Below are 55,772 nucleotides of genomic sequence, written 5' to 3'. Positions count from 1 at the left end.
ACGGACTCGGAACAAGCGCTTGCTCAGCGCACAGCATGGGTGGCGCACCCGCCCCTGTCAACGGAGCCGCGGCCCGCCCACTAGGCTCGGCCGGGTGCCGCAGATTCCCGAGAAGATCCACGAACTCACCGTCGGTCAGCTGTCCGCGCGCAGCGGAGCCGCGGTCTCCGCCCTCCACTTCTACGAGGCCAAGGGCCTGATCAGCAGCCGCCGCACCGCAGGGAACCAGCGCCGCTACAGCCGTGACGCGCTGCGCCGGGTGGCCTTCGTGCGCGCCGCCCAGCGCGTGGGCATCCCGCTGGCCACGATCCGCGAGGCCCTCTCCCAACTGCCCGAGGAACGCACCCCCAACCGCGAGGACTGGGCCCGCCTCTCCGAGAACTGGCGGGCCGTGCTCGACGAGCGCATCCAGCAACTGGGCCGTCTGCGCGACCACTTGACCGACTGCATCGGCTGCGGCTGCCTTTCGCTGGAGACGTGTGTGCTCTCCAACCCCGACGACGTCTTCGGCGAGCGCCTCACCGGCTCCCGTCTGTGGCCCGGCAAGCCCTGAGAGCCCGCCCTCCGAGCAACACTGCGGCCGCCGCCACCAGTTCCTCGTTGGACCGGGCCGGCCGCCCGTCCGGCAGCAGCAGTACGTCGCCCAGCCCCACCCGGACGCCACCGCCCCACCGGGCCGCCGCCTCCAGCACCGGCCAGGCGGCGGCGTCCCGCCCGTACGCCAGCACCCCGCCCGGCGGCAGCCGGTACAGCTCGCCCGGGCCCGGCGCCGGCCCGGCGGAGCGCAGCTCGACCACCAGCCGCACCGCACGACCGCCCGGACCCGGACCCCGACCCGGACCCGGACCCCGACCCGGACCCGGACCCCGACCCGGATCCGCGTCCAGGCCCGGATCCGCGTCCAGGCCCAGTACGGCGTCCACCGCGGCGCCGATCGCCCCGCCGCCCGCCGGGACCAGCGCGTCCACCGCCACGCCCCGCTCCAGCAGCGCCGACATCAGCTCCGCCGCGCCGGGCCGGCCGGTGTCGACCACCGCCCGGTCCGGCAGTACGGTCCACGACCGCACCCGCTCGACCCGCCCGGCCGGATCCGGCTCGCCGGCCACGCTCGCGCACACCGCGAGCGGTACCGGGACGCTCGCCCGCAGGGCCTCCAGCACCGGCCCGACCACCCGGGGCGAGAGGCTCTCGCGCCCGCACGGGGTCCGCGGGTGCACCAGCACCTCCGTGGCCCCCGCCGCCACCGACCGCACCGCCGACTCCACCAGCGCGTCCGGTGACATCGGCACGGCCGCGCCGTCCGCCGCCGTCCGCGAGCCGTTGAGCGAGACCTGGAGCACCGGGACCCGCCGCCTCACGCGGCCCTGACCTCCGTGACCGCCGGGCGCGGCACCACGATGCCGCACCCCGCGCACACCGGCCCGTCCCACGGCCCGTGCGTCCCCGGCGGCGTGGGCCGCGGCGGCCGGCCCGCCGCCGTACCGAACGGGGCCGCCCCCGGCCCCCGCCCGTGCCGCCCGTCCGCCGGCCAGCGCAGTTCCTCCTCGCCGCAGACCGGGCAGCCCGTCCCCGGCTCCGACTCCAGCGCCTTCACCAGCCGCCGCAGCACCTCGCCCAGCGTCCCGTCCGGCCGTACGCCCGGGTCCGCGCAGCGCACCACCGCCTCGCCGCCCCACGCCCACTCCGGCCGGCGCAGCCCGTCGTGCTTCTCCCGGCGGCGCCGCTCGGCGAACTGCCGCTCGTACGCCAGCCAGACCGCCCGCGCCTCCTCCAGTTCCTCCAGCGCCGCCACCAGCCGCTGCGGGTCGGCGGCCCGGTCCTCCGGTGCGATACCGTGCCGGTCGCACAGGTGCCACCAGGTCGCCCGATGCCCGTAGGGAGCGAATCTCTCCAGGCAGCGGCGCAGCGAATGGCGCCGCAACGCGCGGTCGTTGCCCGCATCGCGCACCTGACACGCCAGACTCCGGAAACCCGCCATCACCCCTGCACCTCCGTCCGCGGCGGCCGATGTGCCCACCATGCCCGGCCGGGTGCGGGCGCATGCGGGGGCGGTCGAGGCGTGCGGGTGGCACATGGCCGGAAGTCAGCGCCCCAGCCGTCCCGCGGACACCACCACCCGGGCCAGTTCCTCGTGGCAGATGTCGCTGTGCGCCCCCGAGGGAGCCCCGCCGCGGCGGACCACGGAACCCGCGTCCACGCTGACGCAGCCGCCCTGGGGCAGGCCCCCGCCCAGGGCGCCGTCGAGGGTCAGCCGGGGCGCCCCGGGCACCGCCCGGACCCCGCCGTGACCGATCGCGCCCCACCGGGCGTCGAACCCGGCGAGTCCGGCCGAATCCCCTGCCATCCGGGAGGCCAGGGGATAGAAGACCTTCAGGGCGGTGTCGTGGTCGGAGTGGCAGGCGACCACCGGGCCGGCGACCCGGCGCTGCAGCCCGCGCAGCCCCCCGCCGCGGCCGTGGTCGTGCGGCAGCCGCTCGGCGAACGCGTAGTGGGAGAAGGCCCCCTGGAGCAGGGTCAGCGACCTCACGAAGTCCCAGCCGTCGGGCACCGCGCGCAGCGCGTACGCCACCACGCGGGCCCCGAAGCTGTGCCCGATCAGGTGCACCCGCAGCTCCGGGCGGCTGCGCGCGATGTCCACCAGGGCCGGGCCGAGACCGCGTTCGCCGACCACCCCGGCGCGCTTCTTCATCTGGTAGTACGTGGCCTGCCGCAGGACTTCCTTGCCGCCGTTCCACAGCCGGCGCAGCCCCCCGCCCACCGACAGGGCCTGCCCGCCGCCACCGGCCGCCCCGCCACCGGCCGCCCCGCCGCCGGCCTCCTCGCCGAGCGCACCCAGCGCGCCCGTCTCGGCGAGGGCGTCGGTGAAGGCCCGGCACACCTCCAGGACGTCCAGGGTGAACAGGGCCGGCACCTCGTCGGCCGCCACCGCCGGCACCGACGCGGTCGCCACCACCTCCACCCCGGCCAGTTCGCGCACGAGCGCCCCGAACTCGACGAAGGCCGCCTCCGACTCCGGCCGGAGCTCCAGCAGTTCGGCGACCCGGTCCAGCTCGGCCCGCCGGCCCGGCCAGAACGCCTCCAGGGCCCGCCGGGTGGCGGGGTCCAGCGCGGCGCCGTAGCCGGGCTCGCCGAGCGCCGCGCCCACCGCCTCGAAGTCGGGGATCGGCTCGTCGGAGAACCGCATCGCCGGCCACACCACACCCACGTAGCCCAGCCGTATCCCCGGTCGTACGAGTCCCGGGAAGGGGGCGAAGAAGCGGTCGTAGAGCCGGGTCGCCGTCGACCGGTCGCTGTTCCAGCCGTGCGAGAAGACCAGCAGGTCGGTGGCGTCCAGCCCGGCCACCGCGTCCCGGGTGGGCCCGGACACGTCCCCTTCCGCGTCGATGGTCAGCTCCGCGTACGGTCCCACGCCCACACCCGACATGACGTCCCCCTTCGCCCCATGCCGCGCCGCCCGGCACCGGTCGCCGGTACCGGTCGCCGGCACCGCGTCCTCGCGCGGGACGCGCGCGGCCCTCGGGCGGTCCCCGGGCGGTCCTCGCGCGGTCCTCGCGCCGTCCTCACGTGTAGAGGAGATACCGCTCCCGGACCGCCGCGAACCGCGCGAGTCCCGCCGACCAGTCACCCACGATCTCCTCCACCCCGGCGCCCGCGTCCACCAGCCGCCGCACCCGGTCGGAGCCGGTCAGCTTGTCGATCCAGTGGTCCGCGCGCCAGGCGAAGCCGGACCATGACCGCCGCGCGGTCACCAGCAGCCCGATACCGGCCCGCACCGGGTCGAAGACCTCCCGGTCGTGCACCAGCACCCGCACCCCGCCGCAGGTCCTGCCGGTGAACTTCGAGAACGTGGGCGTGAAGTACGCCTCGCGGAACCACACGCCGGGCAGCTCCAGGGCGGCGGCCGCCTCCGCCCACCGGCGGTCGATCCCCTCGGCGCCGACCACCTCGAAGGGGGTGGTCGTGCCCCGCCCCTCGGACAGGTTCGTGCCCTCGAACAGGCAGGTACCGGCGTACGCGAGGGCGGTGTCCGGGGTCGGCACGTTCGGGCTCGGCGGCACCCAGGGCAGCCCGGTCGCCCCGAAGAAGGACTCCCGCCGCCACCCGTCCAGCGCGACGGTGCGCAGCCGCGCGGGGGCCGCCGCCAGGAACTCCCCGTTGAAGAGCCGGGCCAGTTCCGCCGCCGTCATCCCGTGCGCGAGCGCGATCGGTTCCCGGCCGACGAAGCTCGCGTACGCCGGCTCCAGCACCGGCCCCGCGGCCCGCCGGCCGCCCACCGGGTTGGGGCGGTCGAGCACCACGACCGTCAGGTCCGCGAGAGCGGCGGCGCGCATGACGTCGTACAGCGTCCAGACGTACGTGTAGAAGCGGGCCCCGACGTCCTGGATGTCGAACACCACGGTGTCGATCCCGGCCGCCGTGAACAGCTGGGCCAGCGCGCTGCCGCTCTTGCCGTAGGTGTCGTACACCGGCAGTCCGGTCGCCGGGTCCGTGGACCGCCCCTCGGAGCCGCCGGCCTGCGCGGTGCCGCGGAAGCCGTGCTCCGGCCCGAACACCGCGCGCAGGTCCACGCGGTCGTCGGCGTGCAGGACGTCGACGAGGTGGCGGGCGTCGGCCGTGACGCCGGTGGGGTTCGTGACGACGCCGACCCGGGCTCCGGCGAGCAGGGCGTACCCGTCGGCGGCGAGCCGCTCGAACCCCGTGCGCACCCGGCCGCCGGGACGCGGCGCGGCGCCCGCGCCCGCCCCGGCGCCGGTCGCACCGGCCAGCACCGCCGCACCCGAAGCCCCCGACAACAGCAGCCCCCGTCGCGACAGCCGCGATTCGCTCATCCCGTCACGCTAGGCCTCCGCACCCTTCCGCACCGACATACCGACTGGTTAGTCTGCCCCTGTTTCCCGACCCCGCCACGAAAGGTGGACCCAGTGGACGCGTACCAGGGCAAGCGAGTTGTCGTCACCGGCGCGGGCGGCGGGATCGGCGCCGCCCTCGCCCACCGCTTCGCCGCCGAGGGCGCCACCGTGGTGGTCAACGACCTCGATCCCGGCAGGGCCGCGGCCGTCGCCGACGCGATCGGCGCGAGCGCGGTGTCCGTGCCCGGCGACGCGTCGGCGATCGTGGAGCAGGCCCGCGAGGCGCTCGGCGGCACCGTCGACATCTACTGCGCGAACGCCGGACTCGGTGCGGGCGGCGACGAGTCCGCCGACGAGGCCGTGTGGGAAGCGGCCTGGCAGACGAACGTCATGGCGCACGTGCGGGCGGCGCGGGCGCTGCTGCCGCACTGGCTGGAGCGGGGCGGCGGCCGCTTCGTGTCCACCGTCTCGGCCGCCGGGCTGCTGACCATGATCGGAGCCGCCCCGTACAGTGTCACCAAGCACGGCGCGCTCGCCTTCGCCGAGTGGCTCTCGCTGACCTACCGCCACCGGGGCATCGAGGTCCACGCCATCTGTCCGCAGGGAGTCCGCACCGACATGCTCACCGCCACCGGGTCGGCCGGCGAGCTCGTGCTCGTCCCGACCGCCATCGCCCCGGAGGACGTCGCGGACGCGCTCTTCGCCGGTATGGCCGAGGGCCGCTTCCTGATCCTCCCGCACCCCGAGGTCGCCGGCTACTACAGCCACCGCGCGACGGACCCCGACCGCTGGCTGACGGGGATGAACCACCTCCAGCAGACCTGGGAAAAGGCGTGACCGCACCCCCCGGCCCAGCCCCCGCCGCGTCCCCGTACGCCGCCATGCCGTGGCTGCGGCTGCTCAGCCCCGCCCAGCGGGCGCCCGTCGATCCGCCGGCCGGTGTGCTGCACGCCTTCCGGGACGCCGTCCGCCGGGCGCCGCGGCGTACGGCGCTCGCGTACTTCGACGGGCGGATCGACTACGCCGAGGCGGACGTTCTGTCCGACTCCGTCGCCGGACACCTCGCGGCGCAGGGCGTCGGCCCCGGCGACCGGGTGGCCGTCATGCTCCAGAACACCCCGCACTTCGTGCTCGCCGTCCTGGCCGCCTGGAAGGCGGGCGCGATCGTGGTCCCGCTCAACCCGATGTACAAGGCGGGCGAGGTCGCGCACATCCTCGGGGACAGCGGCGCGGCCGCGCTGGTCTGCGAGTCCGGGGCCTGGGAGGGATACGTCGCCGGGGCCACCGCCGGTACGGCCGTCCGCACCGTCCTGACCACCGACGACCGCGACTTCCAGACCCGCGACGACCCCCGCGTCTTCCCCGGTCGCCCGGCGCCCGCGGTGCCGGAGGCGGGCCCGGCCGGGTCAGCGCACCCGGGTACCGCGGTGCCCGCCGGGCAGCCGACCCCCGCCGCGACGTCCGCGACGCCCGTGCCGTCCGCCGCCCAGGGCTTCGCCCCCGCCGCCCAGCGCTTCGCCCCCGTCCCCGAGGACTTCGCCACCGTCGCCCGGCGCGGCCACCCGGGTTCCGGCCCGGACCGTGCGACAGGGCCCGCCGCAGGCGACACCGCGCTCATCAGCTACACCTCCGGCACCAGCGGCACCCCCAAGGGCGCCATGAACCCGCACGGCGCCCTCACCTACAACGCCGTCCGCCAGGTGACCGGGCATCCGATACCCGAGGGCGGCACCTACTTCGCCCTCGCCCCGCTGTTCCACATCACCGGCATGGTCTGCGAGCTCGCCGCCTGCTTCGTCAACGCCGGCACCCTCGCCCTCGCCCACCGCTTCGACGCCGGCGTCGTCCTCGACGCCTTCCTCGAACACCGGCCGGCCTACACCGTCGGCCCGGCCACCGCCTTCATGGCGCTCGCCGCCCACCCCGGCGTCAGCCGCGAGCACTTCGCCTCCTTCCGGATCGTCTCCTCCGGCGGCGCCCCGCTCCCGCCCGCCCTCGTCGACCGGCTCGACGCCGCGTTCGGCTTCCACCTCCGCAACGGCTACGGCCTCACCGAGACCACCGCCGCCTGCGCCTCCGTACCCGCCCACCGCGCCGCCCCCGTCGACACGGCCACCGGCACCCTCTCCGTCGGGGTCCCCGGCGCGCAGACGGTCGTCCGTATCGTCGACGCGCGCGGCCACGAGCTGCCCCTGGGCGAGACCGGCGAGATCCTGGTCCGCGGTCCCCAGCTCGCCACCGGCTACTGGGGGCGGCCGCACGCCACCGCAGAGGCCTTCCCCGGCGGCGAGCTGCGCACCGGCGACGTCGGTTTCATGGACGCGGACGGCTGGCTGTACGTCGTCGACCGCAAGAAGGACATGATCAACGCCTCCGGCTTCAAGGTCTGGCCGCGCGAGGTCGAGGACGTCCTCTACACCCACCCCGCCGTGCGCGAGGCCGCCGTCGTCGGGGTCCCCGACCCCTACCGCGGGGAGACCGTCAAGGCGTACGTCAGCCTGCGCCCCGGGGCCGCCGCCGAGCCCGCCGAGATCGCCGCGTACTGCGCCGCGCGCGTGGCCGCGTACAAGTACCCGCGCCAGGTCGAGATCCTGCCTGTCCTTCCGAAGACGACGAGTGGCAAGATCCTGCGACGAGAACTGCGTGAGCGCGGCTGAAAATGTTCGTAGGAAAGGGGAGGGCCATGGGGTCCAGGACCACGGAGCCCGCAGAGGGCATGGACACGCCCGTACCGCAGCGGCTGCTCGCCGTCGCCACCCGGCTCTTCGCCGAGCGCGGGTACGACCGCACGTCCGTCCAGGAGATCGTCGAGGCGGCCGGTGTCACCAAGGGCGCGCTCTACCACTACTTCGGCTCGAAGGACGACCTGCTGCACGAGGTGTACGCCCGCATGCTGCGCCTCCAGCAGCAGCGCCTGGACGCGGTGGCCGATTCCGACGCCCCCGTCGAGGAGCGGCTGCGCGCGGCGGCCGCCGACGTCGTCGTCACCACCATCGAGAACCTCGACGACGCGATGATCTTCTTCCGGTCGATGCACCAGCTGAGCCCGGAGAAGTACAAGCAGGTACGGGCCGAGCGGCGCCGCTACCACGAGCGGTTCCGGGCCCTGATCGAGGAGGGCCAGCAGTCCGGCGTGTTCTCCACCGCCACCCCGGCCGATCTGGTCGTGGACTACCACTTCGGTTCCGTGCACCACCTGTCCACCTGGTACCGCACGGACGGCCCGCTCACCCCGCAGCAGGTCGCCGACCACCTCGCCGACCTCCTGCTGCGCGCGCTGCGCCCCTGAGCCGCCGCTTCCGCAGACCCGGGGCGGCCCCCTCCCGGAGACCCGGGGCGGCCCCCTTCCGGAGACCCGGGGCGGCCCCCTTCCGGAAACCCGGCGGGCCCCCCGCCGCGCCCCTGGCGGGGGCGGGCGGAGGGCCGGCCGTCGGGAAGGCTCCCCGTTCCCCCTGCTACGGGGCGACCTTCAGCAGTTTGTTCGCCGTGCCCGGCGAAGGGTTGCTCACCGCACCCGTGGTCGCCGCCGACGTCAGCGCCGCGGCCGTCTGCGCCGGGGTCGCGGTCGGCTGCCCGGACAGGAAGAGCGCCGCGGCGCCCGCCACGTGCGGGGCGGCCATGGAGGTGCCGGATATCGTCTTCGTGGCGGTGTCGCTGTCCTTCCAAGCCGAGGTGATGTCCGAGCCCGGGGCGTACAGGTCCACCACGGCACCGAAGTTGGAGAACGAGGACTGCTTGTCGTCGATGGTGCTCGACGCCACGGTGAGCGCCTCACGGACCCGGGAGGGGGAGCCCTGCCCGGCGTCGCTCGACTCGTTGCCCGCCGCGAGGGAGAAGGTGACGCCCGAGGCGATGGCCCGGCGCACCGCCTCGTCGAGCGCCTCGTCCGCGCCGCCGCCCAGGCTCATGTTGGCCACCGACGGCCCGCTGTGGTTCTGGGTGACCCAGTCGATGCCGGCGACCACCTGCTCGGTGGTGCCGGAGCCGTTGTCGTCCAGCACCCGCACCGCCACCACCTTGGCCTTCTTGGCGACGCCGTGCGCGGTGCCCGCGACGGTGCCGGCCACATGCGTGCCGTGGCCGTTGCCGTCGTCGGCGACGGCGTCGTTGTCGATGGCGTCGAAGCCGTGGCTGGCGCGGCCGCCGAAGTCCTTGTGGGTGATGCGGACGCCGGTGTCGATGACGTACGTGGTCACCCCCTCGCCGGCCTTGTCCGGGAAGGTGTACTTCTTGTCGCCCGCGGTCGGGGTCTGGTCGATCCGGTCCAGGCCCCAGGAGGGCGGGTTGGGCTGGGTGGTGTTGATCGTGAACTTCTTGTTCTGGACGACCTTGCCGACGGCCGGGTCCGCGGCGAGCCGCTTGGCCTCCTTCTCGGTCATACCCGAGGCCGAGAAGCCGTTGACCCCGGATCCGTAGGTGCGGCTCAGCTCGCCGCCGTACTTGCGGGCGAGCGCTTCCTTGTTCGCGGATGCGTCGAGGATGACGACGTAACTGCCGCTGATCGCGCCGGGGGCGCCGAGGCCGTACACCGTGCCCTCGGCCGGTGCGGAAGCACCGGCCCAGGGGGTGACGACCAGGGTCGCGACGGTGGCCGCTGCGGCTCCCGTGGCGAGAGCGGCGTAACGAAAACCGCGCGAACGCTTGTGAGTTGCCATGAAGAGGGTTCTCCTCGTGTTGACGTGTGGGGCGTCAAACTTCTGGAAAACCCTGTTCCGATTGACAGGCGCAAATCAAGATCTCCCCGGCCCTTCGGGGATGTTCAACAAGGTTTCTGAAACGGTCCCCCGCATCGCCTCCACATCGCACACGGGTTCCACCGAACCTCTTTACGAATCCATCACATTCACGCGCCTGCCGTGAACCGCTTCAACTCCCGCCGCGCGAGCGACCGTTGGTGCACCTCGTCCGGACCGTCCGCCAGCCGCAGGGTCCGCGCCGCCGCCCACAGCTCGGCCAGCGGGAAATCCTGGCTGACCCCGCCCGCGCCGTGCAGCTGCACCGCGTCGTCCAGGATCCGCACCACGGCCCGCGGGGTGGCGATCTTGATGGCCTGGATCTCGGTGTGCGCGCCCCGGTTGCCCACCGTGTCCATGAGCCAGGCCGTCTTCAGCACCAGCAGCCGCAGCTGCTCCACGGTCACCCGGGCGTCCGCGATCCAGTTCTGTACGACGCCCTGCGCGGCCAGCGGCTTGCCGAAGGCCGTCCGCTCCACCGCCCGCCGGCACATCAGCTCGATCGCGCGCTCCGCCATGCCGATCAGCCGCATGCAGTGGTGGATCCGGCCCGGCCCCAGCCGGGCCTGGGCGATGGCGAAGCCCGACCCCTCCTCGCCGATCAGGTGCGAGGCGGGCACCCGGACCCCGTCGAAGACGACCTCCGCGTGGCCGCCGTGGTCGTGGTCCTCGTAGCCGTAGACCGTCATCGCCCGGCGCACGTGCACGCCCGGCGTGTCGCGCGGCACCAGGATCATCGACTGCTGGCGGCGCGGATCGGCGCCCTCCGGGTCGGTCTTGCCCATCACGATGAACACCGCGCAGTCGGGGTTCATCGCCCCGGAGATGAACCACTTGCGGCCCGTCACCACGTACGCGTCGCCGTCCCGCTCGATCCGGGTCTCGACGTTCGTCGCGTCCGAGGACGCCACGTCCGGCTCGGTCATGGCGAAGGCCGAGCGGATCTCCCCGGCCAGCAGCGGCCGGAGCCACTGCTTGTGCTGTGCCTCGTCGCCGAACTGGGCCAGCAGCTCCATGTTCCCGGTGTCCGGGGCCGCGCAGTTGGTGGCCATCGGCGCCAGGTGGGGGCTGCGGCCGGTGATCTCGGCCAGCGGCGCGTACTGCAGATTGGTCAGCCCGGCACCGTACTCGGCATCGGGCAGGAAGAGGTTCCACAGTCCCTGCCGGCGGGCCTCGGCCTTCAGCTCCCCGAACACCGCCGGGGTGTCCCACGGGGAGGCCGATGCGGCCCGCTGCGCGGCCGCCACCGCCTCCGCCGGGTAGACGTGCTCGTCCATGAACGCCAGCAGCCGCTCGCGCAGTTCCTCGGTCCGGGCGTCGAATGCGAAATCCATGCTGATCGGCTCCTCAGCCTTCCTGGAGGGTGGACAGACCGTGCTCGATGAAGACCGGGACCAGCTCGCCGATCCGGTCGAAACCCGCCCCGACGGTCTGGCCGAGCGTCCAGCGGTAGTGGATGCCTTCGAGGATCACCGCGAGCTTGAACCACGCGAAGGCCGTGTACCAGGCGATCGCCCCGGTGTCCCGGCCCGATCCGGCGGCGTACCGCTCGATCAGCTCGGCGGGGGAGGGGTGCCCGGGCGCGCCGCTCGTCGTGCTCACCGGCGACTCGGTCAGGCCCAGGTCCGCGCTGTACATCACCAGCAGCCCGAGGTCGGTGAGCGGATCGCCGAGCGTGGACATCTCCCAGTCCAGCACCGCCCGGATCCGGTCGTCCGGCCCGCCGATCAGTACGTTGTCCAGGCGGAAGTCGCCGTGCACCACCGCCGGCGCGGGCGAGGCGGGCAGCGCCCGGCCCAGCGCCCCGTGCAGTTCGTCGATCCCGGCCAGCTCGCGGCCGCGGGAAGCCGCCAGCTGCTTGCCCCAGCGGCGCAGCTGCCGGTCCAGGAAGCCCTCGGGGCGCCCGAAGTCGGCCAGGCCGACCTCCGCCGGGTCCACCGCGTGCAGCGCCACCAGGGTGTCGACCAGGCCCAGGACGGCCCGCCGGGTGCGCTCGGGTCCGATCGCGGCGAGCTGACCGGCGGTGCGGTAGGGCACCCCGTCGACGAACTCCATCACGTAGAACGGGGCGCCGAGCACCGCCTCGTCCTCGCACAGCAGCAGCGGCTCCGGCACCGGTACCGCCGTGCCGTGCAGCGCCGCGATCACCCGGTGCTCGCGGCGCATGTCGTGCGCCGTGGCCAGCACGTGCCCCAGCGGGGGCCGGCGCACCACCCAGCGGCCGGCACCGTCGGTGATCTCGTAGGTGAGGTTCGACCGGCCTCCCTCGATCAGCCGGCCGCTCAGCGCCCCGGCCACCAGGCCCGGCCGGACGCGGTCGAGATGGCCGCGCAGCCGCTCCAGATCAAGGCCTCGGGGGTCGGCTGAGGTCATGGTGCGCACCTCCGTACGGAGTTGACGACGAGTGTCCGCGCCCATCATGCCGACCAGTCGGTATGTCGTCCAGGGTGCGGGCCGGATCCGCGCGCCGATCCGGCCCACCCCCTCACGCGTGGCACAGGATCGGCGCACCGCCGTTCATCACCGTCATGTCCTTCAATACGGCCAGGATGTCCAGCGGCGCCCCCTCCGGGCGCCCCTGAAGCTCCGCGTACGCCCGGTGCAGGTTGGCCACCAGCCGCTCGCTCTCCCGCCACCGCCCGAACTCGCCCGGATCGGCCCGGCGCGCGGTCTCCAGCGGCGTCAGCCCCTCGGCCCGGCCCTCCCGCGCCAGCTCGCCGACCCACGTCAGGTACCGCTCCGTCGCGTCGTACGCCTCCGGGCCGGTCAGCGGCCCGTGCCCCGGTACGACGGTCTCCGCGTCCAGGGAGCGCAGCACCCGCAGCGCCCGCAGCGAGCCGGCCAGCGAGCCCATCGCCAGGAACGGCGTGCCCCCGGCGAAGACCAGGTCCCCGGTGAACACGACCCGCTGCCGCGGCAGCCACACGACCGAGTCGCCGGTGGTGTGCGCGACGCCCGGGTGGATGACCTGTACCTCCGTCTCCCCGACGTGCAGCGTCAGCCGCTCGCTGTACGTCAGGTCCGGGGCGGTGATCTCTATGGCGCCGAAGTCGGTCTCCGGCCAGATCATCTCCAGCTGGTGCCCGGCGGCCAGCTGTTCGGCGCGGGCGTTGTCGTGGCCGACGACCAGTGCCCCGGGCGTGAACACGCCGTTGCCGTAGGTGTGGTCGCCGTGGTGGTGGGTGTTGACCACCGTGCGCGGCAGCGGGGCCCCGGCCGCCGTGATCGCGTCGCGCAGCGCGAGGGCGCGGCGCTCGGTGGCGGCGGTGTCGACGAGGAGGGTCCGGCCGCCGTCCGTCACGAAGCCGGCGTTGTTCAGGCACCAGCCGCCGTCGGGCTGGACGTAGGCGTGCACCCCGGCGGCGGGCTCGACGAGATAGGGCCGGTCGGCGGTCATGTGCGTTCTCCCCGGGTCGCGTTGGCGTGCGGGCAGCATCCTGCCAGCCGCCGGGCGGCCCGGGGAGGGGGAGCGGGGGGTTGCGGGGGGTTGCGGGACGGGCGGGGTCAGTGGTCGTCGTAGTGGCCGTCGTGCTGCGCGTGCCGGTGGCCGTCGTGCTGCGCGTGCCGGTGGCCGTCGTGCAGGTAGTCCAGGTGGTCGCCGTGCGCCACCGCGTCGTGCCCGCAGCCCTCGCCGTGCACGTGCGCGTGCCCGTCGTGGGCGACGTGCCCCGCGGGCTCGCACTCGTCCCAGTGCCCCGCGTGCTGCCGGTGCAGGTGGCCGCCGTGCGCGTAGTCGACGTGGTCGCCGTGGTCGACCTCGGTGTGACCGCAGCCGGGGCCGTGCGCGTGCTCGTGCGTGGGGTGTTCGTGGTGCAGGGTCGTCATGGGTCCGAGGCTGGTGCGGAGGGGGTGGTATCGCACGTTAGTGACCCATATGCTCCCTTCGGGAGGGTCAGCGTCACCGGCAAGACCGACCATCGCACCAGCGGTTCAGATGATGAGCGCCAGCGCGAACAGCGCCAGCGCCAGCACGCACGCCACCGCCGCGAACCCCGCCCGCGGTGCCAGCGCCGGCGGCCGCGCGGCGGCCAGTTCCCGGATCCGCCGGTGCGCCACGCCCAGGAACGCCAGCCACAGCAGCACGATCACCGCCGTGGCCACCACCTCCAGCCGGCCCTGCGACCCGTGCACCGCCTGCCGTACCGCCAGCACGGCCGTGATCGCGCAGGTCAGCGTCGTACGCCGCCACGCCAGCCGGGTCCGCTCCGGCTGCAGGCCGGGGTCGCGCGGATCCTGCCCGTCGAGGTCCCGCGGGCCGCCGGGATCCCGCGTACCGGCCGCCGCGCTCATTGCCCCGTCGTCCAGCCCATCAGCACGACCACCACCATCGCCAGCGCCACCAGCCCCACACCCAGGCTCAGCACCACCGGGAACCGTGACAGGGGCAGGTCCTCGCCGCGCCGCATCGCCCGCTCGCAGCGCACCCAGTGGTTCACCGCCCGCAGCGCGCACGCGGCGCCCACCGCCAGCAGCGCCAGCGCCATCCCGACCCGTACGCCCCACCGCAGGTCCGGCAGGAACTGGTCCACCGCGAAACCGCCGCCCACCAGCGCCAGCGCGGTGCGGATCCACGCCAGGAACGTCCGCTCGTTGGCGAGCGAGAACCGGTAGTCGGGAGTCTCGCCCTCCTCCCGTAGCCGCTGCGGCGCGAACCACAGGCGCACGTCTTTGACGAAGTCGATCACACGCGCAATCTACGCGCCGGCCGCCCGGAACGCCCGCAGCCTCCGGTACGCCTCCAGTCCGTCCGGCACCCACGCCCAGGTGCCCGCCGCCACCCGCGCCCGCACCTCCTCCTCCGGCAGGAAGGCGTACCAGTCCACCTCCGCCTCCTGCGGCGCCACCGGCAGCGTGCAGCGCACCTCGTGGACGTACGACCACCAGGCCCCGCCCTCGCCCTCGTACAGGAACTTCAGCAGCGGCGCCGGCTGCGGCAGTCCGGACACCCCCAGCTCCTCCTCGGCCTCGCGCAGCGCGGCCTGCGCGTAGCTCTCGCCCGCCCCCAGCACCCCGCCCACGAACATGTCGTAGTGGGACGGGAAGACCAGCTTGGACGCGGTCCGGCGGTGCACGAAGATCCGCCCCTCCGCATCCCTGGCCTGCACGAACACGCACCGGTGGAGCAGCCCCCGCGCGTACACCTCGCCGCGCGGCGCCCGCCCGACCACCCGGTCGTCGCGGTCCACCACGTCCAGGATCTCGTCGGCAGCGCTCATCAGGACCATCCCTCCACCCAGGTGTTGACTGGTTACCGTCGCGTAGCCAGGATTCGTCCCACCACGGACGACAGGACGGAACTCGACTCATGGTGTACGACGCTGACGTGATCGTGATCGGTGCCGGGCTCGCGGGCCTGGCGGCCATCGCCGAGCTCGTCGACGCGGGCCGCAAGGTCATCCTGCTCGACCAGGAACCGGAGCAGTCGATCGGCGGGCAGGCCCACTGGTCCTTCGGCGGCCTGTTCTTCGTGAACTCGCCCGAGCAGCGCCGGATGCGGATCAGGGACAGCCATGAACTCGCCCTCCAGGACTGGCTCGGCACCGCCGGCTTCGACCGCGACGAGGACGCCTGGCCGCGCCGCTGGGCCGAGGCGTACGTCGACTTCGCCGCCGGCGAGAAGCGGTCCTGGCTGCACGCGCAGGGCGTCCGCTTCTTCCCCGTCGTCGGCTGGGCCGAGCGCGGCGGCTACGACGCGACCGGCCACGGGAACTCCGTACCCCGCTTCCACATCACCTGGGGCACCGGGCCGGGCCTGGTGGAGCCCTTCGAACGGCGGGTGCGGGCCGGGGTGGCGCGCGGCCTGGTCGATCTGAGGTTCCGGCACCGGGTCACGGGCCTGGCCCGTACCGGCGGCGACCTGGACACGGTCACCGGCGAGATCCTGGCGCCCTCCGACGCCGGACGCGGCGCGGCCAGCGGCCGCGAGGCCACCGGCGCGTTCACGCTCCGCGCCCAGGCCGTGATCGTCACCTCCGGCGGCATCGGCGGCAACCACGACCTGGTCCGCAAGCAGTGGCCGGCCCGGCTCGGCACCCCGCCCGAGCGCATGCTCTGCGGCGTCCCGGCCCACGTGGACGGTCTGATGCTGGGCATCGCCGAAGCCGCCGGCGCCAGCCACATCAACCGCGACCGCATGTGGCACTACACCGAGGGCATCGAGAACTGGAACCCCATCTGGGCCCGGCACGGCATCCGTATCCTGCCCGGCCCGTCCTCGCTCTGGCTGGACGCCACCGGCAAGCGGCTGCCCGTACCGCTCTTCCCCGGCTTCGACACCCTCGGCACCCTCGACCACATCATGAAGACCGGGTACGACCACACCTGGTTCGTCCTCAACCGGCGCATCATCGGCAAGGAGTTCGGCCTCTCCGGCTCCGAGCAGAACCCCGACCTCACCGGCAAGTCGGTCCGGGGCGTCATCGACCGCGCCCGCCAGGCGGTGCCCGGCCCCGTCCAGGCGTTCATGGACCGCGGAGCCGACTTCATCGTCGAACGCGAGCTGTCCGCGCTGGTGCGCCGGATGAACGAGCTCACCAAGGAACCGCTGATCGACGAGGCCGACCTGCGCCGCCAGATCACCGCCCGCGACCGCGAGATCGCCAACCCCTTCAGCAAGGACCTCCAGGTCACGGCCATCCACGGCGCCCGCAGGTACCTCGGCGACAAGCTGATCCGCACCGCCGCCCCGCACCGCGTCCTCGACCCCGCGGCGGGCCCGCTGATCGCCGTCCGGCTCTCCATCCTCACCCGCAAGTCCCTGGGCGGCCTGGAGACCGACCTCTCCTCGCGCGTGCTGACCCCCTCCGGTGAACCGCTGCCCGGTCTGTACGCCGCCGGCGAGGCCGCCGGCTTCGGGGGCGGCGGCGTCCACGGCTACCGGGCCCTGGAGGGCACCTTCCTCGGCGGCTGTCTCTTCTCGGGCCGCGCGGCGGGCCGCGCCGCGGCGGCGGCCGTGAGCTGATTCCGGCCCAGCGGCCCCCTTTCGACCCCACACGATTCGGCCAGCGCCGCGTCCTGCTTCCCGCCGCCGTGCGGGCCGGTACGGGCCGGCAGGCCGCCGTACCCCCGCGGCCCGCCGCGGCGGCGCCGACGGGGTGCCGGTCCGGTCCGCGCGGCCCGCGGCGCACCTCCACGGGGGCGGCCGGGTACGTCCGCCACGGCCGCCGCGCGGCGCGGCGGGACGCGGCGGGGAGGCCGACGGCCCCGGTCGGGAGCGCGGTACGCGTCGCCCGGCGGGTCCGCGGGCGCCGCGCCCGCCCACCGGCCGCACCGGGCCGCGCGGGGGCCGCACCCGCTTGTGCGCGGCGGTGCCCGCCCGCCCGTTCCCGCCGGGGCGTCGCGCGGGCGCGGCGGACGCCGCCGGACGGACCGGAACAAGCACCCCAACTCACTCGGACATCGCAGCAGTTGAAACCCGCCACCGAGCAGTTCAGGCCTTGACGCGGAGCTGTGCGTACCGCTTTGCTGTGCGTGATCATCCACTCGGAGTACCGGAGCGACAGCCCGCAGCGACGAGACCGAGACCGCAGCACCACCCGCAGCACCACCCGCACGCACAGCCACGCCACGCCCCTGCCACACCCCTGCCACGCCCCGCCCACCGTCACAGCCGCCCGCGCCCGCGTCCTGGAGGGAAGACCGCGGATGTCCCCGCCTCCGCCGCCTCTCGGCCGCGCCCGCAAGCGGGATGCCCAGCTCTTCGACCCGGCCCTGTGCGACACCGAACTGGTCGACGTCCGCTCCCAGTTCTCCCAGGGCCGCTGGTCCAGGGCACGCGCCCTGCTCACCGCCACCGGAGACGACTGGGACCGCCGCGGCCACCGCCTCGTCGTCCTCGCCGAGGCCCCCGCCGCCACCGCGTGGGCCCGCGAATGGCTGCTCACCGAACCCGAGAGCGCCGACGCGACCACCCTCCTCGCCTGCGCGGCCGTCTTCGACGCCCTGCGCCGCAAGGGCACGCCCGAGGCCGCCGACGAGGCCTGCCGCCGCGCCGCCGCCCTGTTCCCCGCCGACCCCACCCCCTGGCTCGGCCTGCTCCTGCTCTCCCGCGTCTTCGGCTCCGAGGAGGAGTTCACCCGCCACTTCGACCAGGTACGGGCCCGCCACCGCGAGCACCACCACGCCCACCACCTCATGGTCGCCAAACTCGCCGAACGCACCCCCGGCACCGGCCACGACCCCCTCCACGAGGTGTACGACTTCGCCGCCTGGGCCGCCGAGGAGTCCCCGGCCGACTCCCCGCTCGCCGTCCTCCCCGTCATCGCCCACGCCGAGCGGTACCGCGTCCTCGCCGCCGCGCACGGCCGCACACCCGACGGAGCGGGCGGCGCCACCCAGCACTGGTCCGGCCGCCGCGCCCGGCAGGTGCTGCGCGCCGCCTTCGACTGGTGGCTGGAGTGGGAGCGCGAGGACCACCCCCGCAACCGGGTCGACCTCAACTTCCTGGCCCACGCCAAGCTCTGCGAGGGCCGCCCCGCCGAGGCCGCCGCCCTCTTCCACCGCATCGGGCGGCACGCCACCCGCGCCCCCTGGTCCTACCCCGACCTCGACCCCCACAAGGCCTTCCTCGCCGCGCGCAGTGCCGCGCTCGGCTCCGCCTGAACCCCCGCGACCTGCTGAACCTCCGCGACCCCCGAACCTCCGCGACCCCCGAAAGGACCACCCGCCATGGCGACGGGCAGATCCACCACGCTCCACCCCGCGGCCGAGATCCGCACCTACAAGGGCCAGGACCGGGCCCTGCGCGCGGGCCGCCTCGGCACCGCGGGCCTGCTGCTCTCCGTACTCGCCGCCAGCGCCCCCCTCATGGTGGTCGCCGGTGTGATGCCCACCACCTTCGGCGTGATGGGCGTGGTCGGCCAGCCGCTGCTGTTCGTCGTCCTCGGTCTGGTCCTCGCCCTGTTCAGCATCGGCTACGCCGAGATGAGCCGGCACGTCCACAACGCCGGCGCCTTCTACGCGTACATCGCCCGGGGCCTGGGACCCACCGCGGGCGCCGGCGCCTCCCTGGTCGCCCTCGTCGCGTACAGCGCGATGCAGGTCGGCGTCTACGGCATCCTCGGCTTCGAGATCTCCGGCATCTTCGCCACGTACCTGGACCTCCGCGTCGCGTGGTGGATACCCGCCCTGCTCGCCGTCGCCGTGACCGGCGCCCTCGGCTGGCTCAAGATCGACCTCAATGCCAAGGTGCTCGGCGTCCTCCTCCTCATCGAGTGCGCCCTGGTCGTCGTCTTCGACGTCGCCGCCCTCGCCGAGCCCGCCGCCGAGGGCCTCTCGCTGCGCGCCTTCAACCCCGAGACCCTCAGCGGCGCCGGTCTCGGCACCGCCCTGTGCTTCTGCATCGCCGCGTTCGTCGGCTTCGAGCAGTCCCCGGTCTACGCCGAGGAGACCAGCAAGCCGCACATCGTCGTCTCCCGCGTGATGTTCCTCGCCGTCGGATTCGTCGCCCTCTTCTTCGCCTTCAGCGCCTGGGCCCTCACCGTCGCCACCGGCCCCTCCGAGGTGGTCAGGACGGCGGCCGACGCCGGACCCGCCCTGCTCTTCCAGCTCACCGAGACCCGCCTGGGCACCGGCTTCACCGACGTCCTGCACGTGCTCTTCGTCACCGGCATGTTCGCGGCCATGCTCAGCTTCCACAACGTCGTCGCCCGCTACGCCTTCGCCATGGGCCGCGAGGGCCTGCTCCCGGCCGCCTTCGGCCGTACCAACCCCGGCACCGGCGCCCCCGGCACCGGATCCCTGCTCCAGACCGTGATCGCCACCGTCGTCGTGCTGGCCTTCGCGCTCACCGACGACATGCCCGCCGGCGACCCCACCACGCCCGTGCTGCACCTGTTCACCTGGATGGGCAGCGTCGGCGCGCTCGGCGTGACACTTCTCATGGCCGCCGCCTCCTTCGCCGTCATCGCCTTCTTCGTGCGCCGCGGCACCGCCGGCGCGCAGATCTGGCGCCTGGTCGCCGCCGGCGCCGCGGGCCTGGCCCTCCTCGCCATCGCCGTGTACACCGTCAAGGACTTCGGTGTCCTGGTCGGCGCCGCCGAGGGCTCCGCGCTGCCCTGGGTGCTGCCCGGCATCATCGGTACGGCCGCCGTACTGGGCCTGGCGTACGGCGCGGTGCTGCGCGCCCGCAAGCCGGAGGTCCACGCGCACATCGGCCTGGGGAACGAGGCGTTCCGCCTGGACCAGGCCGCGACCGCGACCGAGGCGGACACCCGCACCTGACCTTGGTACCGGTCTCCACGAAGGCCCCCGGCACCCTTTTCGAAGGGCGCGGGGGGCCTTCGCGTTCGATGGCCGGTTTGGCGCCGACTGCCTGCCGTGGTCTCCTGGTGCGAACAAAATTCACCGGGCCGCAACACGGGGGACACCATCCCGCTCCTCCGCGGGCGTCCGGCCTGCCTGTCCGATCCACGAAGGCGAAGTCATACATGAGTGACCGCACCCTGACGAAGGCCTCGGCCGCGTCGGCCAAGCCGTCGGCATCCGTCCACGTCGACGCCGGCGACGAGGGCTACAGCAAGGACCTGAAGTCCCGCCACATCAACATGATCGCGATCGGCGGGGCGATAGGCACCGGCCTGTTCCTGGGTGCCGGAGGCCGCCTCGCGGGCGCCGGTCCCTCCCTGGCCATCGCGTACGCGGTGTGCGGCGTCTTCGCCTTCTTCGTCGTCCGGGCGCTCGGTGAGCTCGTCCTGTACCGCCCCTCCTCCGGCGCCTTCGTCTCCTACGCGCGCGAGTTCATGGGGGAGAAGGGCGCCTACACGGCCGGCTGGCTCTACTTCCTGAACTGGTCCACCACCACCGTGGCGGACATCACGGCCGCCGCGACCTACGCCCACTTCTGGGCCATGTTCAGCGACATCCCCCAGTGGATCCTGGCGCTGATCGCCCTGGCCGTCGTCCTGACCGCCAACCTGATCTCGGTGAAGTACTTCGGCGAGATGGAGTTCTGGTTCTCGATCATCAAGGTCGCCGCCCTGGTCGCCTTCATGCTCGTTGGCATCTACCTGGTCGCCACCAGCCACCCGATCGACGGCCACACCCCGGGCCTGTCCACCATCACCGACAACGGCGGCCTCTTCCCGTCCGGCGTCCTGCCGATGCTCCTGGTGATCCAGGGCGTCGTCTTCGCGTACGCCTCCGTCGAGCTGTGCGGCGTCGCCGCCGGTGAGACCGAGAACCCCGAGAAGATCATGCCGAAGGCGATCAACTCGATCATGTGGCGCGTCGGCATCTTCTACGTCGGCTCCGTGGTCCTGCTGGCCCTGCTGCTGCCGTACACCGCCTACACCTCCGGCCAGAGCCCGTTCGTCACCGTCTTCGACAAGCTCGGCATCCCCGGCACCGCCGGCATCATGAACCTCGTCGTCCTGACGGCCGCGCTGTCCTCGCTGAACTCCGGCCTCTACTCCACCGGCCGCATCCTGCGCTCCATGGCCATGTCGGGCTCCGCCCCGAAGTTCACCGCCCGCATGAACAAGGGCAAGGTCCCCTACGGCGGCGTCCTCTTCACGGCCGCCTTCGGTGTCGCGGGCGTCGCCCTGAACTACTTCATGCCCTCCGACGCCTTCGAGATCGTCCTCAACCTCGCGTCCATCGGCATCCTGGGCACCTGGGCGATGGTCATGATCTGCTCGCTGTTCTTCTGGCGCCGCGCCCAGCGCGGTGAGGTCGAGCGCCCCGGCTACAAGCTGCCCTGGGCCCCGTACACGCAGATCGTCACCCTGGGCTTCCTGCTCACCGTCCTGATCCTCATGTGGTGCGACGGCGGCGTCGGCCGCACCACCGTGATGTTCCTGCCGGTCATCGCGGCCGCCCTGGTCGGCGGCTGGTTCCTGGTCCGCGGCCGGGTGGCGGAGCTCGCCGCCGCCCGCGACTGACGCCCCGTCCCGCGCACGAGGGCCCCGCGGCCGGTCTCCGGCGGCGGGGCCCTCGTACGTCCGCGTCCTGTACGTCCTGATGTCAGCCGGCGGGCGGGACGAAGGAGTCCAGCGCGGCGTCGAAGTACCCCCGGGCCTCGCCGGAGCGGCCCACCGGGGCCGACACCCACACGTCGTACAGCCTGTCCCGCTCCTCCCAGCAGACGTCGACCGTGCTCCGGGGGCCCTCGGCGGCCGAGTGGCCCTTCCAGGTGAACTCCCACAGCGCCGCGGGCAGCCCGTTGTGGGTCGTGGCGACGACCGAGTTGTCCCGGAACCCGGGGTAGTCACGCGCCCCGTTGGCATCGGCGCGGCGCATCACGCCGAGCGGCCCGCCGGGTTCCCGGGCCGTGATCTTGATCCCGATGCGCACCGACGCGTCCGGCGAGACGTACACCACGCGGATCCCGTCGAGGGTGCGCCGGTATCCGACGGGCACGGCGAGGGAGAACCCGTCCGGGTCGGCCACGGTCCGGTACCCGGGAGGCGCGGGCCGGGCGGAGGGGGGTGACGGCGCCGGAGCCGACGGAGCCGACGGCGCGGGCGCGGGCGCGGAGGGCTTGTCGTTCCCGCCGCCCTGGGAAGCACCGGGCGACGGCGTGGGCGTGGGCGACGGCGTGGCCGTGGGCGGCACCGTCGTCGCCGGGGCCACCGACCGCTGCTTCCCCTCCCCCCGGTCACCGAGCAGCGACACCGCGGTGACGGTGCCCCCGGCCACCGCGACCACCAGCGCGGCGATCAGCACCACCCGCACCCCGGGCCGCCGCCACCCCCCGCCGGCCGTTCCCGGCTCCGGAGCCGGCACGGTGGCCGACGGCGTGGCCGACCCCGCGGCCGACCCCGTCCCGCCCGACGGCCGGGCGACCCGCTCGGTCGGCGAATAGCCGGCCTCCGCCCCCACCCCCGCCCCGGCCGGCGGCACGCTCCCAGCACCCGCGCACGCCGACAGCAGCCGTTCCGCCGCCGCCGCGCCCAGCCGCTTGTGCGGATCGCGCTCCAGCAGCCCGCGCACCGCCGGCAGCAGCGGCCCCAGCTGCGCGGGCGGGCGGATCTCGTCGTACACCACGGCGTGCAGGACGCCGCCGATCGAATCACGGTGGAAGGGCGACTCGCCCGTGACCGCCGCGCACAGCAGCGCACCCAGCGACCACAGATCGGACGCCGGCCCGGCGGCCGCACCCTGCATCCGTTCAGGCGCGGTGTACTCGGGCGAGCCCACGAACGCCCCGGTCTCGCTGATGGTCGTGGACCCGGCCAGGCGCGCGATCCCGAAGTCGGTCAGCACCACCCGCCCGGTCTCCGCCTCCAGGAGCACGTTGGCGGGCTTGACGTCCCGGTGCAGCACCCCGCGGCCGTGCGCCGCGCCCAGCGCCCCGAGCAGCGCCAGCCCGATCCGGGCCGCCTCGTCCGGCGCCAGCGGCCCCCGGGCCACGAGCCGGTCGGCGAGCGAACCGCCCTCGACGAGCTCCATGACGATGCAGGGCAGGCCCTCGTGTTCCACGACGTCATGGACCACGACGACGTGCGGATGCCTGATCTGTGCGACGACCCGTGCCTCCCGCAGGGCGCCCATGGCCTGCGTACCCGCGTCGAGATGGAGCTCCTTGACGGCGACCGGCCGCCCGAGCAGCTCGTCGGTGGCCCGCCAGACGGTCCCCATCCCGCCCCGCCCGAGCCGCTCCAGCAGCCGGTAACGCCCCCCGACCACCGCACTGTTCCCCGCCCCGCCCAACCCCACCCGGTCCCCCCGTCCACCATCCACGGGGCCATGATGCCCACACCCCGGCCCGGCCGATGCCCGGAAATGCAGAAAACCCCAGATGAACTGGGGTTTTCAGTGGTGTCCGAGGGGGGACTTGAACTCTCCACTCGGGCACCAGCCTGTAGGCGTTCTGACCTGCGGGAATGCCTGTCGTGGCAGGGGTTCAGCAGTCCTGCGCTTCCTGTCTTTTCCTGCTGTTTCAGGCCGTCTCCGGACGCTGTTGGTCACCCGTTGGTCACGTGCCCAACCTGACCAGGACGGGCGATCTCGCCCGCTCGATCAGGCCTTTTCGATGGTCTCGAAGATGTCGGCGTCGGTCTCCTGCTGCCACTTCGGTAGGTCGGGCCAGTCGGCCACGTACCCCGGCTTGGGGTCCTCGAAGTGCTTGAACATCTGAGCGGTCCAGCACGTCGCGACAAACCGACTCTTCTGCTCGCGGGACAGCCTCGATGCATGCCCGCCGCTGATCTCGATGAACTGCCGGACCTGCTCGTAGACCGAACCCGCGGCCTCGCGCTCCCACTGCGGGGTGTCGTCCCAAGGCGTCACGTACCCGGCCTTCGGTTCCCCCGGGAAGTGCTGGTGCACTCCGGCGATCCAGGCTTCCCGGAACACTCGTGCACCTTCGGTCTGCGACATGCCAACCCCTCTCGTCATGGCGTGCTGAGCGCGGCGATCTCCGCCCCCAGCTCCGCTACGCGGTGGTCCCTGCTCAGGGGGCCGAACTCGTCGCACAGGGTCTGGAGTCTACGGGCGACGTATCCGGAGGAAGAGGCTCGGGCCAGGAGCAGGGCTTCCCGGCCGTACGCGACGACGTGTTCGGGGTCGCGCCGCTTGGCCCCGATGGCGGCGAGATCGGTCAGGACGGCGCCGCGCCGCCGGTAGGACTGGCCGGATGCAAGGGCGGTCTGCTCCAGTGCCCGCCGCAACGCCTCCTCCGCCAGGTCGAGCCGTCCGAGCTGGACGTAGCGGGCTCCCCGTTCCTCGGCCAGCCGCGTCCCGTCGAACCGCAGCCACCCGCCGTTGGTACTGCCCGCGCTCAGGTCCATGACGTGCTCCGCCTGGTCCAAGGCGCGCTCGCATGCGGCGAGGTCGCCCAGGCCGGCGTACGCCTCCGCCTGGACGGCGGCGACCCAGTGCCGCGTGGCGAGGTTGCTGTCACCTCGCCCGGCCAGCCGCTCAGCGGCTCCCAGGACCTGGGCCGCCTGCCGGTAGCGCTGCTCCGACATGTCCACGTAGGCGTGCCGGACGAGTGCGCACGCCCACAGGTCGTAGGCTCCGGCGTCCCTGCTGACAGATGCTGCGAGGGCGTAGGAGGCTGCCGCGTCGGTGTACCGGTTCGCGTCGAAGGCAACTTCCCCGGCCAGTTGGAAGAGGTCGGCTGCCGCGCTCAGGAGCGGGCGGGAGTTGCCTCGGGTGTCGGCCGCGAGGGCTTCGTTCAGGGTGGTCAGTTGGTCGCGGACGATGGGGTAGACGGACCCCTTGGACCGGGCCAGTTGGTAGACCTGCCAAAGGTGGCTGTTCATCTGCGCGAAGTCGCCGGGTGCGCCCCTGAGGACCCCGTCGGAGAGGGCTTCCGCCTCGTCCAGCGGCAAGGCGGTCAGCGCCCCGCTGACGGTGAGGATGCGTAGGAATTCGCGGCGGATCACTTCGTCTGGGTCTCCCACGCTCGGGTGGTCACTGGGCTGTTGGCATCCGGTCGTGCGGCTTACGGCTCGTGGCTGTGTCAGAAGGGCATCCAGCTCTTGAAGGCTCACTTCGAGGGCGGCTGCCAAGCCTGGCCGCTGAGGCGGCTGCGGTGCGATCTTGCCGCTCTCCCAGCGTCCGACCGTTGTGCGGTCCACGCCAAGTAACTCGGCCAATTTCTCCTGACTGTAACCCAGGGTCTTGCGCCGCTCGGCCAGTCCCATGACGCCCCTCTTCCCGTGACCTGAACCCACGGCGTTCCCGTGCACGGATGTGCCTCAAGAGTGCCGCATTGATGCCGTGGAGGGCTCGGACTCCCCGCGCTTTCCTTGGTGTTGTCGCAAACGGGCACGGGGGCAAACCTGCGGAAGGGTGCGGACATGGCAACGGAGAACGGCATGGCGCGTGATGGTCTCAGTTCTTCTCAGGCCATGGACCTCGGAGCTGACACCCGCGTCCTCATGACGCTTCGCGTGTCCCGTGATTCGGGTCGTACCTGGCAGCAGAGCACGAGTGTCCGGGAGGGCGACCCGTTCGTCATCCTGTCCGATCCGGGCCGATACCCCCCGTGCGGGTGCGCCCGCTGTACGGGCCGCCAGTCGCTGTCCGCCACGTCGCTCCGCCCGGCTGACATCGAGCCGAGGACGGCATGATGTCCGGCTTAGCAGCCTGGCTGCTCCGCCGCTTCGGCCGGTACGCCGGTCCCCTCTACGTGGCGATGGTCCTCGGCGGTACGGCCCTGTTCCTTGCCGGCACGTTTGCGACTCGGTAGCAGCCTCAGGCTGCTGCCCTCCCTTCTTCCCGCCAGGTTCCTGGCGGGAGTTCCCGAGTAGAGAGGTAAGTCCGATGGTGGAAGAGAACACCGGTTCGGCGGCCCCCGAGGGAGGTGGCCTGCTCGTCGCGAAGCGCAAGATCGCGGCTGCGCGGACGCGTGCCGAGCAGGAGTCCGACGTCAGTAGCGGCCGTTCCGACGGCAACGACTAGCGGGGCTGCCCACGATGCTTGATGCAGCCTCGTGGGCGGGGCGTCTGGGCGGGGACACGTTCCTCGCCCAGACGTACCACCGCTCCTACGCGCACTTCCCCGGCACCGCCGACACAGCGGGCCTGTTCTCCTGGGACGACCTCAACCGGATCATCGCCACGCAGCGACTGGAACCACCCCGGCTGCGCCTGTCGGCCGACGGCGAGATGGTCCCCCTTCACCGCTACGCGATCCCGACCACGAACCGCCGCGCGGTCACCTGGTCCCGCATTCAGCCGGCCGACTTCCACGCCCAGCTCAAGGACGGTGCGTCGCTGGTCCTCGACGCGGTCGAGAAGATCCACCCGGCTGTGGGTGCGGCTGCCGAAGGTCTCGAACGGTTCCTCGGCACGTCTGTGCAAGCCAACGCGTACGCGTCCTGGACCGACCGGGAGGGCTTCGGCCTGCATTGGGACGACCACGATGTCGTGGTGGTGCAGGTGCATGGCTCGAAGCGGTGGCGCTTGTACGGCTCCACGCGCGAGGCCCCGACCTTCCGGGACGTGGAGTCGCCGGAGAGGCCCGGGGGTGACCCGGTGGCGGACATCGTTCTCGTCCCCGGTGAAGTGCTCTACCTGCCGCGAGGCTGGTGGCACGCGGTCACGGCTGACCAGGGTACGGAGTCGCTCCACCTGACGTTCGGCCTGGTGCCGCACACGGGCGCGGACCTCATGCTCTGGGTCGTCGATCAGCTCCGGTCATCCCTCGCGCTGCGCAGGGACATCCCGCGGTTCGCCTCACTGAGCGAGCACTCCGCCTTCATCGCCGCGCTACGTGGCGAGTTGCTGAACGAACTGGCCGATCCCCGGTTGGTGGAGCGGTGGGCTGAGTCCATCGACACGACCGACCTGGGGCACGCGATTCCCTCGCTGCCCTATGTGGACGGGCTGCCCGCACGGCCGGAGATCACGGTCAAGTTGACCGCCCCTCGGGGCCGTCTGACGGCAAACCCCGCCCACAGCACGGTCACGTTCTCGGCGGCCGGTACCGCCTGGGACTTCACCGAGTCGGCCGCGCCCGTCCTCGGCGCGCTGCTGACCGGTCAGCCGACCACGCTCGGCGAGATGGCCGACTCCGCCGGACTGGAGATCAAGGTCGTGGCCGAGTTGGTCTCAGCCCTCATCGAGGGCCATGCCGTCGCGGTCGTGGGGACCGCGCTGTGACCGCCGCTCTCTCCCTGGGGACATACCGCGTGCGTGCCGTCAGTCAAGCGGCACGCACCGCCCTGGCTGCCGGTAGCCCCTGGGTGGACACGGCACCCAACTACGCCCACGGTCGGGCGCATGAGGAGTTGCGCCCGGTTCTCGGGGAGTACCCGAGTGTGCGGGTAGCTACGAAGACGGGGTTCTTCACGGAGGCGCAAGGCCGCACCGCCCTGGCTGAGGGTGTACTCACCCAGGAAGAGGCGGCCAGCCGGCACAGCCTTGAACCGGGCTTCGTCTACTGGCAGACGGAGCGCTCGTTGGCCATGCTCGGCCGCGTGGATCTGGCGTTCGTGCACAACCCCGAACACCACGGGCACTGCCTTGACCGGGCTGCTCTGCACCGGCGTATGCGGGAAGCCTTCACGGCGTTGGAGGAGTTCGCCCATGCAGGCAGGATCGGCGGGTACGGCGTCGCTACCTGGACGGGCCTGACCTCCGAAGCGTTCACGGTTCCCGAGTTGCTCGCGCTCGCCCGACAGGCGGCGGGCTCCACCCAGCACCATTTCACGGGGTTGCAGATGCCCGTCAGCCTGATCATGGATGACCTGATCAGGCAGGCACTCGACGGCGGCGGACCGCTGATGCAGGCGAAGGATGCAGGGCTGATCACGTTCGGCTCCGCTCCTCTGCATGGTGGCGAACTACTGGAGGCCATGACACCTGAACTGGTGAACTTCATCCGCCCCGGCCTGTCGGCCGCAGCCGCTGCCCTGTTGGCTGCCGGATCGTGCCCCGGCCTCGATGTCGTGCTGACTTCCGCGAGCACGGGCGAACACTGGGACGATGCGGCGCAGGCTCTGGCTGCGCCCCTGACGGCCGATGAACTAAGGAGGGTGACCGATGAACTCGCCGCCGAGTGAGGACGTACAGACCCTGATGGAGGCCGCTCACGACCGGGCGGCCAAGGCTCTGGGTCTCACATGCACGGGCCCGCTGGTGTGGGGCTTCCAGGGTTTCACCCTCGGTCGGCAGGCCGGGGACCGGTGGCTCCGGGTAAGCCGGACCGCTGAGAGGAACGCAGGCAGGAAGCAGGGGGAGGGCATCGTGGGGGCCTCCTTGCTGGTGCCTGACGCTGTCCCGCGACCGCGCCTGCACGAGGTGTACGACTGGACCGACGGCGAGTGGGCCTTCGAGGCCGAAGTCCTCGGCTACGTGACACATCCCGTCGTGTCCCCGGAGCGGGCCGACCTGCACCACGACCCCCACTTGCCTGACGAGTGGTGGGCCGACCTGCGCCGAGCCCTGGCCCTGCTCACTGGGGCGGAGGGGGTGAGGGCCACTGTCCGGGACGGGTGGATCGAGCGCGCCTTCCCCCAGTTCCTCGGCATCCCTGCCCCTGCCAAGGTGGAGCGGGTGACCGGTCACGGTGACCTGCACTGGGGCAACCTCACGACCATGCCCCTGATCCTGCTGGACTGGGAGCGGTGGGGCCTAGTGCCCTACGGCTACGACGCGGGCCTCCTCCATGCCAACAGCCTGCTCGTTCCCGACGTGGCGGAGCGCATCCGGCTGGAGTTCGCTTCGGTCCTGGACACCCCTGCCGGCCGAGTCGGAGAACTCGCCGCCCTGGCGGAGATGCTGCAAGCCGTAGCCCGTGGCTGGTACCCGGACCTGGCCCCGCGCCTACTCGCTCGCGCGGAGTCACTCACGGGCGTTCGGCCACCGGTTCCGGTGCACTCGGAGGTCAGCGCCTGACAGGCCCGTGGAATGACAGCGGCCCCCGACGCGATGCCGGGGGCCTGCCTGTGTCCGTGTGCGCCCGCCTCAGGCGCTCTCTCCGAGGTGGCGGTACAAGGTGGCACGCCCGATTCCCAGGGCCTTAGCGATGGACGTGACGCTCTCCCCCTTGCGGTGCCGGGCACGGGCCACGGCCAGCTTGTCGTCGTCCACGACGGTCGGACGCCCACCGACGTTGCCCTTGCGGGCCGCAGCGTCCAGCCCTTCCAACGTCTTCTCCCGGATACCTTCCCGCTCCACCTCGGCACTCACGGCGAGCACGGCGAACACGATGGCACCTGCCCCGTTCGGGTCGTAGACGCCTTGAAGGGGACCGGACAGGAGTTCCAGTTGGATGCCGTCCGCCTGAAGCGTGGACGACAGCGTCATCAACTCTGCCGCACTCCGAGCAAGCCGCTTCATCTCGGCGACGGTCAGGATGACCGGCTGATTCGGCGCGGCTGCCTTGATCTCCCCTGCCAGCGTGAGTGCCTTCTCCAACTCCGGCCGCTCCTTCACACGGGTACTGATCTTCTCCGAGAAGACGCGGGTGCAGTCGGCACGGGCGAGCATGTCCAATTGTGACTGGAGTTCCTGCCCGACCGTGGAGCAACGGGCGTAACCCAGTCGGATCGCTGCGCCCGGTATCGCGTCGGATGCCTGCGGAACGGGAGCGCCTGCCGTCCATACCTTGCCGGGGTTACGGTCGGCCGGAGTCTTCACGGTCAGTTCCGCCTTGAGCGCGGCCACCAGGGCGAAGCGCCCCGTGTGATAGTTCGCCGCCACCTTGCCCGTGGTCGTACGGCAGGGACTACCGGCGGGAGCGTCGCACTTCGGGCAGTCGTGACGTTCGACCTGTGCGGCCGGGGTGTTCATGGTCATGACGAGACCGTCCCATAAACGTATCCCGAAAGATAGACTGAGCGGCGATGTTTCGGGACGGGTTTCGAGACATTCGGGCAGGGGCGAAACGGACATGTCCCGACCCTGGTCCAACCGTCTCGATAACGAAGGTTTACGAGACGTCCTGGTTGTACCCCCCGCCATCGGGTTTCTGCTCCAGCCCTATGAGGCTGAGGATCTCGTCCACTTGCTCCTCGCTGAGCCTGGGTGCTCGTGCCAGCCAGTACTCCAGCCATTCGTTCTCAGTCATGGCAGAACAACGCCGTCAGCGCCATAGTCGTCACGCCCGTGACCAACTGCCACGGCCGAGGGGTGGGGGTATGACCCCCGAAGGGGGCCTTGCTCGACCGCCATGTCTTAGCAGCTCTGATTCCGCCACGGTTCCAGGGGCGTTCCGAGCCGGCTCTCCGCTGGCGCAGGACTGCGTTCTCCCTGGTCAACGCGGGTCAAGGGTCGAGGCCGGTGTCATGCTCGATTGGTCGATTCGTGCGCCACTTTTCGATCTCCGGCTTCAACAAGGTGCCGATCAGATCGCCGAGGTAGAGGCCCCTCTCGTACGCCATGCGCTCCAGGTCTTGGCGCTCGGTCTTGGCCAGCGTGACGTACTCCAGGACGGCTTCCTTCCGCTGGTAGCCGCAGCACAGGGCCCGCGTGCAGGAGTTCTTCGCGGGTCGGACCTCCTCCGACGTCCACGGAAGATAGAGGTAGCGCTCCAGCTTTTCTGCGCACCGCTGGACTTCGACGTGTTTCTCCGCTCGTCGTCGGGGTGTGCGCTCACGGCCATAGTGGTGTTGGAACCAGTGACGTCGAGCAGAGTCCTGTATCTCCCGCTGCACCTGGGCCACGCGGTCTTTGATCCCCTCAACGGTACGGAGTGGGAGCAGGTTCCTCGCGAAGGCCTCTTTCGGGTAGGCGTATTGCAGCTTCATGTCTCGCTGCCACTCGGCGGCGTTCTTCCAGCTCTTCCACCGGTTGCACTTGTCGCAGGCCGGCACCAGGTTCCACCAGACGTCTCGCCCGTGGGCACCCGCCAATGGGGCTTCGTGCTCCAGGGTCTCGGACTGCGCCTCGTTGCAGTACACACAGCGACGCCGGTTCGCCAGCAGGACCATAATCCACACCCAAAGGTCTTGACTCCCACGGTCCTTGCTCAGCACCTCTTGCCCAGTCGCCGCCATCCCCACCCCTCAGCCGTACGGTCCGGCGGCATCGTACGAGGAGGCACTGACAGGCGGCGCCCCTGTGTGTGGGCGGTTGAGGCCTCGCCACCGCTTCCGCTGGTTCCGTTGGCGGTGCTGTTGCTCTTCGCCGCAAGCCGACGGCCAGCCACGCGGCGATGTGGGCAGCGCAGCCAGATTGTCGCCTCGTCGACCCGCAGCGGCTCAAGAATTCATGGGTGCAGATGTGCGCAGATCTATATCGTCGGGAAGGTGACTGCACCCCTGGAAGATCCAGCAGCGGACGAGGTGGCGATCCGCCGCCTCTTCGGAGACGGGTTCGTCGACTGGGTCCTCGCTGTCGATGGCCAACCTATACGCACACCCGATCAACGCTCGGTCGCGACGCTCGTTCACCGGGCTTCGCGCGGGGCCATACCGGAAGGCGTGCCGGTACCCGCCTACCTCCGGCTCAGCCACCTTGCGATGATCAACCCTGACACGGGCAAGACCTTGCTTAACGAACTCCGACTGGCGTCGGGTGGTGCGGAACCGGTACTCCCTGAACCACCGGATGACATGGTGCTGGCCGCTCTGCACGTATGGGCAGCAGAGAACTTTGGAGGCCTCCTTCTAGGGGAAGGCGGATTCTCCCTCGGATGGGGAGGCCAAGCCAGGGAGCGTATGACTCGGGCCATCGCCGAGGACCCGGCCTTGCCGTTCACCATCGAATCCGCACCTATGGACGGGCTGTTCCACATCACCAGTGCTGGCACTGGTGGCGGCCTCCAGCTCGCAATATTGGGACCGGGCATCGTCGCGGCCGCGTTTCGCCACGCCTCAATACGGCGTGTGGGAGCACCGAAACTGGACGACCTACTCGACGAACTTCCCGCAGCGCTCAACGCCGCACGAGAGCTCTACGCGGGGAAGGCTGTCCACACGCTAGCCCTGGCGGGGCTTTCTGGAGTCCTCCTACCCGAAGAGAAGCAGGAACTTTCTGCCCCCTGGGGCAGGGTGCGCGTAACCCTCGACAGCGACAATCGTCACGTCGACAGCCTGCGCGACCTCACCAGCATGTCGCTTCCCGACGGATCGCAACTTGTCAGCCGAGGCACAGGTGATCTGACCGTAGAAACGTCGGTCCCGTGGGTCTCGAAGTTCACTAATCCGCCCACCGAGGGCGAGTTCCCATCCGGCATCTCGTCGACAAGCTGCAGCCATCTTGAGCGCCGGGTTCAAGATGTCCGGCTCGCCTTCGCCCTGGCTATGGAAGACCCACACTTGCCGCCGCTACTACCAACTTGGGCGAAAGTCGAAAACCCCATTGCGGATTCGACAGGTTCCACGATGACAGAGATCGCCAGGCTGCGTCAGAGGACGCCAACGCGCCTGTCGGTCGAGCAAGCCGAGGAATGGGAACGATGGATCGCAGTACTGGACGGTCTAGCGCTTGAGAATCTCGGCCACGCGTCGCAGCGACTCCTCCGCGCGATCACTGAACGACAGGATCCCGTCGACGCCCTCGTAGACGCTGTCATCGTCTGGGAATCCATATTCGGCACACACAGTGAGATCACTTTCCGTGTTTGCGCCTCACTGGCACGGCTCCTCTGTCAGACGCTCGAAGCGCGCCTCGCCTTCATGAAGCAGGCCAAGGGTGTCTACACCATGCGGAGCAAGATTGTTCACGGGGCCAGCGACGTCAGAATGGAGAAGATCAGCGAGTCCCGCGATGTAGCTGTGCAGGTAGCGATCGCTGCACTTCGTACTGTGCTGCGGGATCGACCCGACCTCTTGGCGTTTACTGACAGCGGCAAGCGGAGCGAGCACATCATGCTTGAGTAGATCACCCTCTGCCCCTGCGCGCCTGGCCGGGATAGCACCGTCGGGCTCGCTTATATAGGGTCCCGCTGCCGGGCGCGGAGCGCCCCACCTGGCAAACTCCTAGACTTGCCGATGCCGGCCCCTGTGGGGCCGTCGTGTTGAAGTGTCTTCGCTCTATGGCGGCCTCCGGCCGCCCCTTACCCGGCTCTTTGCTGCGGCCTCCTCGTCAGGTGGGGCGCTGTCGCGCCCCGGCTCCCGTTCGCCGATGCCTACGTACGTAAACGGCTTCACTGTCGGCCCCGTTGGGGCCGCCCAGGCGTGGACGGCTTCGCGATGTGGCGACCTGAGGCCGCCCTTGGGCTATCTCCCCATGCCCTGCCATCGACGTACTCGAAGGCTCATCAAGAGAGATAGAGAGAGGGCAACGCATTGCCCCAGCTCACAGGGTTGTAGCGACACATGACGTATGCCTTCCAGCCCGGCATCGACACATCCCGTATGTCACTGCTCCCACTGAGCAGCTTGGGGCCGGCTGGGTTGATCACGACCTGGTGTTCGCCCGCGACGGCTTCAAGCTGTACCGAGGGGAGGCAGGCGGCCCCCAGGACCCCGAAAAGGTGTCGGCACGGTGGCGCACGCTCCGGACCCGGTTGCACCTGCCGGAAGAGTTCCGGATTCACGACTGGAGGCACAGCAAGGTCACGAATGACCTGGAGGCCGGGGAGAACCCGGTAGAGGTCTCCGCGAACGTCCGGCACCACTCGCCGGGCTACACCATGGCCCGGTACGGGCACTCACGGAAGGACGGAGCGCGGAAGCTCGCCGCCTCCGGAGCGGGCCGACTCGGCCTGTCATCCCTGGTCTGACCTGGGGAATCGCTGGGCCGTTGGTCACGTGGTTGGTCACGCCACCGCCCAGAAAAGCAGAAAACCCCACATGAAGTGGGGTCTCAGCTGGTGTCCGAGGGGGGACTTGAACCCCCACGCCCGATAAAGGGCACTAGCACCTCAAGCTAGCGCGTCTGCCATTCCGCCACCCGGACAAGGTGTCTGTCTCGCGTCCCTCGCGGGCCGCTCCGACGAAGAGAACATTACCAGGGATTCGGAGTGCCCCGATCACGGGGATGTCCGCAGGCCGTCGGCCGGGTATCCCCTTGGGGAGACCGGTTCCGGGGGTGAGGATGGAGGGAAGGCCGGGAGCGGCCAGTCGATCACTGGGAGGAAGCAGCGTGAGCGAGTCGAGCACGGGCAGGACCGTCACCGGCGAGGACGAGGTCGTCGACCTCTGCCGTGACCTCATCCGGATCGACACCAGCAACTACGGCGACCACTCCGGTCCCGGTGAGCGCAAGGCGGCCGAGTGGGTCGCCGAGAAGCTCGCCGAGGTGGGGCTGGAGCCGCAGATCTTCGAGTCGCACAAGGGCAGGGCCTCGACGGTGGCCCGCATCGAGGGCGAGGACCCCTCGCGGCCGGCGCTGCTGATCCACGGCCACACGGACGTCGTGCCGGCCAACGCGGCCGACTGGACGTACGACCCGTTCTCCGGCGAGATCGCCGACGGCTGCGTGTGGGGGCGTGGCGCGGTCGACATGAAGGACATGGACGCGATGACCCTGGCGGTCGTCCGCGACCGGATGCGCAGCGGCCGCAAGCCGCCCCGCGACATCGTGCTGGCGTTCCTCGCCGACGAGGAGGCGGGCGGGCTGTACGGGGCCCGCCACCTGGTGGACAAGCACCCCGGGCTCTTCGAGGGGGTGACGGAGGCGATCGGCGAGGTCGGCGGCTTCTCCTTCACCGTCAACGAGAACCTGCGGCTCTACCTGGTCGAGACCGCCCAGAAGGGCATGCACTGGATGCGGCTCACCGTCGAGGGCACCGCGGGCCACGGCTCCATGACCAACACCGACAACGCGATCACCGAGCTGTGCGAGGCGGTCGGCCGGCTCGGCCGCCACCAGTGGCCGGTACGGGTCACCAAGACCGTACGGTCCTTCCTCGACGAGCTCTCCGACGCGCTCGGCACGCCGCTGGACCCGGACGACATGGACGAGACGCTCGCCAAGCTCGGCGGCATCGCCAAGATGGTCGGCGCCACCCTGCGCAACTCCGCCGCGCCGACCATGCTGGGCGCCGGCTACAAGGTCAACGTGATCCCCGGGCAGGCCACCGCGCACGTGGACGGCCGCTTCCTGCCGGGCTACGAGCAGGAGTTCCTGGCCGACCTCGACCGGATCCTCGGCCCGCGCGTCAAGCGCGAGGACGTCCACGGGGACAAGGCCCTGGAGACGGACTTCGACGGCCGCCTGGTCGATGCCATGCAGAGTGCCCTGGGGGCCGAGGACCCGATCGCGCGCGCGGTTCCGTACATGCTCTCCGGCGGTACCGACGCCAAGTCCTTCGACGACCTCGGCATCCGCTGCTTCGGCTTCGCCCCGCTGCAGCTGCCGCCCGAGCTGGACTTCGCCGGCATGTTCCACGGGGTGGACGAGCGGGTTCCGGTGGACGGCCTGAAGTTCGGCGTACGGGTGCTCGACCGGTTCATCGACGAGGCCTAACGGCCGGGAATCGGGAAAGTGTGCGCATTCCACTGAGAAGAGTGAATGCGCTCATACGCTCGTAGCCCTGGTGGGACCTCCTCGTTACAGGTGGTGCGGTCCGCGGCTGGGACCGCATTGCCTACTAGGAGGAACAATGATCAAGAAGGTTGTCGCTGCCGCGGCCGCCACCGGTGGTCTGGTGCTCGCGGGTGCGGGCCTGGCTGTCGCCGACGCCGGCGCCCAGGGTGCGGCCGTCGGTTCCCCCGGCGTGCTCTCCGGCAACGTCGTCCAGGTCCCGGTCCACATCCCCGTGAACGTGTGCGGCAACACGATCAACGTGGTCGGCCTGCTGAACCCGGCGTTCGGCAACGTCTGCATCAACAACTGACGCAAGCGAAGTCCCGGGCCCCGGAACGCACTCCAGCGTTCCGGGGCCGTCGGGCATTTCGGCATTTCTCCATCTTTTCGACGTCGGTTGTGACGGCGTTGCGCACATGAGCAGAGCAGGGGGAGAGATTCAGTGATGCGACGAGAGGTCGCCAGGAAGACGCTGATCACCATGGCGGCGGCGGGCGGAGTGCTCGCGCTGGGCGGGGGGTACGCGAACGCGCACGCGAACGGCGGGTCCGGGGCCTCGGCCCACGGACGGACCGCGAACTCCCCGGGCGTGCTGTCCGGGAACACCGTCCAGGCCCCGGTGGACGCACCGGTGAACGTGTGCGGGAACACGGTCGACGTGGTCGGCCTGCTGAACCCGGCGTTCGGCAACCACTGCGGGAACCACGGGGGTGGCAGTGGAGGCGGAGGCGGCAAGCCGAAGCCGGGTCAGCCGGGGCACCCGGGTCAGCCCGGGCACCCGGGGCACCCGGGCGGGCCTGGTGGGCCGGGTAACCCCGACGACTGCGAGCCGGGGCACCCCGGCCACCCGGGTCACCCGGGCAACCCCGGTACCCCGGGGCATCCGGGGAACCCCGGCAATCCGGGTACGCCCGGCAACCCGGGTAACCCGGGTACCCCCGGCAACCCTGGGACTCCTGGGACTCCTGGGAACCCCGGTACGCCGGGTCAGCCCGGTACGCCGGGCAACCCTGGCACGCCCGGTAACCCCGGTAACCCCGGTAACCCCGGGCAGCCCGGCAACCCCGGCACTCCCGGGCAGCCCGGTACGCCGGGTGGTCCCGGGGGGAACCCCGGTACCGGTGGGGCGATGACGCCCGTGACGCACCCCGGCGGGACCGGCACCGGAACGGGGACCGGGACCGGACCCGGGAGCGGGGAGCTCGCCGAGACCGGGGGCGGCGGTGCGCTCGGCGTGGCCGTCCCGCTCGCCGGCGGGATGCTGCTCGCCGGTGCCGTGCTCTACCGGCGCGCCCGCGGGGCGCACGGCGACGCCGTCTGACGGCAGCCCATGACGCGGGCCCCGTCCGACCGGGGCCCGCGTTCGCCGAGCGGCCCGCGGCCGCCCCGGCTACCAGGTGGCGCGGACCTGACGGATGATCCGGCGGCGCAGCCGCACACGGCGACTGCCGTCCCGGAGCAGCGTCAGCCGGTCCAGCTCCCAGTTCCCGTACTCGGCATGGTCGGTCAGCAGGCGGGTCGCCTCCTTGCGAGGCACCCCGCGCGGCACGTACACGTCGACAAATTCGTATTCCGGCATCGCATCTATTGTGCGGGCACGGGCCCGCTACGGATAGCGTCTGCACTATGTCTGATGCCGCTCTGCCCACCGTTGCCGAGGTACGCGCCGCCGCCGAGGCGGTCAAGGCCGCGCTGGACCGTCACCTGGCGGCGGTCGAGAGCCGCTCCGGGGCCAAGGACCCGGCCGTCCAGGCCGCGTTCAACGAGCTCGCCGCGTCGGCCGAGGCGTACGACGAACTCCTCTACGAGGCGTACGACGAGGTCATCCCCTTCGAGATCCCGGACACCGAGGACGGTGTCCCGTACACCGGACCGGCCGAGCCCACCGCCTTCAGCGTGCTGATCCGCCGCGACTACTCGGTCGCGGAACCGCAGCGGCTGATCGCGCAGGCGGAGCGGGTCGCCGCGCACGACCGTGACGCCGATCTCCTCCACGACGGCGGCACGGCGGGCGCGCTCGGAGTGCTCTTCGGGGAGTACGAGGCGGACGAGATCGCCACGCGCTACAAGGAGTTCGGGCTGGAGGAGGGCGACTCCACGCTCTGGGTGGCGGCACTGGAGGAGGTCCCGGAACCGGGGGAGTGGCTGGCCGCGCCCTTCGACCAGGCCGACCCCGAGACCGTGCTGCACCGCTTCGACGTCAGCGCCGTGTTCGACGACGAGCCGTACGACGACGACCGTGACGACCACGACGAGGACGGCCACGACGATCACGACGGTCACGATCACGACGACGACGGTCTGGAGCTGGCCGCCGAGCGCTGACGTCCGCGCCGGTGGCCGCCTGCGCCCTGCGGGGCAGCAGGCGGCCGTCGGCTCCGGCTACGACTGCTGCTGCGCGCCCTCCTCGGCCGCCGCCGCGGCCATCAGCGTCCGCAGCAGGCCCGTCAGCCGGGTGGTCCGGGGCCTCGGCAGCACCTCGGCCACCGCGCGCGGCAGCGCCTGGTCCACGCCGTGCACGACGGACAGGTGCCGCTCGGCCCGGCCGAACGCCGTGTAGACCCAGTCCCGCGACAGCGCGTCCGCCGCGTCGCCCGGCAGCACCACGACCACGGCCGGCCAGCGGCTGCCGACGGCCTGGTGGGCGGTCATGGCCCAGCCGTGCCGTACGGCCTGCTCCACCCGGTCCTTCGGTACGACGACCCGCCCGCCCGGGGCTCCGGCGCAGTCGAGGTGCAGCCCGTCGGCGTCGGCCGAGACGACCCGGCCCGGCAGCGCGCGGCCGGGGGCGGGCACGTAGACGATCCGGTCCTCCGGGTCGAACCCGCCGAACCGGCCGGGGCCGGGGTTGAGGCGCTCCTTGAGTGCGGCGTTCAGCGCGCGGGTGCCGGCGGCCCCGCCGTGCCCGGGCGTGATCACCTGCACGCCCTCCGGCGGGAGGCCGAAGGCACGCGGCACGGACTCGGAGACCAGCTGCACCGTGCGGTGCACGGCCTCGCCGGCGTCGCGCACCGGGACGATGACGACCTCCTTGCCGGGGGCCTCCACCTGGTAGAGCTCGCCGATGCCCACGCCGGAGACCAGCTCGCCGATCGGGCCGGGGTCGGGCGTCCGGGAGACGAGCTGCGGGCAGGCGCGGGCGGCGAGCACGTCGGCGAACACCCGCCCGGGGCCGGCGGATCCGAGCACTGCGGGGTCCCCGGACAGCACCAGCCGGGCGCCGTCCGGTACCGCTTCGACGAGCGCGGCGGCGGTCTCGACGTCGAGCTGCGGCGCGTCGAGGACGAGGAGCAGGTCGAGCGGGAACTGGCCCTCGCCGTCGCGCCCCGGACCCTCGGTGCCGGTCAGCAGCCCGGCGACGGTGGCGAAGCCGTCCGGAGCGCCCTGGCCGTCCTGGCCGTCCGGGCCGTCCTGGCCGTCCGGGGCGCCGTGGCCGGCGGCCAGCCGGTCGCGGCCGGCCGCGGTGTGGGTGGCCAGCCAGGCGCGCAGGCCCAGGTCACGGGCGGCCGCGAGCAGGGCCAGGGACTCGGCGCGGGCGGCCTCGCCGCCGGTGTGGGTGACCAGGCCGTGGGCGGCCGCGGCACGGACGAGTTCGGCGGCGGACCGGGTCGGGGCCGCGTCGGCCGCCTTCGCCCATGCGGCGGGGTCGCCGGCGGCGGCCTCCGCGTCGAAGGTGTTGATCAGCCGGGCCAGCCCGTCGGCCAGGCTCTCCTCGGCCAGCGCGGCGCCCTCCAGGCCGACCAGCAGGCGTACGGGCTGCTCCTCGCCCTCGGGGACGGGGTCGCCGACGGGCTCCGGGAAGACCAGCACCGTGCCGTCACCGATGGTCTGTTCGAGGGCCTCCTCGGGGTCGGGTACGGCGTACTGCGCGAGCGCGCCGTGCAGGACCGGGGCCTCCAGCGCGGTGTGGCCCTTGAGGGCGGCCTGGGCCAGCAGCCAGCCGACGAGCGCGGTGGTGCGGCGCCCGTCGCCCGGGCCGGCCGCGGCGCCGAGCAGGGCCCGGGCGAACCCGTCGGCCTGGGCGGGCCGCACGCCGGTGACGGCCAGCAGCCGCCAGGGGTCGTCCGCGAGCTCCGCCGCCGCGCCTTCGCCTAGGGTCTCGGCGGCGCGGAGCGCCAGCGCCTCGGGGGCTCCGCCGCGGGTCAGGACGGCCCGTACCGCGTCGACGGTCCCGGCGGCCGGGGCGGCGGGTCCGGGGGCGGGGGTGGTGGGGACGGTACGCGCGGGAGCCGCGGCGGCGGCCCGGCGGGCGGGCGCGGCCGGGGCCTCGTCGAAGTAGACCGAGGGCTTCTCGCCGCTCTCGACGGCCCGTACGGCGGCCAGCAGATCGGCGGCCCGGCCGCTGAGCTTGGCGCCCGCCTCGATCGGCGCGGTCCGCTCGGCCTTGCGCCGCGCGATCCGCTCCCGCTCCACCTTCTGCGCGGCCAGCTCGGCCTCGGCCTCACTGAGCCCACCACCGTCACCACCGCCCGCCGCGCCGCCGCCGGCAGCCGCGTGGCCGCCAGCCGCGTCGCTGTCCGCCGTGTCGTCGCCGTCCGCTGCGCGGTTGCCGGCGGCCGCGTGGCCGGCAGCCGCGTCGCTGTCCGCCGTGTCGTCGCCGTCCGCTGCGCGGTTGCCGACAGCCGCGTCGCCGGCGGCCGCGTGGCCGCCAGCCGCGTCGCTGTCCGCCGTGTCGTCGCCGTCCGCCGCGTCGCTGTCCGCGTCGTCACTGTCGGCCGCGCCGTCCCCGGCCCGCTCCGATCCCGGGCCACCGGCGCCGCTGTCGGCGGCGCCGGTGCCGGCAGTCGCGTCGCCGTCCGTCATGTCGCCACTGTCCGCCACGTCGTGGTCCGTCGCCTCGCCACCGTCTGCCGCGCCGCCAGCGCCCGCCGTTTCGTCGTCGGCAGCCGACGCGTCGGCGCCCGTCGCCGCCACGCCACCGGCGCCCTCCGCTGCCCCGCCGGCCGCGTCGGTGGTGGTGCCGGCACTCGACCGGGCGCCGGTGCCGGGCGCGGGCGGGGTGTCCTCGGGCCGCGGACCCGGGGTCCCGTCCCCGTCCCCGTGCGCCTCCCCGGGCGCACGCCTGGCGTCGGCGGTCTCGGCCTCCCCGGAGGCACGCGTGGCGTCGCCCGTCGGGGGTGGGGTGTCCGCCGTCGCGGGGGGCGCGTCCGTGCGGTCCGTGCTCACAGGGTGCTCCAGTCCTGGTCGGGGTAGCGGTGCACGGGCGCCGATACGTCGTCCAGCGCCTGGCAGATCTCCTCGGGAAGACTAAGGGCCTCCACCGACAACGCCTCGCTGAGCTGCGCCGACGTCCGCGCGCCGACCACCGGCGCGGCCACGCCCGGACGGTCGCGCAGCCAGGCCAGGGCCACCTGGAGCGGGGTCACCGCCAGGCCGTGGGCTGCCGTGACGACCGCGTCGACGATCCGGCCCGCCGCCTCGTCCAGGTACGGGTCGACGAAGCCCGCCATCCGTTCCGACGCGGCCCGCGAGTCCGCCGGGGTGCCGTCCCGGTACTTGCCCGTCAGCACCCCGCGCCCCAGCGGCGACGACGGGAGCAGCCCCACGCCCAGGTCCAGCGCGGCGGGCAGCACCTCCCGTTCCACGCCCCGCTGGAGCAGCGAGTACTCCATCTGCGTGGCGGCCAGCCGGGTCCGTACGCCCGGCGCCGCCAGCTGCCACGTCGCCGCCTTCGCCAACTGCCAGCCGCAGAACCCCGCCACCCCCGCGTACCGCGCCCGCCCGCTGCCGACCGCGATGTCCAGTGCCTGCAGGGTCTCCTCCAGCGGGGTCGCCGGGTCGAAGGCGTGGACCTGCCACAGGTCGACGTAGTCCGTGCCCAGCCGCGCCAGCGACGCGTCCAGCGCCGCCAGCAGGTACCCCCGCGAGCCGTCCACCCGCCGGTCGGGATCGCGTACGCTGCCCGCCTTCGTCGCCAGCACCAGGTCCCGCCGCGGGACCAGGCCGCCGACCAGCCGCCCGAGCAGGTACTCCGCCTCGCCGCCCCCGTACACGTCCGCCGTGTCCACCAGGGTGCCGCCGGCCTCCCAGAAGGTCTTCAACAGTCCGGCCGCGGCCTCCTCCCCGGTGTCCCGGCCCCAGGTCAGGGTGCCGAGGCCGATCCGGGACACGCGCAGGCCGGTGCGGCCGAGATGCCTCTGCTCCATGAGCGCTGAGACTACTGGGGCACTGACGGATGGGACCCTGGCGCGCTACAGTCCCCCGATACCGACGTTACTGACCAGTACACGCAAGGGGACGAAACATGCGACTCGGCATCAATCTCGGCTACTGGGGCGCGGGCATGGACGCCGACAACCTCGCCGTCGCCCAGGAGGCCGACCGGCTCGGCTACGACGTCTGCTGGGCCGCCGAGGCGTACGGCTCGGACGCGCCCACCGTGCTCGCCTGGGTCGCCGCCCAGACCGAGCGCATCGACGTGGGCTCGGCCATCCTGCAGATCCCGGCCCGCCAGCCCGCCATGACGGCCATGACCGCCGCCACCCTCGACTCGCTCTCCGGCGGCCGCTTCCGCCTGGGCCTGGGCGTCTCCGGCCCGCAGGTCTCCGAGGGCTGGTACGGCGTGAAGTTCGACAAGCCGCTCGCCCGCACCCGCGAGTACGTCGAGATCGTCCGCAAGGCCATGAGCCGCGAGCGCCTGACCCACGACGGCGAGCACTGGACCCTGCCGCTGCCCGGCGGCCCGGGCAAGCCGCTGAAGCTGACCGTGCACCCCACCCGGCCGCACATCCCGCTCTACATCGCCGCCATCGGCCCCAAGAACCTGGAGCAGACCGGCGAGATCGCCGACGGCGCGCTGCTGATCTTCCCGGCCGCCGAGCACCTCGAGGCGACCGCGCTCACCCACATCCGCGCGGGCCGCGAGAAGGCCGGCCTGACGATGGACGGCTTCGACGTCTGCCCGACCGTGCCGCTGGCGCTGGGCGACGACGTGGGCGCGCTCGCCGACATGTTCCGCCCGTACACCGCGCTGTACGTCGGCGGCATGGGCAGCCGCAAGCAGAACTTCTACAACCAGCTCGCCTGCCGCATGGGCTACGAGAAGGAAGCCGCCGAGATCCAGGACAAGTACCTCGCCGGCGACAAGCAGGGCGCGGCGGCCGCGGTCCCGCACTCGCTGATCGACTCCACCACCCTGCTGGGTTCCGTGGAGCGGATCGCCGACGGGATGAAGGCCTACGCCGCGGCCGGGGTCACCACCCTCACGCTCGCCCCGGCCGGGTTCACCCTGGACGAGCGCCTCGCCGCCCTGCGGGCCGGCACCGAGGCCCTGGAACTGGCCGGCCTCGCGTAGGGGGTGTCCGGCGGATCAGGGGCGGACACCCCCTGACCGCCCCGGGCACGTCTGCGGCCGTGGTGGGGGCTCGGGGGTCTTCCCCGCCACGGCCGGCACAGTCAACAACGCGCGCGGCACCCGCCGGGTTACGCGCCCGCGCGCACGCCTTCGCGTCCCGCATACGGCCGAGTCGTACGACTCATCGGGTTGCCGCCCTCCTCGATCCGGATTTGAGTGAGTGCGTACGACGTCCGGAGGTGGCCCATGCTCTCTGCCCGCAGCCTGTTCCAGGAGATCGTCGACAACGACGACGCCTTCCAGCTGTTCTGCTCCATCGCCGCCAGCGGCGAGACCCAGGGCGGCTGGGAGAACGCCCGGATCGCCGCCCTGGTCCCGGACAGCATGCGCGACATGGCACCGAAGATCGCCCGGCACGGCGCCGACGAGGACAAGCACGGCCGGATCTTCAACGCCCTGCTGCGCAGGCGCGGCCTGCCGCCCGTACCCGTGCCGCCCGAGACCGACTACACGATGCTGCTGGAGCGGCGCGGCATCGGCCTGCCGCACGCCAAGCTGCGCCGTGGCGACCCGCTGACAGAGCGGGACATCGTGGTCTACCTCGCCCACAGCCGCGTCACCGAGCAGCGCGCCGCCGACCAGATGGACATGCTGGTCACGCACTTCGGGGAGCACCCCGAGCTCGGCAGGGCCATCCGCCTGATCAGCAAGGACGAGGACAACCACCTCGCCTACTGCCACGAGGAGTTGCTGCGCCTGAACCGGGCGGGCCACGGCCGCACCATCGCCGCGGTGCTGCGCGAGAGCGCACTCGCCGAGATCGCCATCCACCGGGACGTGAGCTTGGCGGTCATGGCCCACATGGGCCGGCTGCTGCACTGGCCGAGGGCCAAGTCGGCGGCGCTGGCCACCGGGATCCGCGGCATGTACGCGTACGAGCGCCTCGCCGGCTGGCACCGGATGGTGAGCCTGGAGATGCCCGAGCGGCGCGACGCCCTGGGCGGGCCGGCGACCACCGCGCCCGAGTTCGCCTGAGGCCGCCGGAGCCGTCGTCGACCGCGGGCGGACACCGGGCCCCGGCCGGCTACAGCCAGCCGCGGCGCTTGAACATCCGGTGCAGGCCCAGGCACGCCACGACCATCAGCAGCACCACGACCGGGTAGCCCCAGGGCCGGCGCAGCTCCCACATGTGGTCGAAGTTCATGCCGTAGATCCCCGCCACCATCGTCGGCACGGCCGCCATCGCCGCCCACGCCGAGATCTTGCGCATGTCGTCGTTCTGCCGCACGCCCATCTGCGCCAGATGCGCCGCCAGCGCGTCCGACAGCAGCCGGTCCAGGCCCTCGATGTACTCGTTCGCCTTCGTCAGGTGGTCGGCGACGTCCCGGAAGAACGGCCGCGCATGATCGTCCACGAACGGCAGCGACCCGAACGCGAGCCGGTTCATCGGCACCAGCAGCGGGCTGGTCGCCCGGCGGAACTCCAGCACCTGCCGCTTGAAGCCGTAGATCCGCGACGCGACGCTCTTGCTGTCGGTGGCGTTCGGCGCGAACACCTCCGCCTCCAGCTCCTCCAGGTCCGCCTGGAGCTCGGCCGCCACCTCGATGTAGTGGTCCACCACCGCGTCGGACACCGCGTACAGCACCGCCGTCGGACCGTGCCGCAGCACCTCCGGCTCCCGCTCCAGCCGACTGCGTACGGCGGCCAGCGCGCCGCCCTCGCCGTGCCGGACGGTGACCACGAACGAGTCGCCGATGAAGACCATCAGCTCGCCGGTGGACACCGTGTCCAGGTCGTCGTCGTACACGACCGGCTTCAGGACGACGAACATCGAGTCGTCGTAGACCTCCAGCTTCGGCCGCTGGTGCGCGGTCAGCGCGTCCTCGACGGCCAGCGGGTGCAGCCCGAACTCCTCGCTGACGTGCTCGAATTCCTTCTCCGTCGGCTCGTGCATGCCGACCCACAGGAAGGCGTCACCGCTCGCCCGTGCCTCGTCGAGGGCGTCGGAGAAGTCCTCCGGCCCCTGCGTGCGCCGGCCGTCCTTGTACATCGCGCAGTCCACCATCACGCGGGGCATTCTTCCCTGCCCGGCCCCCGCCCGTACACCGCCGCGGCCGCGGCCCCCGCCGCGCGGGGCCCTGGCCTACGCTGGGCGCCATGGCCACGCTGATCCTCGTACGACACGGGCGGTCCACCGCCAACACCGCGGGACTCCTCGCCGGGTGGACGCCCGGCGTCACCCTGGACGAGCGCGGGGCCGAGCAGGCCGCCGCGCTCCCGGGACGGCTCGCCGGGCTGCCGCTGGCCGCCGCCGTCACCAGCCCGCTCGAACGCTGCCGGCAGACCCTCGAACCGCTGCTGGCGGCCCGGCCCGGGCTGGCGGTGCACACCGAGGAGCGGATCGGCGAGTGCCACTACGGCGACTGGTCGGGCCGCAAGCTCTCCGAACTCGCCGACGAACCCCTGATGAAGATCGTCCAGCAGCACCCGTCCGGGGCCGTGTTCCCCGGCGGCGAGTCCATGCGCGCCATGCAGGCGCGCGCCGTGGACGCCGTACACGAGTGGAACGCGCGGATCGCGCGCGAGCACGGCGACGACGCCGTCTACCTGATGTGCTCGCACGGCGACATCATCAAGTCCCTTGTCGCGGACGCCCTCGGCATGCACCTGGACCTCTTCCAGCGCATCCACGTCGACCCCTGCTCCGTCACCGCCATCCGCTACAGCCCCACCCGCCCCTTCCTGCTGCGCCTGGGTGACACGGGAGACTTCGCCACCCTCGCCCCGCCCCGGGCCGACACCGCCGCCGCGGCGGACAAAGCCACCGAAGACGGCGGCAACGCGGTCGTGGGCGGCGGCGCGGGCGCGGCGTGATCCAAGGGCGCAGTAGGGTGGACTGACCGACCCGCGTGCGCAGCCCCGCCCCTGCCGCCGAGACTTGGAGACTGGACGTGCCCCGTCAGGTGTTCCTCTACGACCCGCCGGACCGCTTCGTGGCCGGTACGGTCGGTCTGCCTGGTCGGCGTACGTTCTTCCTCCAGGCCTCCTCCGGCCCCCGGGTCACCAGCGTGTCGCTGGAGAAGACCCAGGTGGCGGCCCTCGCCGAGCGGATGGAGGAGCTCCTCGACGAGGTCGTCCGGCGCACCGGCGGCAACGCCCCGGTGCCCGCCGTCGCCCCCGCCGAGGCCGCCGACACCGCCCCGCTGGACGTACCCGTCGACGAGGAGTTCCGGGTCGGCACCATGGCGCTGGCCTGGGACGGCGAGGAACAGCGCATGATCGTCGAGGCGCAGGCGCTCGTCGAGCTCGACGCGGACTCCGCGGAGGACCTCGCCGAGGCCGAGGAACGCCTGCTCCAGGACGAGGAGAACGGCCCGCCGATGCTGCGGGTCCGCCTGACCGGGGCGCAGGCCCGCGCCTTCGCCAAGCGCGCCCTGGACGTCGTCAACGCCGGCCGGCCGCCGTGCCCGCTGTGCAGCCTGCCCCTGGACCCGGAAGGACATGTGTGTCCGCGCCAGAACGGTTACCGGCGTCAGGTGTGACCGCCGTGACCTCCACCTCCATCGAGGAGCTCCTCGCCCAGGGCGAGCTCACCGTCCGCGGCCGGATCCGCGAGGCCTCCAACGCCGTCCTGTTGTGCACCGCCACCCTCGACGGCGCCGCCGTGGAGTGCGTGTACAAGCCGGTCAAGGGCGAGCGGCCGCTGTGGGACTTCCCCGACGGTACCCTCGCGCAGCGCGAGCGCGCCGCCTACCTGGTCTCCGAGGCCACCGGCTGGGGCCTGGTGCCCGCCACCGTGCTGCGCGACGGCCCGTACGGCGAGGGCATGGTCCAGCACTGGATCACCTCCGACGAGGAGGAGCCGGAGCAGTCCCTCCTCGCGCTCGTCGAGGGCGAGGATGCGGGGGAGGGGTGGCGGCCGGTCGCCTTCGCCGAGGTCGGCGAGGGCCGCACCGCGCTGCTGGTGCACGCCGACGACGAGCGGCTGCGCCGGCTCGCCGTCCTCGACGCCGTGATCAACAACGGTGACCGCAAGGGCGGCCACCTGCTGCCCGCGCCCGGCGGCCGGCTCTACGGCATCGACCACGGCGTCACCTTCCACGCCGAGGACAAGCTGCGGACCCTGCTGTGGGGCTGGGCGGGGGAGCCGCTGACCGACGAGGCCCGCGAGGTGCTGGGCCGGCTGGCCGGACAGCTGGCCGAGGGCGGGCCGCTGGCCACCCGGCTGGCCGAACTGATCACACCGGCCGAGCTCGACGCCCTGCGGGACCGGGTGGCCGTACTCCTGCGCACCGGAGTGCACCCGCAGCCCTCCGGACAGTGGCCGGCGATCCCCTGGCCACCCGTCTGAGCTGCGGCGGGGCCCCCTGCACACGGCCGGACGGATCGCAAGAGCGCCGATCAGGACAACAGTGCTGGTCCGGTTCGTTTACGGAACATCCGTCCGGTTAGGCTCGACACATGCATGCCTGGCCCGCTTCTGAGGTCCCCGCCCTGCCCGGCAAGGGCCGCGACCTCCAGATCCACGACACCGCGACCGGCGGTCTGGTCACCCTCGACCCCGGTCCCGTCGCCCGTATCTACGTCTGCGGCATCACCCCGTACGACGCGACCCACATGGGTCACGCGGCGACCTACAACGCGTTCGACCTCGTGCAGCGCGTGTGGCTCGACACCAAGCGGCAGGTCCACTACGTCCAGAACGTCACGGACGTCGACGATCCGCTCCTGGAGCGGGCGCTGCGGGACGGCCACGACTGGACCGAGCTCGCCGAACGCGAGACCACCCTCTTCCGCGAGGACATGACCGCCCTGCGGATGCTGCCGCCGCGGCACTACATCGGCGCCGTCGAGGCCATACCCGGCATCGTGCCGCTGGTCGAGCGGCTGCGCGACGCGGGTGCGGCGTACGAGCTGGACGGCGACGTCTACTTCTCGGTGGAGTCCGACGCGCACTTCGGCGCGGTCTCCGGGCTGGACGCCGACGCGATGCGGCTGCTGTCCGCCGAGCGGGGCGGCGACCCGGACCGTCCGGGCAAGAAGAACCCGCTCGACCCGATGCTGTGGATGGCCGCGCGGCCGGGCGAGCCGAGCTGGGACGGCGCCTCGCTGGGCCGGGGCCGGCCGGGCTGGCACATCGAGTGCGTGGCGATCGCCCTGGACCACCTGGGCATGGGCTTCGACATCCAGGGCGGCGGCTCCGACCTGGCCTTCCCGCACCACGAGATGGGCGCCTCGCACGCCCAGGTGCTGACGGGCGAGTTCCCGATGGCCAAGGCCTACGTGCACGCCGGCATGGTGGCCCTGCACGGCGAGAAGATGTCGAAGTCCAAGGGCAACCTGGTCTTCGTCTCGGCGCTGCGCCGCTCGGGCGTGGACCCGGTCGCGATCCGCCTCGCGCTGCTCTCGCACCACTACCGCGCGGACTGGGAGTGGACCGACGAGGTCCTCGCCCAGGCGGTCGCCCGCCTCGACCGCTGGCGCGCGGCGGTGTCCCGTCCGGACGGCCCGTCCGCGGACGCGCTGGTCGAGGAGGTCCGTACGGCCCTGGCCCACGACCTGGACGCCCCGGCCGCCCTGGCGGCGGTGGACCGCTGGGCCGACCGCCAGATCTCCGAGGGCGGCTCGGACGAGTCGGCCCCGGGCCTGGTCTCCCGCACGGTGGACGCCCTCCTGGGCGTCGCGCTCTAGCGGCTACGGGGCCCGGGTTCCTGAACGCCTGAACGCCAGAACGCCGGTGGGGCCGCACGCGTCGCGTGCGGCCCCACCGGCGTTCCCGTGCACCCCGCGGACGCGGCTAGGCGTCCGGGTTCGACGGGTCGTCCTCCGCCGCCGACGGGCCCTCCTCGGGCCTCGGCCGGGGCTGGGCCGCCCGGCCGCCGCCGCTGGCGGGGTCGCGGAAGTACGAGCCGTCCGGCGCGCCCGGCTCCGGGGCCGGGTCCCGGCGCCGCAGGTACCGCTCGAACTCGCGGGCGATGGCCTCGCCCGACGCCTCCGGCAGGTCCGCGGTGTCCCGGGCCTCCTCCAGCGTCTGCACGTACTCGGCCACCTCGCTGTCCTCCGCGGCCAGTTGGTCCACGCCCAGCTGCCACGCCCGGGCGTCCTCGGGGAGTTCGCCCAGCGGGATCCGCATGTCGATCAGATCCTCCAGCCGGTTCAGCAGCGCCAGCGTCGCCTTCGGGTTCGGCGGCTGCGACACGTAGTGCGGCACCGCCGCCCACAGCGAGACCGCCGGCACGCCCGCGTGCGTGCACGCCTCCTGGAGGATGCCGACGATGCCCGTCGGCCCCTCGTAGCGGGTCTCCTCCAGGTCCAGCCGCTGCGCCAGGTCCGGGTCCGAGGTCACCCCGCTCACCGGCACCGGGCGCGTGTGCGGCGTATCGCCCAGCAGCGCGCCCAGGACGACGACCATCTCCACGCCCAGCTCGTGGGCGAAGCCCAGGATCTCGTTGCAGAACGACCGCCACCGCATGGACGGTTCGATCCCCCGCACCAGCACCAGATCGCGCGGCTTCGCACCGCCCACGCGGACCACCGACAGCCGCGTCGTCGGCCAGGTGATCTTGCGTACCCCGTTGTCCAGCCACACCGTGGGCCGGTTGACCTGGAAGTCGTAGTAGTCCTCGGCGTCCAGCGCCGCGAAGACCTCGCCCTTCCACTCGCGGTCCAGGTGCGCGACCGCACCGGACGCGGCGTCACCCGCGTCGTTCCAGCCCTCGAACGCGGCCACCATGACCGGGTCGATCAGCTCGGGCACGCCCTCAAGCTCGATCACCCAGGTCTCCTTCCGAAGTTCCCTTGCGTACGTGGGTCAGCCTAAGCCTTGATACGACCGGTCCCACAGACCGCGACAGGGGGCGGTCCCGTTCCCGGAACCGCCCCCTGCCCATGGATCACACGTGCTATGCCTTACGGCCCAGCATGTCCTCCACACGGCTGCGCACGGCGTCGTCGTCGAGGCCGCGGATCGTCACCGTGGTGCGGCGGCGCAGCACGTCGTCGACCGTCCGGGCCCACTCGTAGTCACGGGCGTACGCGACCTGCGCCCAGATCTCGGGGCCGTCCTCGTGGATCCGCTCGCCGAGCGAGGGGTCCTCGTTGACGAGGCGGGCGATGTCGAAGGCCAGCGAGCCGTAGTGCGAGGCCAGGTGGCGCGCGGTCAGCGGGTCCATCCGCATGCCCGGCTCACGGTCCACCAGCAGCCGGTGCGCGACCGCGTTGGGGTTGGCGACACCGGGCAGCGGGACGCGGCGCACCAGCGACTTCACCGGCTCCATGTCGTCGGTCAGCGGGCTGCCGGGGAGCTTGGCCAGCTTGTCCATGACCACACGGCCGATGTGACGGTACGTCGTCCACTTGCCGCCGGCCACCGACAGCATGCCGGCGCGGCCCTCGGTGACGACCGTCTCGCGCTTGGCCTGGGCCACGTTGCCGGGGCCGCCGGGCAGCACCCGCAGGCCGGCGAAGGCGTAGGTCATCAGGGAGCGGTCGAGGTCGGTGTCCTTGATGGAGAACGCGGCCTCGTCCAGGATCTGCTGGATGTCGGCCTCGGTGGCCCTGACGTCCGCCGGGTCGCCCTCGTACTGCGTGTCGGTCGTACCGAGCAGCAGCTGGTCCTCCCACGGGAGGGCGAAGGTGATGCGGTACTTGTCGATCGGGGTGGCCATGGCGGCCTTCCAGGGCGACTTGCGCTTCATCACGATGTGCGCGCCCTTGGAGAGGCGGATCGACGGCATCGAGTGCTTGTCCTCCATGCGCCGCAGGTGGTCCACCCACGGGCCGGTGGCGTTCAGCACGACGCGCGCGTCGATGCCGAACTCGGTGCCGTCCAGGCGGTCCTTGAGCTCGGCGCCCGAGACCCGGCCGTGCGTCATGCGCAGGCCGGTGACCTCGGCGTGGTTGAGGACGACCGCGCCCGACTCGACGGCCGCGCGGACCGTCATGACGGCCACGCGGGAGTCGTTCATCTGGTGGTCGTAGTAGACCGCGACGGCCTTGAGGTTGTCGGTCTTCAGACCGGGGTTGTCGGCGACGGCACGGGCCGGGGATATGACCTTGCCCATGCCGTCGCCGAAGGCCGAGAGGGCGGAGTAGGCGAAGACGCCCGCGCCCAGCTTGGCCGCACCGACCGGTCCGCCCTTGTAGACCGGCAGGTAGAAGGTGAGCGGGTTGACCAGGTGCGGGGCCACGTCCTTGGCCAGCACCCGGCGCTCGTGGTGGTTCTCGGCGACCAGCTTGACCGCGCCGGTCTGCAGGTAGCGCAGGCCGCCGTGGACCAGCTTCGAGGAGGCCGAGGAGGTGGCGCCGGCGAAGTCGCCGGCGTCCACCATGGCGACCCGCAGACCCGACTGGGCGGCGTGCCAGGCCACCGAGGTGCCCAGGATGCCGCCGCCGATGACCAGGAGGTCGTACGTGGCCTTCGCCAGCTGCTCGCGGGTCTCGGCCCGGCTCGCGTTCAGGCCGGCGGTCGGGTGCGTGCCCAGGGCGGGAACGCTCTGCAGGCTGCTCATATCTCTTAGCTCCTCGTCGCTTGCGTCAGCTGGTGCGGTCAGCTGGCGTCGTCGTCGACCCAGCCCATGGTCCGCTCAACGGCCTTGAGCCAGCTCTTGTACTCGCGCTCCCGCTGGTCGGCCGGCATCCGCGGGGTCCACTCCGCGGCCCGGCGCCAGTTGGCGCGCAGCGCGTCGGTGTCGGGCCAGAAGCCGACGGCCAGGCCGGCGGCGTAGGCGGCACCGAGGCAGGTGGTCTCGGCGACCATCGGACGGACCACGGGGGCGTCCAGGAAGTCCGAGAGGGTCTGCATCAGCAGGTTGTTGGAGGTCATGCCGCCGTCGACCTTCAGGGCCGCGAGCTCGACGCCCGAGTCCTTGGTCATGGCGTCGGTGATCTCACGGGTCTGCCAGGCGGTGGCCTCCAGGACGGCACGGGCGATGTGCGCCTTGGTGACGTACCGGGTGAGGCCGGCGATCACACCGCGGGCGTCGGAGCGCCAGTACGGGGCGAACAGGCCGGAGAAGGCGGGCACGAAGTACGCGCCGCCGTTGTCCTCGACGGAGGAGGCCAGGGTCTCGATCTCGGCCGCGGACTTGATCAGGCCCATCTGGTCGCGCATCCACTGGACGAGCGAGCCGGTGACGGCGATGGAGCCCTCCAGGGCGTAGACCGGCTTCTGGTCGCCGATCTGGTAGCCGACCGTGGTCAGCAGGCCGCTGTAGGAGTTGATGACCTTGTCGCCGGTGTTCATCAGCATGAACGTGCCGGTGCCGTAGGTGGACTTGGCCTCGCCCTCGGCGAAGCAGGTCTGGCCGAAGAGGGCGGCCTGCTGGTCACCGAGCGCGGAGGCGACCGGGACCCCGGCGAGGACGCCGTCCTTGACCTCGCCGTAGACCTCGGCGGAGGAGCGGATCTCGGGCAGGACGTTGACCGGGACGTCCATGGACTCCGCGATCTTCGGGTCCCAGGCCAGGGTGTGCAGGTTCATCAGCATGGTGCGCGAGGCGTTGGTGACGTCCGTGACGTGCACACCGCCGTTCACGCCGCCGGTGAGGTTCCAGATGACCCACGAGTCCATGGTGCCGAAGAGGATGTCGCCGGCCTCGGCGCGCGCCCGCAGGCCCTCGACGTTGTCGAGCAGCCAGCGGACCTTCGGGCCCGCGAAGTACGACGCGAGCGGCAGGCCGGTCTCGCGGCGGAAGCGGTCCTGGCCGACGTTGCGGCCGAGCTCCTTGCACAGGGCGTCGGTACGGGTGTCCTGCCACACCAGCGCGTTGTGCACCGGCTCACCGGTGTTCTTGTCCCACAGGACGGTGGTCTCGCGCTGGTTGGTGATGCCGACGGCCTTGACGTCGGCCGCGGTGATCTCGGCCTTGGCGATGGCGCCGGCGACGACCTCCTGGACGTTGGTCCAGATCTCGGTGGCGTCGTGCTCGACCCAGCCCGGCTTCGGGAAGATCTGCTCGTGCTCCTTCTGGTCGACGGCGACGATGCGGCCGTCGCGGTCGAACACGATGCAGCGGGAGGAGGTGGTGCCCTGGTCGATCGCGGCGATGAACGGGCCGGTGCTGCTGGTCATGATGGCTGCTCCTGGGAGGTCCGGGGTCCGGTGGGCGAACGGCTTAGACGAACGCGAGGTTGTAGATACCCGCGGCGAGGGCTCCGCCGATCAGCGGGCCGACGACGGGGATCCAGGCGTAGCCCCAGTCGGAGCCGCCCTTGTTCGGCAGCGGCAGCAGCGCGTGCACGATACGCGGACCGAGGTCGCGCGCCGGGTTGATGGCGTAGCCGGTCGGACCACCGAGGGAGAGGCCGATGCTGACCACGGTGAAGGCGACGATCAGGCCGCCGAGGAGGCCCAGGCCCTTGCCGCTGTCGTTGAGGCCGTAGGCGAGCACCGCGAGCACGAGCACCAGGGTGCCGATGATCTCGGTGGCGAGGTTCTGCCACACGTTGCGGATCTCGGGGCCGGTGGAGAAGACACCGAGCACCGGGCCGGCGTTCGGCTCCGTCTTCTGGTCGACCAGCCCCGCGTGCTCGGACTTGGTGGCCACGATCTCCGGGTCGGTGAGGTGCGCCTTGAACTGGCCGTAGTAGGCCACCCAGGCCAGTGCGGCACCGATCATGGCGCCGAGCATCTGGCCGGCGATGTAGACCGGAACGTTGCTCCAGTCGCCGTCCTTGATCGCGATGCCGACGGTGACGGCGGGGTTGAGGTGGGCGCCGGAGAGGGTGCCGGTCATGTAGACGGCGGTCATGACCGCGAAGCCCCACCCGAAGGTGATCGCCAGCCAGCCCGCGTTCTGCGCCTTCGAGCGCTTGAGCACGACGGCGGCGACGACGCCGGCGCCGAGAAGGATGAGTACGGCGGTACCGATGGTCTCGCCGATGAAGATGTCGGAGCTGGACACCCGCGACTCCTTTGTCCTACGTCCAGGGGGTGAGCGGAAACACCGGGTCCCTTCCAGTGCACCGCGCACTCGGTGAGTGCTTTTTCGGCCCTGGCTTGTCACACCCTAGCGCGTATTGCCGGTAGGTGTTCGACAATGCCGACCGATGAACGGCAGTTTTTCGCCCAGGTGAAGACTGCGTCAAGAGCCGGTCGAGCCGGATTGCCGGATCGTTACCACTAGGTACGATCGACCAAATCCAGCCATCCTGTAGTCAGGAACGGGCCTCAAGAACGCACAAAGCGGCTCCGAAGGAGCCGCTGAGTGACAAAAAGAGCCGCTGAGTGACAAGGGGAAGGTCAGAACCGGCCCGCGCCGAGATCGCGTGAAACCGCCCGTGCGCAGTCCCGTACGGACGCCACCAGGGTCGCCCGGGGCTCGCCCCGGTCCCCGCAGACGCGCTCCACGGCGCCGGCGACGGCGACCGCGCCGACCGGCATCCTGCGCCGGTCGTGGATGGGCGCCGCCACCGAGGCGATGCCGTCCCAGGTCTCCTCGACGTCCGCGGCCCAGCCGCGGGCCCGCGTCAGGTCCAGGATGCCCTCGAAGCCGGTCAGGTCCGTGACGGTCCGCGGGGTGAAGGCCGCGCGCTCGCCCTCGACGACCTCACTGTGCGCGACCGGGTCGAAGGCCGAGAGCACCTTGCCCAGGGCGGTGGAGTGCAGCGGCTGCATGGCCCCCACCTCCAGCACCTGACGGCTGTCGTCCGGCCGGAACACGTGGTGCATGATCAGCACCCCCTGCTGGTGCAGGACGCCCACGTACACGCTCTCGCCGCTGGCCCGGGCCAGGTCGTCGGTCCACACCAGCGCGCGGGCGCGCAGCTCGTGCACGTCCAGATAGCTGTTGCCCAGGCGCAGCAGCTCCGCGCCGAGCTGGTACCGCCCCGAGACCGGGTCCTGCTCCACGAAGCCCTCGGCCTGGAGGGTCCGCAGGATGCCGTGCGCGGTTCCCTTCGCCAGGCCCAGGGAGGAGGCCACGTCGGAGAGGCCCAGCCGGCGCTCACCGCCGGCCAGCAGTCGCAGCATCGCAGCAGCTCTCTCGAGCGACTGGATGTTCCGTGCCATCGACAGCCTCCTGTGAAGCCTGCTCATACAAATCGGGTTCGACAATGCCGAACTCTATCGGTCCATGCCGACTTCGTGCATGGTGGGGAAAGTCTGTCAAGACCACGCCGATCCGGCCACCCCCCGAGCACAGGATGCCGTCCGGCCCGTGGGACGCCCTCACCGGGCCGCAGCCTGCGCGGTTACCCTGACCGCGTACGTCCTTGGAGAAGGGCGTAAAGCCGACAGCCGTCGCACACCAGGGAGCTCAACCATGGCCTCGTCGCCGAACCCGCCCGCTGACACCCAGACCCGGGCCGATGCCCTCCGGCAGGCACTCGCCACCCGCGTGGTGGTCGCCGACGGAGCCATGGGAACGATGCTCCAGGCGCAGGACCCCACGCTGGAGGACTTCCAGCAGCTCGAGGGCTGCAACGAGATCCTCAACGTCACCCGTCCCGACATCGTCCGCTCGGTGCACGAGGCCTACTTCGGGGCCGGCGTGGACTGCGTGGAGACCAACACCTTCGGCACCAACTACGCCGCGCTCGCCGAGTACGAGATCGTCGAACGCAACTTCGAGCTGGCCGAGGCCGGGGCGCGGATCGCCCGGGAGGTCGCCGACCGGTTCACCGCCGAGACCGGGCAGCAGCGCTGGGTGCTCGGCTCCATGGGCCCGGGCACCAAGCTGCCCACGCTGGGGCACGTCGACTACGCGACGATCCGTGACGCCTACCAGATCAACGCCGAGGGCCTGCTCGCCGGCGGCGCCGACGCCCTGCTCGTGGAGACCACCCAGGACCTCCTCCAGACCAAGTCCTCCATCATCGGCGCCCGCCGCGCCATGGACGCCCTGGGCGTCAGCGTCCCGCTGATCTGCTCGGTCACCGTCGAGACCACCGGCACCATGCTGCTCGGCTCCGAGATCGGCGCGGCCCTCACCGCGCTGGAGCCGCTGGGCATCGACATGATCGGCCTGAACTGCGCCACCGGCCCCGCCGAGATGAGCGAGCACCTGCGGTATCTGGCGCGCAACGCCCGGATCCCGCTGTCCTGCATGCCGAACGCCGGCCTGCCGGTCCTGACCAAGGACGG

At 72.2% G+C, this 55,772-nt stretch carries 51 protein-coding genes, 1 tRNA gene and 1 pseudogene; 25 read left to right on the top strand and 28 right to left on the bottom strand.

Translation table 11 applies throughout. From position 1 onward, the window contains the following. The first annotated feature begins 94 nt into the window (after positions 1-94). On the top strand, positions 95-553 hold the full coding sequence (gene soxR / locus ACIPXB_RS34420) for a redox-sensitive transcriptional activator SoxR (RefSeq protein ID WP_401456473.1): 459 nt from the start codon (positions 95-97) through the stop codon (positions 551-553). Here the strand turns inward: soxR and ACIPXB_RS34415 are convergent. The 4 genes from ACIPXB_RS34415 to ACIPXB_RS34400 all read right to left on the bottom strand — a co-directional run bounded on the left by ACIPXB_RS34415 (position 519) and on the right by ACIPXB_RS34400 (position 4,829). Next, positions 519-1,358, bottom strand: coding sequence for a 3-keto-5-aminohexanoate cleavage protein (locus ACIPXB_RS34415; protein ID WP_401456471.1), 840 nt, complete (start codon positions 1,356-1,358; stop codon positions 519-521). The two genes, soxR and ACIPXB_RS34415, sit on opposite strands and share 35 nt — an antisense overlap. Beyond that, positions 1,355-1,978: a hypothetical protein gene (locus ACIPXB_RS34410; protein ID WP_401456470.1), complete on the bottom strand. Its 624-nt coding sequence runs from the start codon at positions 1,976-1,978 to the stop codon at positions 1,355-1,357. Before ACIPXB_RS34410 ends, ACIPXB_RS34415 begins: the two co-directional genes overlap by 4 nt. A 105-nt stretch (positions 1,979-2,083) precedes the next feature. After that, positions 2,084-3,424, bottom strand: coding sequence for a serine-threonine protein kinase (locus tag ACIPXB_RS34405; protein ID WP_401456469.1), 1,341 nt, complete (start codon positions 3,422-3,424; stop codon positions 2,084-2,086). 136 nt (positions 3,425-3,560) lie between these two features. Further along, positions 3,561-4,829: an exo-beta-N-acetylmuramidase NamZ domain-containing protein gene (locus tag ACIPXB_RS34400; RefSeq protein WP_401456468.1), complete on the bottom strand. Its 1,269-nt coding sequence runs from the start codon at positions 4,827-4,829 to the stop codon at positions 3,561-3,563. A 93-nt stretch (positions 4,830-4,922) separates the two neighbouring features. Here ACIPXB_RS34400 and ACIPXB_RS34395 point away from each other — a divergent pair, with 93 nt between their 5' ends. From ACIPXB_RS34395 to ACIPXB_RS34385, 3 genes are read left to right on the top strand one after another with little or no spacing between them, the layout of a single operon-like run. Further along, complete coding sequence (locus ACIPXB_RS34395) at positions 4,923-5,687, top strand: SDR family oxidoreductase (RefSeq protein ID WP_401456467.1); 765 nt, start codon at positions 4,923-4,925, stop codon at positions 5,685-5,687. A gap of 44 nt (positions 5,688-5,731) precedes the next feature. After that, the gene (locus tag ACIPXB_RS34390) at positions 5,732-7,507 is read left to right on the top strand and encodes an AMP-binding protein (protein WP_401456520.1); all 1,776 of its coding nucleotides are present in this window, start codon (positions 5,732-5,734) and stop codon (positions 7,505-7,507) included. 26 nt (positions 7,508-7,533) lie between these two features. Next, positions 7,534-8,139: a TetR/AcrR family transcriptional regulator gene (locus ACIPXB_RS34385; RefSeq protein WP_401456465.1), complete on the top strand. Its 606-nt coding sequence runs from the start codon at positions 7,534-7,536 to the stop codon at positions 8,137-8,139. Positions 8,140-8,305: 166 nt separating this feature from the next. Here the strand turns inward: ACIPXB_RS34385 and ACIPXB_RS34380 are convergent, their stop codons facing one another. From ACIPXB_RS34380 to ACIPXB_RS34345, 8 genes are all read right to left on the bottom strand, one after another. Beyond that, on the bottom strand, positions 8,306-9,505 hold the full coding sequence (locus ACIPXB_RS34380; protein WP_401456464.1) for a S8 family serine peptidase: 1,200 nt from the start codon (positions 9,503-9,505) through the stop codon (positions 8,306-8,308). A gap of 188 nt (positions 9,506-9,693) precedes the next feature. Then, on the bottom strand, positions 9,694-10,917 hold the full coding sequence (locus tag ACIPXB_RS34375) for an acyl-CoA dehydrogenase family protein (RefSeq protein ID WP_401456461.1): 1,224 nt from the start codon (positions 10,915-10,917) through the stop codon (positions 9,694-9,696). Positions 10,918-10,930: 13 nt separating this feature from the next. Then, positions 10,931-11,956 carry a phosphotransferase family protein gene (locus ACIPXB_RS34370; protein ID WP_401456458.1) on the bottom strand — a complete coding sequence of 342 codons (1,026 nt, stop codon included), beginning with the start codon at positions 11,954-11,956 and terminating at the stop codon, positions 10,931-10,933. A gap of 112 nt (positions 11,957-12,068) precedes the next feature. After that, entirely contained in the window at positions 12,069-12,980 is a 912-nt protein-coding gene (locus ACIPXB_RS34365) for an MBL fold metallo-hydrolase (protein ID WP_401456456.1), read from the bottom strand. Positions 12,981-13,087: 107 nt separating this feature from the next. After that, a complete protein-coding gene (locus tag ACIPXB_RS34360; protein ID WP_401456453.1) occupies positions 13,088-13,408 on the bottom strand; it encodes a hypothetical protein in 321 nt (106 codons plus the stop codon). Between the two features lie 105 nt (positions 13,409-13,513). Then, positions 13,514-13,873 (bottom strand): DUF202 domain-containing protein, encoded by a 360-nt coding sequence (locus tag ACIPXB_RS34355; RefSeq protein ID WP_401456451.1) that lies wholly within the window; start codon positions 13,871-13,873, stop codon positions 13,514-13,516. Beyond that, positions 13,870-14,268, bottom strand: coding sequence for a YidH family protein (locus tag ACIPXB_RS34350; protein ID WP_401456448.1), 399 nt, complete (start codon positions 14,266-14,268; stop codon positions 13,870-13,872). Before ACIPXB_RS34350 ends, ACIPXB_RS34355 begins: the two co-directional genes overlap by 4 nt. 9 nt (positions 14,269-14,277) lie before the next feature. After that, the gene (locus ACIPXB_RS34345; protein WP_401456445.1) at positions 14,278-14,799 is read right to left on the bottom strand and encodes an NUDIX hydrolase; all 522 of its coding nucleotides are present in this window, start codon (positions 14,797-14,799) and stop codon (positions 14,278-14,280) included. Between the two features lie 89 nt (positions 14,800-14,888). On the opposite strand from ACIPXB_RS34345, the gene ACIPXB_RS34340 reads away from it, so the two are divergent. The 4 genes from ACIPXB_RS34340 (at position 14,889) to ACIPXB_RS34325 (ending at position 21,462) form a co-directional block, all read left to right on the top strand. Beyond that, positions 14,889-16,544, top strand: coding sequence for an FAD-binding dehydrogenase (locus ACIPXB_RS34340; RefSeq protein ID WP_401456443.1), 1,656 nt, complete (start codon positions 14,889-14,891; stop codon positions 16,542-16,544). Positions 16,545-17,227: 683 nt separating this feature from the next. Beyond that, positions 17,228-18,184, top strand: a complete 957-nt coding sequence (locus ACIPXB_RS34335) for a hypothetical protein (protein WP_401456441.1) — start codon at positions 17,228-17,230, stop codon at positions 18,182-18,184. A gap of 66 nt (positions 18,185-18,250) precedes the next feature. After that, positions 18,251-19,804 (top strand): APC family permease, encoded by a 1,554-nt coding sequence (locus tag ACIPXB_RS34330; protein ID WP_401456438.1) that lies wholly within the window; start codon positions 18,251-18,253, stop codon positions 19,802-19,804. Between the two features lie 206 nt (positions 19,805-20,010). After that, positions 20,011-21,462, top strand: a complete 1,452-nt coding sequence (locus ACIPXB_RS34325) for an amino acid permease (RefSeq protein ID WP_401456435.1) — start codon at positions 20,011-20,013, stop codon at positions 21,460-21,462. Positions 21,463-21,544: 82 nt separating this feature from the next. Here ACIPXB_RS34325 and ACIPXB_RS34320 read toward each other — a convergent pair whose 3' ends face one another. The 3 genes from ACIPXB_RS34320 to ACIPXB_RS34310 all read right to left on the bottom strand — a co-directional run bounded on the left by ACIPXB_RS34320 (position 21,545) and on the right by ACIPXB_RS34310 (position 25,173). Next, positions 21,545-23,161: a serine/threonine-protein kinase gene (locus ACIPXB_RS34320; protein WP_401456518.1), complete on the bottom strand. Its 1,617-nt coding sequence runs from the start codon at positions 23,159-23,161 to the stop codon at positions 21,545-21,547. Between the two features lie 381 nt (positions 23,162-23,542). After that, on the bottom strand, positions 23,543-23,902 hold the full coding sequence (locus tag ACIPXB_RS34315) for a hypothetical protein (RefSeq protein ID WP_361939627.1): 360 nt from the start codon (positions 23,900-23,902) through the stop codon (positions 23,543-23,545). A 14-nt stretch (positions 23,903-23,916) separates the two neighbouring features. Next, a complete protein-coding gene (locus tag ACIPXB_RS34310; RefSeq protein WP_401456433.1) occupies positions 23,917-25,173 on the bottom strand; it encodes a helix-turn-helix transcriptional regulator in 1,257 nt (418 codons plus the stop codon). A 622-nt stretch (positions 25,174-25,795) separates the two neighbouring features. Here ACIPXB_RS34310 and ACIPXB_RS34305 point away from each other — a divergent pair. The 4 genes from ACIPXB_RS34305 (at position 25,796) to ACIPXB_RS34290 (ending at position 28,872) form a co-directional block, all read left to right on the top strand. After that, positions 25,796-25,933: a hypothetical protein gene (locus ACIPXB_RS34305; protein WP_361939621.1), complete on the top strand. Its 138-nt coding sequence runs from the start codon at positions 25,796-25,798 to the stop codon at positions 25,931-25,933. Between the two features lie 14 nt (positions 25,934-25,947). Then, positions 25,948-27,135, top strand: a complete 1,188-nt coding sequence (locus tag ACIPXB_RS34300; protein ID WP_401456430.1) for a JmjC domain-containing protein — start codon at positions 25,948-25,950, stop codon at positions 27,133-27,135. After that, on the top strand, positions 27,132-28,037 hold the full coding sequence (locus tag ACIPXB_RS34295; protein ID WP_401456427.1) for an aldo/keto reductase: 906 nt from the start codon (positions 27,132-27,134) through the stop codon (positions 28,035-28,037). The genes ACIPXB_RS34300 and ACIPXB_RS34295 overlap by 4 nt, the downstream gene beginning before the upstream one ends. 202 nt (positions 28,038-28,239) lie before the next feature. Further along, the gene (locus ACIPXB_RS34290) at positions 28,240-28,872 is read left to right on the top strand and encodes a hypothetical protein (protein WP_401456426.1); all 633 of its coding nucleotides are present in this window, start codon (positions 28,240-28,242) and stop codon (positions 28,870-28,872) included. A gap of 69 nt (positions 28,873-28,941) precedes the next feature. On the opposite strand, the gene ACIPXB_RS34285 is transcribed toward ACIPXB_RS34290, so the two are convergent. From ACIPXB_RS34285 to ACIPXB_RS34275, 3 genes are all read right to left on the bottom strand, one after another. After that, the gene (locus ACIPXB_RS34285; protein ID WP_401456425.1) at positions 28,942-29,775 is read right to left on the bottom strand and encodes a recombinase family protein; all 834 of its coding nucleotides are present in this window, start codon (positions 29,773-29,775) and stop codon (positions 28,942-28,944) included. Positions 29,776-29,908: 133 nt separating this feature from the next. Then, complete coding sequence (locus ACIPXB_RS34280; protein WP_401456422.1) at positions 29,909-30,046, bottom strand: hypothetical protein; 138 nt, start codon at positions 30,044-30,046, stop codon at positions 29,909-29,911. A 196-nt stretch (positions 30,047-30,242) separates the two neighbouring features. After that, complete coding sequence (locus ACIPXB_RS34275; protein ID WP_401456420.1) at positions 30,243-30,908, bottom strand: HNH endonuclease signature motif containing protein; 666 nt, start codon at positions 30,906-30,908, stop codon at positions 30,243-30,245. A 318-nt stretch (positions 30,909-31,226) separates the two neighbouring features. Here ACIPXB_RS34275 and ACIPXB_RS34270 point away from each other — a divergent pair, with 318 nt between their 5' ends. Continuing rightward, positions 31,227-32,801, top strand: coding sequence for a hypothetical protein (locus ACIPXB_RS34270; protein WP_401456419.1), 1,575 nt, complete (start codon positions 31,227-31,229; stop codon positions 32,799-32,801). Between the two features lie 933 nt (positions 32,802-33,734). Here ACIPXB_RS34270 and ACIPXB_RS34265 read toward each other — a convergent pair. Continuing rightward, positions 33,735-33,822: transfer RNA gene (locus ACIPXB_RS34265), tRNA-Leu, on the bottom strand. Positions 33,823-34,008: 186 nt separating this feature from the next. Here ACIPXB_RS34265 and ACIPXB_RS34260 point away from each other — a divergent pair. The 4 genes and pseudogenes from ACIPXB_RS34260 to ACIPXB_RS34245 all read left to right on the top strand — a co-directional run bounded on the left by ACIPXB_RS34260 (position 34,009) and on the right by ACIPXB_RS34245 (position 36,715). Further along, positions 34,009-35,334 carry a M20/M25/M40 family metallo-hydrolase gene (locus tag ACIPXB_RS34260; protein ID WP_401456417.1) on the top strand — a complete coding sequence of 442 codons (1,326 nt, stop codon included), beginning with the start codon at positions 34,009-34,011 and terminating at the stop codon, positions 35,332-35,334. Positions 35,335-35,470: 136 nt separating this feature from the next. Further along, a complete protein-coding gene (chpH, locus tag ACIPXB_RS34255; RefSeq protein ID WP_401456415.1) occupies positions 35,471-35,704 on the top strand; it encodes a chaplin ChpH in 234 nt (77 codons plus the stop codon). A 135-nt stretch (positions 35,705-35,839) separates the two neighbouring features. Beyond that, positions 35,840-36,085: pseudogene (locus ACIPXB_RS34250) on the top strand (chaplin); the annotation flags it as partial. A 438-nt stretch (positions 36,086-36,523) separates the two neighbouring features. Beyond that, positions 36,524-36,715, top strand: coding sequence for a hypothetical protein (locus ACIPXB_RS34245; protein ID WP_401456526.1), 192 nt, complete (start codon positions 36,524-36,526; stop codon positions 36,713-36,715). 69 nt (positions 36,716-36,784) lie between these two features. Here ACIPXB_RS34245 and ACIPXB_RS34240 read toward each other — a convergent pair whose 3' ends face one another. Then, positions 36,785-36,973, bottom strand: a complete 189-nt coding sequence (locus ACIPXB_RS34240) for a DUF5703 family protein (protein WP_030163089.1) — start codon at positions 36,971-36,973, stop codon at positions 36,785-36,787. A gap of 47 nt (positions 36,974-37,020) precedes the next feature. Between ACIPXB_RS34240 and ACIPXB_RS34235 the strand changes: the two genes are divergently transcribed. Further along, entirely contained in the window at positions 37,021-37,719 is a 699-nt protein-coding gene (locus ACIPXB_RS34235; RefSeq protein WP_401456413.1) for a hypothetical protein, read from the top strand. Positions 37,720-37,776: 57 nt separating this feature from the next. Here the strand turns inward: ACIPXB_RS34235 and ACIPXB_RS34230 are convergent, their stop codons facing one another. Further along, on the bottom strand, positions 37,777-40,560 hold the full coding sequence (locus tag ACIPXB_RS34230) for an ATP-binding domain-containing protein (RefSeq protein WP_401456411.1): 2,784 nt from the start codon (positions 40,558-40,560) through the stop codon (positions 37,777-37,779). After that, positions 40,557-41,540, bottom strand: a complete 984-nt coding sequence (locus tag ACIPXB_RS34225) for an aldo/keto reductase (RefSeq protein ID WP_401456408.1) — start codon at positions 41,538-41,540, stop codon at positions 40,557-40,559. The genes ACIPXB_RS34230 and ACIPXB_RS34225 overlap by 4 nt, the downstream gene beginning before the upstream one ends. A gap of 98 nt (positions 41,541-41,638) precedes the next feature. Here ACIPXB_RS34225 and ACIPXB_RS34220 point away from each other — a divergent pair, with 98 nt between their 5' ends. Beyond that, positions 41,639-42,688: an LLM class F420-dependent oxidoreductase gene (locus ACIPXB_RS34220; RefSeq protein WP_401456406.1), complete on the top strand. Its 1,050-nt coding sequence runs from the start codon at positions 41,639-41,641 to the stop codon at positions 42,686-42,688. Between the two features lie 246 nt (positions 42,689-42,934). Further along, the gene (locus ACIPXB_RS34215) at positions 42,935-43,723 is read left to right on the top strand and encodes a ferritin-like domain-containing protein (RefSeq protein ID WP_401456404.1); all 789 of its coding nucleotides are present in this window, start codon (positions 42,935-42,937) and stop codon (positions 43,721-43,723) included. A 49-nt stretch (positions 43,724-43,772) separates the two neighbouring features. On the opposite strand, the gene corA is transcribed toward ACIPXB_RS34215, so the two are convergent. Then, positions 43,773-44,765: a magnesium/cobalt transporter CorA gene (gene corA, locus ACIPXB_RS34210; RefSeq protein WP_401456403.1), complete on the bottom strand. Its 993-nt coding sequence runs from the start codon at positions 44,763-44,765 to the stop codon at positions 43,773-43,775. Between the two features lie 80 nt (positions 44,766-44,845). On the opposite strand from corA, the gene ACIPXB_RS34205 reads away from it, so the two are divergent. From ACIPXB_RS34205 to mshC, 4 genes are all read left to right on the top strand, one after another. Further along, complete coding sequence (locus tag ACIPXB_RS34205) at positions 44,846-45,562, top strand: histidine phosphatase family protein (protein ID WP_401456401.1); 717 nt, start codon at positions 44,846-44,848, stop codon at positions 45,560-45,562. A 77-nt stretch (positions 45,563-45,639) separates the two neighbouring features. After that, entirely contained in the window at positions 45,640-46,230 is a 591-nt protein-coding gene (locus ACIPXB_RS34200; protein WP_401456399.1) for a DUF3090 domain-containing protein, read from the top strand. Then, positions 46,194-47,039: an SCO1664 family protein gene (locus tag ACIPXB_RS34195; protein WP_401456398.1), complete on the top strand. Its 846-nt coding sequence runs from the start codon at positions 46,194-46,196 to the stop codon at positions 47,037-47,039. Before ACIPXB_RS34200 ends, ACIPXB_RS34195 begins: the two co-directional genes overlap by 37 nt. A gap of 110 nt (positions 47,040-47,149) precedes the next feature. Next, complete coding sequence (mshC, locus tag ACIPXB_RS34190) at positions 47,150-48,379, top strand: cysteine--1-D-myo-inosityl 2-amino-2-deoxy-alpha-D-glucopyranoside ligase (protein ID WP_401456397.1); 1,230 nt, start codon at positions 47,150-47,152, stop codon at positions 48,377-48,379. 106 nt (positions 48,380-48,485) lie between these two features. On the opposite strand, the gene ACIPXB_RS34185 is transcribed toward mshC, so the two are convergent. The 5 genes from ACIPXB_RS34185 to ACIPXB_RS34165 all read right to left on the bottom strand — a co-directional run bounded on the left by ACIPXB_RS34185 (position 48,486) and on the right by ACIPXB_RS34165 (position 54,698). Further along, positions 48,486-49,463 carry a PAC2 family protein gene (locus ACIPXB_RS34185; protein WP_401456394.1) on the bottom strand — a complete coding sequence of 326 codons (978 nt, stop codon included), beginning with the start codon at positions 49,461-49,463 and terminating at the stop codon, positions 48,486-48,488. Positions 49,464-49,590: 127 nt separating this feature from the next. Then, positions 49,591-51,198 carry an FAD-dependent oxidoreductase gene (locus ACIPXB_RS34180; RefSeq protein ID WP_401456391.1) on the bottom strand — a complete coding sequence of 536 codons (1,608 nt, stop codon included), beginning with the start codon at positions 51,196-51,198 and terminating at the stop codon, positions 49,591-49,593. Positions 51,199-51,236: 38 nt separating this feature from the next. Then, positions 51,237-52,760, bottom strand: coding sequence for a glycerol kinase GlpK (gene glpK, locus ACIPXB_RS34175; protein WP_401456388.1), 1,524 nt, complete (start codon positions 52,758-52,760; stop codon positions 51,237-51,239). Between the two features lie 43 nt (positions 52,761-52,803). Continuing rightward, positions 52,804-53,592, bottom strand: a complete 789-nt coding sequence (locus tag ACIPXB_RS34170; RefSeq protein ID WP_401456386.1) for an MIP/aquaporin family protein — start codon at positions 53,590-53,592, stop codon at positions 52,804-52,806. Positions 53,593-53,930: 338 nt separating this feature from the next. Beyond that, positions 53,931-54,698 (bottom strand): IclR family transcriptional regulator, encoded by a 768-nt coding sequence (locus ACIPXB_RS34165; RefSeq protein ID WP_401456384.1) that lies wholly within the window; start codon positions 54,696-54,698, stop codon positions 53,931-53,933. Positions 54,699-54,951: 253 nt separating this feature from the next. On the opposite strand from ACIPXB_RS34165, the gene ACIPXB_RS34160 reads away from it, so the two are divergent. After that, positions 54,952-55,772: homocysteine S-methyltransferase family protein (locus ACIPXB_RS34160; protein WP_401456381.1), on the top strand; the 821-nt coding region annotated here is incomplete at its 3' end.

Origin of the sequence: Streptomyces sp. NPDC090022, assembly GCF_044748145.1 — a bacterium.
Lineage (GTDB): Bacteria > Actinomycetota > Actinomycetes > Streptomycetales > Streptomycetaceae > Streptomyces.
The sequence above is the reverse complement of the archived record's forward strand: the minus strand, read 5'-3'. Positions and strand labels throughout refer to the sequence as shown.

Coding starts and splice junctions, on each gene's coding strand:
- ACIPXB_RS34410 (WP_401456470.1), bottom strand. CDS start 1,978: ATGGCGGGTTTCCGGAGTCTGGCGTGTCAGGTGCGCGATGCGGGCAAC.
- ACIPXB_RS34405 (WP_401456469.1), bottom strand. CDS start 3,424: ATGTCGGGTGTGGGCGTGGGACCGTACGCGGAGCTGACCATCGACGCG.
- ACIPXB_RS34400 (WP_401456468.1), bottom strand. CDS start 4,829: ATGAGCGAATCGCGGCTGTCGCGACGGGGGCTGCTGTTGTCGGGGGCT.
- ACIPXB_RS34390 (WP_401456520.1), top strand. CDS start 5,732: ATGCCGTGGCTGCGGCTGCTCAGCCCCGCCCAGCGGGCGCCCGTCGAT.
- ACIPXB_RS34385 (WP_401456465.1), top strand. CDS start 7,534: ATGGGGTCCAGGACCACGGAGCCCGCAGAGGGCATGGACACGCCCGTA.
- ACIPXB_RS34380 (WP_401456464.1), bottom strand. CDS start 9,505: ATGGCAACTCACAAGCGTTCGCGCGGTTTTCGTTACGCCGCTCTCGCC.
- ACIPXB_RS34375 (WP_401456461.1), bottom strand. CDS start 10,917: ATGGATTTCGCATTCGACGCCCGGACCGAGGAACTGCGCGAGCGGCTG.
- ACIPXB_RS34370 (WP_401456458.1), bottom strand. CDS start 11,956: ATGACCTCAGCCGACCCCCGAGGCCTTGATCTGGAGCGGCTGCGCGGC.
- ACIPXB_RS34365 (WP_401456456.1), bottom strand. CDS start 12,980: ATGACCGCCGACCGGCCCTATCTCGTCGAGCCCGCCGCCGGGGTGCAC.
- ACIPXB_RS34360 (WP_401456453.1), bottom strand. CDS start 13,408: ATGACGACCCTGCACCACGAACACCCCACGCACGAGCACGCGCACGGC.
- ACIPXB_RS34355 (WP_401456451.1), bottom strand. CDS start 13,873: ATGAGCGCGGCGGCCGGTACGCGGGATCCCGGCGGCCCGCGGGACCTC.
- ACIPXB_RS34345 (WP_401456445.1), bottom strand. CDS start 14,799: ATGAGCGCTGCCGACGAGATCCTGGACGTGGTGGACCGCGACGACCGG.
- ACIPXB_RS34340 (WP_401456443.1), top strand. CDS start 14,889: ATGGTGTACGACGCTGACGTGATCGTGATCGGTGCCGGGCTCGCGGGC.
- ACIPXB_RS34335 (WP_401456441.1), top strand. CDS start 17,228: ATGTCCCCGCCTCCGCCGCCTCTCGGCCGCGCCCGCAAGCGGGATGCC.
- ACIPXB_RS34330 (WP_401456438.1), top strand. CDS start 18,251: ATGGCGACGGGCAGATCCACCACGCTCCACCCCGCGGCCGAGATCCGC.
- ACIPXB_RS34325 (WP_401456435.1), top strand. CDS start 20,011: ATGAGTGACCGCACCCTGACGAAGGCCTCGGCCGCGTCGGCCAAGCCG.
- ACIPXB_RS34320 (WP_401456518.1), bottom strand. CDS start 23,161: ATGGGGACCGTCTGGCGGGCCACCGACGAGCTGCTCGGGCGGCCGGTC.
- ACIPXB_RS34315 (WP_361939627.1), bottom strand. CDS start 23,902: ATGTCGCAGACCGAAGGTGCACGAGTGTTCCGGGAAGCCTGGATCGCC.
- ACIPXB_RS34310 (WP_401456433.1), bottom strand. CDS start 25,173: ATGGGACTGGCCGAGCGGCGCAAGACCCTGGGTTACAGTCAGGAGAAA.
- ACIPXB_RS34305 (WP_361939621.1), top strand. CDS start 25,796: ATGGTGGAAGAGAACACCGGTTCGGCGGCCCCCGAGGGAGGTGGCCTG.
- ACIPXB_RS34300 (WP_401456430.1), top strand. CDS start 25,948: ATGCTTGATGCAGCCTCGTGGGCGGGGCGTCTGGGCGGGGACACGTTC.
- ACIPXB_RS34285 (WP_401456425.1), bottom strand. CDS start 29,775: ATGACCATGAACACCCCGGCCGCACAGGTCGAACGTCACGACTGCCCG.
- ACIPXB_RS34280 (WP_401456422.1), bottom strand. CDS start 30,046: ATGACTGAGAACGAATGGCTGGAGTACTGGCTGGCACGAGCACCCAGG.
- ACIPXB_RS34275 (WP_401456420.1), bottom strand. CDS start 30,908: ATGGTCCTGCTGGCGAACCGGCGTCGCTGTGTGTACTGCAACGAGGCG.
- chpH (WP_401456415.1), top strand. CDS start 35,471: ATGATCAAGAAGGTTGTCGCTGCCGCGGCCGCCACCGGTGGTCTGGTG.
- ACIPXB_RS34245 (WP_401456526.1), top strand. CDS start 36,524: ATGACGCCCGTGACGCACCCCGGCGGGACCGGCACCGGAACGGGGACC.
- ACIPXB_RS34240 (WP_030163089.1), bottom strand. CDS start 36,973: ATGCCGGAATACGAATTTGTCGACGTGTACGTGCCGCGCGGGGTGCCT.
- ACIPXB_RS34235 (WP_401456413.1), top strand. CDS start 37,021: ATGTCTGATGCCGCTCTGCCCACCGTTGCCGAGGTACGCGCCGCCGCC.
- ACIPXB_RS34225 (WP_401456408.1), bottom strand. CDS start 41,540: ATGGAGCAGAGGCATCTCGGCCGCACCGGCCTGCGCGTGTCCCGGATC.
- ACIPXB_RS34220 (WP_401456406.1), top strand. CDS start 41,639: ATGCGACTCGGCATCAATCTCGGCTACTGGGGCGCGGGCATGGACGCC.
- ACIPXB_RS34215 (WP_401456404.1), top strand. CDS start 42,935: ATGCTCTCTGCCCGCAGCCTGTTCCAGGAGATCGTCGACAACGACGAC.
- corA (WP_401456403.1), bottom strand. CDS start 44,765: ATGCCCCGCGTGATGGTGGACTGCGCGATGTACAAGGACGGCCGGCGC.
- ACIPXB_RS34205 (WP_401456401.1), top strand. CDS start 44,846: ATGGCCACGCTGATCCTCGTACGACACGGGCGGTCCACCGCCAACACC.
- mshC (WP_401456397.1), top strand. CDS start 47,150: ATGCATGCCTGGCCCGCTTCTGAGGTCCCCGCCCTGCCCGGCAAGGGC.
- ACIPXB_RS34180 (WP_401456391.1), bottom strand. CDS start 51,198: ATGAGCAGCCTGCAGAGCGTTCCCGCCCTGGGCACGCACCCGACCGCC.
- glpK (WP_401456388.1), bottom strand. CDS start 52,760: ATGACCAGCAGCACCGGCCCGTTCATCGCCGCGATCGACCAGGGCACC.
- ACIPXB_RS34165 (WP_401456384.1), bottom strand. CDS start 54,698: ATGGCACGGAACATCCAGTCGCTCGAGAGAGCTGCTGCGATGCTGCGA.